Annotated in this window: 57 protein-coding genes and 1 tRNA gene (2 of these 58 only partly in view); 21 read left to right on the top strand and 37 right to left on the bottom strand. The window is 67.0% G+C overall.

Annotated elements, in window-relative coordinates:
- Both argC and ccmE read left to right on the top strand, forming a co-directional pair.
- Window positions 1-804, top strand: the 3' portion of a protein-coding gene (argC, locus tag DU478_RS09385) for an N-acetyl-gamma-glutamyl-phosphate reductase (RefSeq protein ID WP_114510692.1). 225 nt of this gene lie to the left of the window's left edge; only the last 804 of its 1,029 coding nucleotides appear in the window; the start codon falls outside the window, past its left edge; the stop codon is at window positions 802-804.
- A gap of 58 nt (window positions 805-862) precedes the next feature.
- Window positions 863-1,312: a cytochrome c maturation protein CcmE gene (gene ccmE, locus DU478_RS09380; protein WP_114510691.1), complete on the top strand. Its 450-nt coding sequence runs from the start codon at window positions 863-865 to the stop codon at window positions 1,310-1,312.
- A gap of 212 nt (window positions 1,313-1,524) precedes the next feature.
- Here ccmE and DU478_RS09375 read toward each other — a convergent pair whose 3' ends face one another.
- Window positions 1,525-1,935 (bottom strand): Fur family transcriptional regulator, encoded by a 411-nt coding sequence (locus DU478_RS09375; RefSeq protein WP_114510690.1) that lies wholly within the window; start codon window positions 1,933-1,935, stop codon window positions 1,525-1,527.
- 331 nt (window positions 1,936-2,266) lie between these two features.
- Between DU478_RS09375 and DU478_RS09370 the strand changes: the two genes are divergently transcribed.
- Entirely contained in the window at window positions 2,267-3,535 is a 1,269-nt protein-coding gene (locus tag DU478_RS09370) for a DEAD/DEAH box helicase (RefSeq protein WP_114510689.1), read from the top strand.
- Window positions 3,536-3,571: 36 nt separating this feature from the next.
- Here DU478_RS09370 and DU478_RS09365 read toward each other — a convergent pair whose 3' ends face one another.
- From DU478_RS09365 to DU478_RS09355, 3 genes are all read right to left on the bottom strand, one after another.
- Window positions 3,572-4,465 (bottom strand): DMT family transporter, encoded by an 894-nt coding sequence (locus DU478_RS09365; protein ID WP_114510688.1) that lies wholly within the window; start codon window positions 4,463-4,465, stop codon window positions 3,572-3,574.
- A 34-nt stretch (window positions 4,466-4,499) separates the two neighbouring features.
- Window positions 4,500-5,354, bottom strand: a complete 855-nt coding sequence (locus tag DU478_RS23560; protein WP_114510687.1) for a DUF533 domain-containing protein — start codon at window positions 5,352-5,354, stop codon at window positions 4,500-4,502.
- A gap of 98 nt (window positions 5,355-5,452) precedes the next feature.
- A complete protein-coding gene (locus tag DU478_RS09355) occupies window positions 5,453-6,400 on the bottom strand; it encodes a zinc transporter ZntB (protein ID WP_158545762.1) in 948 nt (315 codons plus the stop codon).
- A gap of 139 nt (window positions 6,401-6,539) precedes the next feature.
- Here DU478_RS09355 and DU478_RS09350 point away from each other — a divergent pair, with 139 nt between their 5' ends.
- Entirely contained in the window at window positions 6,540-7,430 is an 891-nt protein-coding gene (locus DU478_RS09350) for a DMT family transporter (protein WP_114510685.1), read from the top strand.
- Window positions 7,431-7,560: 130 nt separating this feature from the next.
- On the opposite strand, the gene DU478_RS09345 is transcribed toward DU478_RS09350, so the two are convergent.
- From DU478_RS09345 to DU478_RS09305, 9 genes are all read right to left on the bottom strand, one after another.
- Window positions 7,561-8,982: a protein adenylyltransferase SelO gene (locus DU478_RS09345; protein WP_114510684.1), complete on the bottom strand. Its 1,422-nt coding sequence runs from the start codon at window positions 8,980-8,982 to the stop codon at window positions 7,561-7,563.
- Between the two features lie 73 nt (window positions 8,983-9,055).
- A complete protein-coding gene (locus tag DU478_RS09340) occupies window positions 9,056-9,484 on the bottom strand; it encodes a GNAT family N-acetyltransferase (RefSeq protein ID WP_233501178.1) in 429 nt (142 codons plus the stop codon).
- Complete coding sequence (locus tag DU478_RS09335; protein ID WP_114510683.1) at window positions 9,484-9,930, bottom strand: GNAT family N-acetyltransferase; 447 nt, start codon at window positions 9,928-9,930, stop codon at window positions 9,484-9,486. The genes DU478_RS09340 and DU478_RS09335 overlap by 1 nt, the downstream gene beginning before the upstream one ends.
- A gap of 44 nt (window positions 9,931-9,974) precedes the next feature.
- Complete coding sequence (locus DU478_RS09330; RefSeq protein ID WP_114510682.1) at window positions 9,975-10,511, bottom strand: hypothetical protein; 537 nt, start codon at window positions 10,509-10,511, stop codon at window positions 9,975-9,977.
- 22 nt (window positions 10,512-10,533) lie between these two features.
- Window positions 10,534-11,475: a nucleoside hydrolase gene (locus DU478_RS09325; RefSeq protein WP_114510681.1), complete on the bottom strand. Its 942-nt coding sequence runs from the start codon at window positions 11,473-11,475 to the stop codon at window positions 10,534-10,536.
- Window positions 11,476-11,814: 339 nt separating this feature from the next.
- Window positions 11,815-13,071, bottom strand: a complete 1,257-nt coding sequence (locus tag DU478_RS09320; RefSeq protein WP_114510680.1) for an NAD(P)/FAD-dependent oxidoreductase — start codon at window positions 13,069-13,071, stop codon at window positions 11,815-11,817.
- Between the two features lie 12 nt (window positions 13,072-13,083).
- Window positions 13,084-13,815, bottom strand: coding sequence for an amino acid ABC transporter ATP-binding protein (locus DU478_RS09315; protein ID WP_114510679.1), 732 nt, complete (start codon window positions 13,813-13,815; stop codon window positions 13,084-13,086).
- The gene (locus DU478_RS09310; RefSeq protein WP_114510678.1) at window positions 13,812-14,468 is read right to left on the bottom strand and encodes an amino acid ABC transporter permease; all 657 of its coding nucleotides are present in this window, start codon (window positions 14,466-14,468) and stop codon (window positions 13,812-13,814) included. Before DU478_RS09310 ends, DU478_RS09315 begins: the two co-directional genes overlap by 4 nt.
- 61 nt (window positions 14,469-14,529) lie before the next feature.
- Window positions 14,530-15,267, bottom strand: coding sequence for an ABC transporter substrate-binding protein (locus tag DU478_RS09305; protein ID WP_114510677.1), 738 nt, complete (start codon window positions 15,265-15,267; stop codon window positions 14,530-14,532).
- A 241-nt stretch (window positions 15,268-15,508) separates the two neighbouring features.
- On the opposite strand from DU478_RS09305, the gene DU478_RS09300 reads away from it, so the two are divergent.
- On the top strand, window positions 15,509-16,120 hold the full coding sequence (locus DU478_RS09300) for a cupin domain-containing protein (RefSeq protein ID WP_114510758.1): 612 nt from the start codon (window positions 15,509-15,511) through the stop codon (window positions 16,118-16,120).
- Between the two features lie 163 nt (window positions 16,121-16,283).
- On the opposite strand, the gene guaD is transcribed toward DU478_RS09300, so the two are convergent.
- The 5 genes from guaD to xdhA form a co-directional block, all read right to left on the bottom strand.
- A complete protein-coding gene (guaD, locus tag DU478_RS09295) occupies window positions 16,284-17,621 on the bottom strand; it encodes a guanine deaminase (protein WP_114510676.1) in 1,338 nt (445 codons plus the stop codon).
- A 62-nt stretch (window positions 17,622-17,683) separates the two neighbouring features.
- Window positions 17,684-19,285 carry a xanthine/uracil/vitamin C permease gene (locus DU478_RS09290; RefSeq protein WP_114510675.1) on the bottom strand — a complete coding sequence of 534 codons (1,602 nt, stop codon included), beginning with the start codon at window positions 19,283-19,285 and terminating at the stop codon, window positions 17,684-17,686.
- 38 nt (window positions 19,286-19,323) lie between these two features.
- Window positions 19,324-20,205, bottom strand: a complete 882-nt coding sequence (gene xdhC / locus DU478_RS09285; protein WP_114510674.1) for a xanthine dehydrogenase accessory protein XdhC — start codon at window positions 20,203-20,205, stop codon at window positions 19,324-19,326.
- Window positions 20,206-20,208: 3 nt separating this feature from the next.
- Entirely contained in the window at window positions 20,209-22,527 is a 2,319-nt protein-coding gene (xdhB, locus tag DU478_RS09280; RefSeq protein ID WP_114510673.1) for a xanthine dehydrogenase molybdopterin binding subunit, read from the bottom strand.
- Between the two features lie 15 nt (window positions 22,528-22,542).
- Window positions 22,543-23,994, bottom strand: coding sequence for a xanthine dehydrogenase small subunit (xdhA, locus tag DU478_RS09275; protein ID WP_114510672.1), 1,452 nt, complete (start codon window positions 23,992-23,994; stop codon window positions 22,543-22,545).
- Between the two features lie 157 nt (window positions 23,995-24,151).
- Here xdhA and DU478_RS09270 point away from each other — a divergent pair, with 157 nt between their 5' ends.
- Window positions 24,152-25,054, top strand: coding sequence for a LysR family transcriptional regulator (locus DU478_RS09270; protein WP_114510671.1), 903 nt, complete (start codon window positions 24,152-24,154; stop codon window positions 25,052-25,054).
- A 50-nt stretch (window positions 25,055-25,104) separates the two neighbouring features.
- Here DU478_RS09270 and DU478_RS09265 read toward each other — a convergent pair whose 3' ends face one another.
- From DU478_RS09265 to phnG, 8 genes are all read right to left on the bottom strand, one after another.
- Window positions 25,105-26,298 (bottom strand): alpha-D-ribose 1-methylphosphonate 5-triphosphate diphosphatase, encoded by a 1,194-nt coding sequence (locus tag DU478_RS09265; protein ID WP_114510670.1) that lies wholly within the window; start codon window positions 26,296-26,298, stop codon window positions 25,105-25,107.
- Window positions 26,299-26,442: 144 nt separating this feature from the next.
- Window positions 26,443-26,988: a phosphonate metabolism protein/1,5-bisphosphokinase (PRPP-forming) PhnN gene (gene phnN / locus DU478_RS09260; protein ID WP_325048093.1), complete on the bottom strand. Its 546-nt coding sequence runs from the start codon at window positions 26,986-26,988 to the stop codon at window positions 26,443-26,445.
- On the bottom strand, window positions 26,985-27,668 hold the full coding sequence (gene phnL, locus DU478_RS09255) for a phosphonate C-P lyase system protein PhnL (protein ID WP_114510669.1): 684 nt from the start codon (window positions 27,666-27,668) through the stop codon (window positions 26,985-26,987). Before phnL ends, phnN begins: the two co-directional genes overlap by 4 nt.
- 4 nt (window positions 27,669-27,672) lie before the next feature.
- Window positions 27,673-28,443 carry a phosphonate C-P lyase system protein PhnK gene (phnK, locus tag DU478_RS09250; RefSeq protein WP_114510668.1) on the bottom strand — a complete coding sequence of 257 codons (771 nt, stop codon included), beginning with the start codon at window positions 28,441-28,443 and terminating at the stop codon, window positions 27,673-27,675.
- Window positions 28,440-29,291 carry an alpha-D-ribose 1-methylphosphonate 5-phosphate C-P-lyase PhnJ gene (locus DU478_RS09245; RefSeq protein ID WP_114510667.1) on the bottom strand — a complete coding sequence of 284 codons (852 nt, stop codon included), beginning with the start codon at window positions 29,289-29,291 and terminating at the stop codon, window positions 28,440-28,442. Before DU478_RS09245 ends, phnK begins: the two co-directional genes overlap by 4 nt.
- A complete protein-coding gene (locus DU478_RS09240) occupies window positions 29,288-30,376 on the bottom strand; it encodes a carbon-phosphorus lyase complex subunit PhnI (protein ID WP_114510666.1) in 1,089 nt (362 codons plus the stop codon). The genes DU478_RS09245 and DU478_RS09240 overlap by 4 nt, the downstream gene beginning before the upstream one ends.
- Complete coding sequence (gene phnH / locus DU478_RS09235) at window positions 30,376-30,975, bottom strand: phosphonate C-P lyase system protein PhnH (RefSeq protein WP_114510665.1); 600 nt, start codon at window positions 30,973-30,975, stop codon at window positions 30,376-30,378. The genes DU478_RS09240 and phnH overlap by 1 nt, the downstream gene beginning before the upstream one ends.
- A complete protein-coding gene (gene phnG / locus DU478_RS09230; protein ID WP_114510664.1) occupies window positions 30,975-31,430 on the bottom strand; it encodes a phosphonate C-P lyase system protein PhnG in 456 nt (151 codons plus the stop codon). Before phnG ends, phnH begins: the two co-directional genes overlap by 1 nt.
- A 99-nt stretch (window positions 31,431-31,529) precedes the next feature.
- On the opposite strand from phnG, the gene phnF reads away from it, so the two are divergent.
- The gene (gene phnF, locus DU478_RS09225) at window positions 31,530-32,243 is read left to right on the top strand and encodes a phosphonate metabolism transcriptional regulator PhnF (RefSeq protein WP_114510663.1); all 714 of its coding nucleotides are present in this window, start codon (window positions 31,530-31,532) and stop codon (window positions 32,241-32,243) included.
- A gap of 315 nt (window positions 32,244-32,558) precedes the next feature.
- Here the strand turns inward: phnF and DU478_RS09220 are convergent, their stop codons facing one another.
- Window positions 32,559-33,719 (bottom strand): hypothetical protein, encoded by a 1,161-nt coding sequence (locus DU478_RS09220; protein ID WP_147276331.1) that lies wholly within the window; start codon window positions 33,717-33,719, stop codon window positions 32,559-32,561.
- Window positions 33,720-33,855: 136 nt separating this feature from the next.
- Here DU478_RS09220 and DU478_RS22670 point away from each other — a divergent pair, with 136 nt between their 5' ends.
- The gene (locus DU478_RS22670; RefSeq protein WP_147276330.1) at window positions 33,856-34,236 is read left to right on the top strand and encodes a hypothetical protein; all 381 of its coding nucleotides are present in this window, start codon (window positions 33,856-33,858) and stop codon (window positions 34,234-34,236) included.
- Here the strand turns inward: DU478_RS22670 and DU478_RS09215 are convergent.
- The 5 genes from DU478_RS09215 to phnC form a co-directional block, all read right to left on the bottom strand.
- A complete protein-coding gene (locus DU478_RS09215; RefSeq protein ID WP_114510661.1) occupies window positions 34,199-34,816 on the bottom strand; it encodes an LbetaH domain-containing protein in 618 nt (205 codons plus the stop codon). The two genes, DU478_RS22670 and DU478_RS09215, sit on opposite strands and share 38 nt — an antisense overlap.
- 1 nt (window position 34,817) lies before the next feature.
- The gene (phnE, locus tag DU478_RS09210; protein WP_114510660.1) at window positions 34,818-36,131 is read right to left on the bottom strand and encodes a phosphonate ABC transporter, permease protein PhnE; all 1,314 of its coding nucleotides are present in this window, start codon (window positions 36,129-36,131) and stop codon (window positions 34,818-34,820) included.
- Window positions 36,128-37,009 carry a phosphonate ABC transporter, permease protein PhnE gene (phnE, locus tag DU478_RS09205; RefSeq protein ID WP_114510659.1) on the bottom strand — a complete coding sequence of 294 codons (882 nt, stop codon included), beginning with the start codon at window positions 37,007-37,009 and terminating at the stop codon, window positions 36,128-36,130. The genes phnE (DU478_RS09210) and phnE (DU478_RS09205) overlap by 4 nt, the downstream gene beginning before the upstream one ends.
- A 62-nt stretch (window positions 37,010-37,071) precedes the next feature.
- A complete protein-coding gene (gene phnD / locus DU478_RS09200) occupies window positions 37,072-37,983 on the bottom strand; it encodes a phosphonate ABC transporter substrate-binding protein (protein ID WP_114510658.1) in 912 nt (303 codons plus the stop codon).
- A 95-nt stretch (window positions 37,984-38,078) separates the two neighbouring features.
- On the bottom strand, window positions 38,079-38,894 hold the full coding sequence (phnC, locus tag DU478_RS09195; protein WP_114510657.1) for a phosphonate ABC transporter ATP-binding protein: 816 nt from the start codon (window positions 38,892-38,894) through the stop codon (window positions 38,079-38,081).
- 214 nt (window positions 38,895-39,108) lie between these two features.
- On the opposite strand from phnC, the gene DU478_RS09190 reads away from it, so the two are divergent.
- On the top strand, window positions 39,109-39,399 hold the full coding sequence (locus DU478_RS09190; protein ID WP_114510656.1) for a hypothetical protein: 291 nt from the start codon (window positions 39,109-39,111) through the stop codon (window positions 39,397-39,399).
- A gap of 10 nt (window positions 39,400-39,409) precedes the next feature.
- Here the strand turns inward: DU478_RS09190 and DU478_RS09185 are convergent, their stop codons facing one another.
- Window positions 39,410-40,333: a LysR family transcriptional regulator gene (locus tag DU478_RS09185; RefSeq protein WP_233501177.1), complete on the bottom strand. Its 924-nt coding sequence runs from the start codon at window positions 40,331-40,333 to the stop codon at window positions 39,410-39,412.
- 471 nt (window positions 40,334-40,804) lie between these two features.
- Here DU478_RS09185 and amaB point away from each other — a divergent pair, with 471 nt between their 5' ends.
- Together amaB and DU478_RS09175 are read left to right on the top strand one after the other, a co-directional pair.
- A complete protein-coding gene (amaB, locus tag DU478_RS09180) occupies window positions 40,805-42,307 on the top strand; it encodes an L-piperidine-6-carboxylate dehydrogenase (RefSeq protein ID WP_114510654.1) in 1,503 nt (500 codons plus the stop codon).
- Window positions 42,304-43,572 (top strand): NAD(P)/FAD-dependent oxidoreductase, encoded by a 1,269-nt coding sequence (locus DU478_RS09175; protein WP_114510653.1) that lies wholly within the window; start codon window positions 42,304-42,306, stop codon window positions 43,570-43,572. Before amaB ends, DU478_RS09175 begins: the two co-directional genes overlap by 4 nt.
- A 132-nt stretch (window positions 43,573-43,704) precedes the next feature.
- On the opposite strand, the gene DU478_RS09170 is transcribed toward DU478_RS09175, so the two are convergent.
- A tRNA-Ser gene (locus tag DU478_RS09170) sits at window positions 43,705-43,794 on the bottom strand.
- 170 nt (window positions 43,795-43,964) lie between these two features.
- On the opposite strand from DU478_RS09170, the gene DU478_RS09165 reads away from it, so the two are divergent.
- The 7 genes from DU478_RS09165 (at window position 43,965) to DU478_RS09135 (ending at window position 50,193) form a co-directional block, all read left to right on the top strand.
- Window positions 43,965-44,774 (top strand): DUF2059 domain-containing protein, encoded by an 810-nt coding sequence (locus DU478_RS09165; RefSeq protein ID WP_114510652.1) that lies wholly within the window; start codon window positions 43,965-43,967, stop codon window positions 44,772-44,774.
- 209 nt (window positions 44,775-44,983) lie between these two features.
- Window positions 44,984-45,667: a 50S ribosomal protein L21 gene (locus DU478_RS09160; protein WP_114510651.1), complete on the top strand. Its 684-nt coding sequence runs from the start codon at window positions 44,984-44,986 to the stop codon at window positions 45,665-45,667.
- A gap of 12 nt (window positions 45,668-45,679) precedes the next feature.
- On the top strand, window positions 45,680-45,949 hold the full coding sequence (rpmA, locus tag DU478_RS09155) for a 50S ribosomal protein L27 (RefSeq protein ID WP_114510650.1): 270 nt from the start codon (window positions 45,680-45,682) through the stop codon (window positions 45,947-45,949).
- A gap of 166 nt (window positions 45,950-46,115) precedes the next feature.
- Window positions 46,116-46,655, top strand: a complete 540-nt coding sequence (locus DU478_RS09150) for a GNAT family N-acetyltransferase (protein WP_114510649.1) — start codon at window positions 46,116-46,118, stop codon at window positions 46,653-46,655.
- Window positions 46,656-46,727: 72 nt separating this feature from the next.
- Complete coding sequence (gene obgE, locus DU478_RS09145) at window positions 46,728-47,774, top strand: GTPase ObgE (RefSeq protein ID WP_114510648.1); 1,047 nt, start codon at window positions 46,728-46,730, stop codon at window positions 47,772-47,774.
- Window positions 47,762-48,868 (top strand): glutamate 5-kinase, encoded by a 1,107-nt coding sequence (proB, locus tag DU478_RS09140; RefSeq protein WP_114510647.1) that lies wholly within the window; start codon window positions 47,762-47,764, stop codon window positions 48,866-48,868. The genes obgE and proB overlap by 13 nt, the downstream gene beginning before the upstream one ends.
- Window positions 48,869-48,927: 59 nt before the next feature.
- Entirely contained in the window at window positions 48,928-50,193 is a 1,266-nt protein-coding gene (locus tag DU478_RS09135; protein WP_114510646.1) for a glutamate-5-semialdehyde dehydrogenase, read from the top strand.
- 69 nt (window positions 50,194-50,262) lie between these two features.
- On the opposite strand, the gene DU478_RS09130 is transcribed toward DU478_RS09135, so the two are convergent.
- Window positions 50,263-50,865 carry a histidine phosphotransferase family protein gene (locus tag DU478_RS09130; RefSeq protein WP_114510645.1) on the bottom strand — a complete coding sequence of 201 codons (603 nt, stop codon included), beginning with the start codon at window positions 50,863-50,865 and terminating at the stop codon, window positions 50,263-50,265.
- A 24-nt stretch (window positions 50,866-50,889) separates the two neighbouring features.
- Here DU478_RS09130 and DU478_RS09125 point away from each other — a divergent pair, with 24 nt between their 5' ends.
- Window positions 50,890-51,078 (top strand): DUF3553 domain-containing protein, encoded by a 189-nt coding sequence (locus DU478_RS09125; protein ID WP_114510644.1) that lies wholly within the window; start codon window positions 50,890-50,892, stop codon window positions 51,076-51,078.
- A 158-nt stretch (window positions 51,079-51,236) separates the two neighbouring features.
- On the opposite strand, the gene DU478_RS09120 is transcribed toward DU478_RS09125, so the two are convergent.
- Together DU478_RS09120 and DU478_RS09115 are read right to left on the bottom strand one after the other, a co-directional pair.
- Window positions 51,237-51,857 carry a YitT family protein gene (locus tag DU478_RS09120; RefSeq protein ID WP_114510643.1) on the bottom strand — a complete coding sequence of 207 codons (621 nt, stop codon included), beginning with the start codon at window positions 51,855-51,857 and terminating at the stop codon, window positions 51,237-51,239.
- A 103-nt stretch (window positions 51,858-51,960) separates the two neighbouring features.
- Window positions 51,961-52,593 (bottom strand): thiamine phosphate synthase, encoded by a 633-nt coding sequence (locus tag DU478_RS09115; RefSeq protein WP_114510642.1) that lies wholly within the window; start codon window positions 52,591-52,593, stop codon window positions 51,961-51,963.
- Window positions 52,594-52,981: 388 nt separating this feature from the next.
- Here DU478_RS09115 and DU478_RS09110 point away from each other — a divergent pair, with 388 nt between their 5' ends.
- Window positions 52,982-53,728: an RNA methyltransferase gene (locus DU478_RS09110; RefSeq protein WP_114510641.1), complete on the top strand. Its 747-nt coding sequence runs from the start codon at window positions 52,982-52,984 to the stop codon at window positions 53,726-53,728.
- Window positions 53,729-53,779: 51 nt separating this feature from the next.
- Window positions 53,780-54,198, top strand: the beginning of a protein-coding gene (ctaA, locus tag DU478_RS09105) for a heme A synthase (protein ID WP_114510640.1). Its footprint extends 730 nt past the window's final position; 419 of the gene's 1,149 nt are visible here — the first part of the coding sequence; the start codon lies at window positions 53,780-53,782; its stop codon lies beyond the right edge, outside the window.

Below are 54,198 nucleotides of genomic sequence, written 5' to 3'. Positions count from 1 at the left end.
CTGCCGCACAAGACCAGCCAGGAGGTGATCCGCGAGCTGCCCAAGGATCTCAAGATCGTGGACCTGTCGGCGGATTTCCGGCTGCGCGATCCCGAGGCGTACACCAAGTGGTACGGCAATCCGCATGGCGCCGTGGAGATGCAGAAGGAAGCGGTCTATGGCCTGACCGAATTCTACCGGGCCGAGATCGCCGCGGCGCGGCTGGTGGCGGGCACGGGCTGCAACGCGGCCACCGGTCAGTACGTTCTGCGGCCGCTCATCACGGGCGGGGTGATCGACCTTGACGACATTATCCTCGATCTGAAATGCGCGGTGTCGGGCGCGGGGCGGAGCCTCAAGGAAAACCTGCTGCATGCGGAGTTGTCCGAAGGGGCCAACGCCTATGCCGTCGGCGGCACGCACCGGCACCTGGGGGAATTCGACCAGGAATTCTCGGCCCTGGCTGGCCGTCCCGTGCGGGTGCAATTCACCCCGCATCTGATCCCGGCGAACCGGGGCATCCTGGCCACGACTTACGTCAAGGGCGACCCGCAAGCCGTTCTGAACGCTTTGCAAAAATCCTATGCCGACGAGCCCTTCATCGAGGTCCTGCCGTTCGGAGAGACGCCGTCGACCCACCATGTGCGCGGTTCGAACTTCTGCCATATCGGCGTGACCGGGGACCGGATCGAGGGGCGCGCCATCGTCGTGGCCGCGCTCGACAACCTGACCAAGGGCAGCTCTGGGCAGGCATTGCAAAACGCGAATTTGATGTTGGGTGAGGACGAAACCGCCGGGCTTATGCTGGTGCCGTGCTTCCCGTGAGGCTATGCTGCGTCCAGGCGACGGCGTTCTTTGCAGCGCCGAATGAGGAGGGGTCTTGATGGCGTTGAAATCGCTCAAGAAAAAGCGGCGTATCCAGATCGTGGCGTTGGCGGCGGTGGCACTGGTCATCTCGACCGGCCTGATCGGCTATGCGATGCGTGACGGCATCAACTTCTTCCGCTCGCCCAGCCAGGTGACCGATGCACCGCCCGCGCCCAACGAGGTCTTCCGCATCGGCGGGCTGGTCGAGGAAGGCTCGCTGGAGCGGGGCCAGGGCATGCAGATCCGCTTTCGCGTGACCGATGGCGGCGCGTCGGTGCCGGTGGTCTACAGCGGCGTCCTGCCCGATCTCTTCGAAGAGAACCAGGGCATGGTGGGCACCGGCAGCTTTGTGAACGGAACCTTCGAAGCCACGGAAATCCTTGCCAAACACGACGAGACCTACATGCCCAAGGAAGTCGTGGACGCGCTGAAGGAGCAGGGCGTCTACCAGGAACCGGGGAGCTAGCTGCGCACGCTGCCCTTGCCGGACTTGCAGGCGCGGAACCAAGGCGGCCTTGGGCCGCCGCCGCGCCATCGCCGGGCCGCCCCCCGGCACGGCGATTTGACGGGACTGGGTGCGACGTGGCCAGGTCGTGCGGACCAGGCGGGCATAATGCGCCGAGCGGCATCGCCGCACCGCGGCCCGACGCTAGCGCGGCGTGCACGGCGCGTTTGCCCTCACTTCTTGATCGGCACGCCGTAAAGCTCCAGCTTGTGGCCCTTGAGCCGATACCCCAGCTTCTGCGCGATCTTTTCCTGCAGCGCCTCGATCTCGGGATCGACGAATTCGATCACCTCGCCCGAGTGCATGTCGATCAGGTGGTCGTGGTGGTCCCGCTCCGCATCCTCGTAGCGCGCGCGCCCGTCGCCGAATTCCACCCTCTCGAGAATCCCCGCCTCTTCGAACAGCTTCACCGTCCGGTAGACCGTGGCGATCGAGATGCGCGGGTCGCGTTCGGCGGCACGGGCGTAAAGCTCTTCCACGTCCGGATGGTCCATCGCGTCCTCGAGCACCTGCGCGATGGTGCGGCGCTGGTCGGTCATGCGCAGCCCCTTGGCTTCGCAGCGAGAGATGATCGTATCGGACATGGCGCCTCGCGGTCTGGTGCTGCCTCTTTAGCCAATCCGGGCGGGCAAGGCCAAGGCCCGATTGCCCGCCGCTGCGACGCAGCGCTTGACTTTATCGCCCCGAGGGCGCATTTGCCACTCACCGATTGTCTTCTGCCGCGTGAGCAGGTGACCGGCGCCAGATGCGCCGCGTGTCTATAAAGACCTCGGGACGCTTCCAAATTCACGCGTGGGGCATGGGGTGCGGCGGCATTCGGGCATGGGGTCCGGTGCTGACATGCGGCCCCGCCACCGATGTGGCCCGCAGGGGCCAAATAGGGCGCGCGAGCCGCGCACCCTGAAAGGACTGACTTTGAACGATTTTACACAGATGGGCCTGCCCGAGAAGCTCGTGGCGCGCCTGGCCGATATGGGCCTGACCGAACCGACGCCGATCCAGAAGGGGGCGATCCCCTTTGCCATGGACGGACGCGACGTCATGGGTCTTGCGCAGACCGGCACCGGCAAGACCGCCGCCTTCGGCCTGCCGCTGGTGGCGCATATCGGCGCCATGGGCCGGCCCGAACCCAAGGGTGTGCAGGGCCTTGTCCTGGCGCCGACGCGCGAACTGGCCGGCCAGATCGCCGACACCCTGCGCGACCTGACGCAAGGCTCCCCGCTCAAGGTGGCCGTCGTGGTGGGCGGGCAATCACTCAACGCCCAGTCCAAGCGGCTGGAGCGCGGCGTCGATCTGCTGGTCGCCACGCCCGGGCGGCTGATCGACCTGCTGGACCGCCGCGCCGTCCGGCTCGACCAGACCCGTTTCCTGGTGTTGGATGAGGCCGACCAGATGCTCGACATGGGGTTCATCCATGCGCTGCGCCAGATCTCCAGGCATCTGCCCGCGAAGCGCCAGACCATGCTGTTCTCGGCCACGATGCCGAAACTGATGGAAGAGCTGTCCGGAGAATACCTCGACAATCCGCAAAAGGTGCAGGTCAGCCCTCCGGGCAAGGCCGCCGACAAGATCGAACAATCGGTGCATTTCATCGCCAAGTCGGAAAAGCAGGCGCTGCTGATCGAGCTTTTGGACACCCACCGGGACGAGCTGGCGCTGGTCTTCGGCCGCACCAAGCACGGGTCGGAAAAGCTGATGAAACAGCTGGAAAAGGCCGGGTTCGCCGCGGCGTCGATCCACGGCAACAAGAGCCAGGGCCAGCGTGACCGCGCCCTTCAGGCGTTCCGTGACGGCACCGTGCGGGTGCTGGTCGCCACCGACGTGGCGGCGCGGGGGCTGGATATTCCGGCGGTACGGCATGTCTACAACTACGACCTGCCCAACGTGCCGGAAAACTACGTGCACCGGATCGGCCGCACCGCGCGGGCCGGGCGCGACGGCGCTGCCGTGGCGTTCTGTGCGCCGGACGAGGCGGGTGAACTGCGCGCCATCCAGAAGGTGCTCAAGATGACGATCCCGGTGGCCTCGGGCCGCCCGTGGGAGGGTGTCGAGGCGCCGGGTCAGGGCGGTGGCGGCAAACGCGGCGGCGGGCGTGGACCCGGTGGCGGCGGTGGCCAGAAGCCAGGCAGCGGCAAAAGCAGTAACCGGCGTCGCCGTCGGCCCAATCGCGCCAAGGCCGCTTAAGATTTGCACGCGCCGCCCCGGCGGCGCGGCTCCCCCTCAGGCCAGCGCGGCTCTGCGCCGGCGCCGGGCCTGCCGATCAGAGACGATCAGGTAGACCGTCAGCGTCGTGACCACGATGGCGCCGCCCAGCAACATGCGCGGCGTCGGCGCCTCTCCGGTGCCGAGCCAGACCCAGATAGGCCCGAGCACGGTTTCCAGCAGCATCAGCAGGCTGACGTTCGCCGCCGTCGTGTGGCGTGACGCGACCGAGAGCAGGAAGAACGACACCGGGATGATCAGCAGCGCTGTGACAAGGATCGCCGGCACCGATCCGTCGGTCATGCGGTCCACCCCGGTCAACGACAATCCTAGGGTGCCAGCCATCAGCCCGCCCAGGCCCACCGCCAGCAGGATCGGGACCTGCGGCGCATGGCGCAGGGTCACGAAGTTCAGCGCCAGCGTGAATGCCACCCCCAGCCCGAAGAGCGCCCCAAGGGCCGCACGCGGGGCTAGCGGGGCGGCGCCTTCGCCGCTGACCGCGAGGGCAATGCCCGCCAGCACCAGCAGCGTCGTGATCCAGGTGGCCCGCGGCGTGCGTTCGCCGTAGATCACCAATGACAGCAGTGCCGCGATCACCGGCACTGTGGCGATGGCGATGAGCACCACCGCCACCGGCGCCAGGGCGATGGCGTTGGGAAACAGCGAGGCGTTGCAGAACTGCGCCAGGATCACCGTGATCCCCGCCGGAGCGGCCAGTGTCGCCATGTCGGCCCGGCGCGTGCGGCTGGTCAGAGCCCAGGCGCTCAGGAACAGCGTTCCCATGCACAGCCCGCGCCAGCCCAGCATCTGCATGCCGTCCATGTCCGACAGCCGCAGGAACAGCGCGTCGGGCGACAGCAACAGCGCGGCGAATGTCGCGAGCAGCACGCCGTAGAGGGAGGTGCGGGCCATGACGGTCCTTGATGGAAAGGGCGGAGGCCGGGGGTTACTTGTATAGCGGCTTCAGCCCCATCTGCATGTGGATCATGTTCACCATCGGCTCCTCAAGGCCCATGGCGCTGGCCAGTTCGTTCAAGTATTCCGCCTCTTCCTGGGTGTCGACGCGGATCGTCATGAGAGAGGCGGAATAGACCTGCGCCCGCAGCGCCTCGGGCGTTTCGGCGGCAAGCGCCTTGGCATCGACCGGCTTTTTCAACTCGGCCTGGACAAAGGCCATGTCCTCGGCGCTGGCGTCGTCGCCCACGGTGGCGAGGATCTTGGCCTTTTCGGATTCGTCGATGCCGCCGTCGGCCTTGGCCGCCTGGATCATCGCCCGCAGCATCAGCCCGGCAGTCTTTTCCGCTTCGGGCGCGGTGTCCTTGGTGTTGAACTGGTCGAGAAGGGCACCCATGCCCTTGCCCTGCATCGCCGCGGCCCCGCCGAGCGCGCCCATCAGGCCGCCCATGGCGCCGCCGCCAGACCCTGCCGAGGACAGGAGCCCGCCGCGGTCACCGCCTGTCGAGGTCGCACCGGCGCCGCCGCCCATCATCTGCTGCATCATGCCGGCCAGAGGGTTGGCGCCTGCCGCGCCGCCTGTGCCGCCGGTGAAGCGCGACAGGTCGATGCCGTGCTCTTTCATCTTGGCCATCATCGCGTCCATCGGATTGCTGCCCTGCGGCAGACTGCCGTCTGACATCTGGTCTGCGATCTGCGCCTGGGTGTGCGAGGCGGGGTTCTTGCCCTTGACCTGTGCGCCGCCACCCAGAAGCTTGCCGGCCCCCTGACCGCCCGAGAACCTGTCGACGCCGCGCGCCGCGGCATACCCGATGGCGACCTTGGCCAATGTTCCCATGAGACCCATGTGCAAATCCTCCTCTGCAGTAGACGTTTGCGCCACCATGGCACAGATCGCGCCTTTGTGCAGGGGAAAACCCCGGGCCGCCCGGGCGGTTCCGCGGGTCAGTAGAGCTTGAGCAGCCGCAGCACCAACCAGACCGCGCCGCCCATGCCAAGGCTCGCAAGCGTCAGCCAGACAAAGGCCATCGGGTTCTCGGTGCCCGGCATGCCCGCGACGTTGACGCCGAAGAGGCCGGTGAGGAAGCCCATCGGCAGAAACACCGCCGCCACCACCGAGAGCGCGTAGGAGTTGCGCGACAGCCGCGCGTTCTGGCGCATGTCGAGGTGATCGCTGAGCGCCGCCAACCGTTCGCGCACGGCGTTGAGCTCTTCCACGGCGCGCTGTGCGCGGTTGGCGATCTCGCCGATATCCTCGCGCGCCTCGTCGTCGAGCACCGGCAGGCGGTGGTCGAGCAGCGCGTGCAGGGCGTTGGCCTGCGGCGCCAGGAACCGGCTGAGGCGGATGGCGCCCCGCCGCAGTTCCGGCAGGGTTTCGCAGACCGGGTCGGTGTCGTCGACGAAGAGCACGTCCTCGAGCGCATCGAGCCGGTCCTCGAGCGCCACGCCGTTGTCCTCGATCCGGTCGGTGAGATTTTCAAGCAACGCCGCGAGAAAGGCGGCGGGGTTCGGCGGCGCGTTCTGCGCCTCGACCTGCGCGCGCATCTCTTCGGCGGCATAGATCCGGCGGATGCGGGCGGTCACGATCAGCGTGTCCGAGGCCCAGATGCGGATCGCCACCATGTCCTCGGGGCTTTGCCCGGCGTTGAGGTTGAGCCCGCGGAAGGCCAGCACCAGCCCGCCGGAATTGCCGACCGCCCGGGGGCGGGTTTCGACCTGCTGCAAAGCCTCGGCCGCGGTTTCGGGCAGGGTCGCGTCCAGCCAGTCGGTCACGCCCGGCGCGTTCAGGTCGCAATGGATCCAGCGATAGGCGCCGGTGCGGGGCGCGTCGGGGTCGGACAGAGGGCGGGAGGTGCCGTCCGCGAAGATGTCGAAGGCGCAGATCGGGATCATGGGCACAGGGTCATGGGCAGGGGGTAACCTCTTGGAACCGGGTACTCTTTGCTCGAGACTGCCCGATATCGCGCCGAGGTGCCAGAGCCGCCGGTCAGAGCCGCTTGACGGCGCTGCGCCGCGGGTGTCCAAGGGCGGGATGCAACGCAAGTCATCCATCGACCTCGCAGGGGCCGCGGGGCTCGTGACCTTCGCCACCATGCTGGCCTTCAACCAGGTGGTGATCAAGGTCACCAACGGCGGCATCGGGCCGGTCTTCGGCGCCGGCCTGCGGTCGGTGCTGGCGCTGGCCGCACTGGCTGCCTGGGTCTGGCTGCGCGGCATCGGCTTTGCCGGGCTGCGGCGGCACTGGAAACCCGGCGCGCTGCTGGGCGGGCTCTTCACGGTGGAGTTCGTCTGCCTGTTCCTTGCGCTCGATCTCACCACCGTGTCGCGGGCGTCGATCATGCTGTATTCGATGCCGGTCTGGCTGGCGCTGATCGCGCATTTCACCCTGCCCGGCGAGACCCTGTCGCGGCGCCGCGCGCTGGGACTGGTGCTGGCGATGGCGGGCGTCGTCTGGGCGCTTTACGATCCGCAGAGCCGCGGCGCGGGCGACCTGCGCGGCGACCTCCTGGCGGTGTGCGCATCGCTGGCCTGGACCGGCATCGCGCTCACGGTGCGGCTGACGCCGATCTCGGACGCACCGCCGCAGACGCAGCTGTTCTGGCAGCTTGCGGTCTCGGCGGTGGCGTTGGTCGCTTTGGCGCCGCTCTTCGGTCCGCTGCTGCGCGATCCGTCCGCGATCCACTGGGCCGGACTGCTGTTCCAGGCGGTCTGTGTGGCGAGCCTGGGGTTCCTGTTCTGGCTCTGGCTCATCTCGATCTACCCCGCCTCGGACGTGGCGGCGTTTTCATTCCTGTCGCCGGTGCTGTCGGTGGGGATGGGCTGGCTGCTGCTGGACGAGCCGCTGGGGCCGGGAACGCTGGGCGCGCTCGGGCTGGTGGCGGTGGGGATCGTGCTGATCAACCGGCGGCGCCGGGTGGCGTGACTGCTGCGGGATCGGCCTGCGGCCGATACGAGAGACGCTGTCTCTCGTGCTCTCTGGAGTTTATCGGCAAGATGAAGGAGGGGCGCGCGGGGCCGCCGCTGCGCTGATGAAGCGCGGTGGCGCGCAGGCGTCAGGTGCCGCAGAAGGTGGCGGGGACCACTTCGGAGGGCAGGGGCGCGCGGCGCAGGTCGGCGGCGTCGGGATCGTCTTCGAAGGGGCGGGACAGCACCTCGCGCATCCGGTGGAAGGGCGCGTCGTCGCCCTCCACCGCGGCGGCGATCATCTCTTCGATGCGGTGGTTGCGCGGGATCACAGCGGGATTGGTGGCGCGCATCAGGCCCGCCGGGTCCGGTTCATCTGCGATGCGGGCGCGCCAGGCCGGCTCCCAGCTGTCGAAGGCGGCGGGATCGCGGAACTCGTCGCGCGGCGTGCCGGTGGCCAGGGCGCGGAAGGTGTTGGTGAAATCGGCGCCCTCGGCCTGCATCCGGGTCAGCAGGTCGGTGACCAGCGCCGTGTCGCCGTCGCGCGGCGACGCGATGCCGATCTTGGCGGCGAAGCGCCGTTCATACGCGGCGCGGATGCGGTCCGGCAAGGCATGCACGATCTCGGTGAACGCGGCCACGGCGGCTTCGCCATCCGGCATCAGCGGCACCATCGCGGTGGCAAGCTGTGCCATGTTCCAGACCACGATGTCGGCCTGGGCGGCGTAGCCGTAACGCCCGAACCGGTCGATCGAGGAGAACACCGTTTCGGGGTCGTAAGCGTCCATGAAAGCGCAGGGGCCGTAGTCGATGGTCTCGCCAGAGAGCGTGCAGTTGTCGGTGTTCATCACCCCGTGAATGAAGCCGAGGCTCATCCAGTGCGCCACCAGTTCGGCCTGGCGTGCGCCGACGGCGGCCAGCAACTCGGCGGGGTCCTGCACCTCGGGATAGTGGCGGGCGACGGTGTGGTCGTAGAGGGTGCGCAGGGCGTCGTAATCGCGCCGGGCGGCGAAGACCTGGAAGGTGCCGACGCGGATGTGGCTTTGCGCCACGCGGGTCAGCACCGCGCCGGGGACGGGGCCGGTTTCGCGGATGATCGTCTCTCCGGTGCGCACGGCGGCGAGGGCGCGGGTGGTGGGCACGCCAAGCGCGTGCATCGCTTCGGACACCAGGTATTCGCGCAGCACCGGCCCCAGCCAGGCGCGGCCATCGCCCATGCGCGAATAGGGCGTGCGGCCCGCGCCCTTCAGCTGGATGTCGCGGCGCACACCGTCGGTGCCGACGGTTTCGCCCAGCAGGATCGCGCGGCCGTCGCCCAGCTGCGGGTTGAACTGGCCGAACTGGTGGCCGGCGTAGAGCTGTGCAAGCGGTGCGGCGCCGTCCGGCAGGCGGTTGCCGGAGAAGACCGCGGCAAGCTCGGCCTCGTCATCTGCGCTGATGCCGAGGATTTCGGCCAGCGGTCGGTTGAAGGCAATGAGCGACGGCTTGGTCACCGGCGTCGGGTCGAGACGGGTGAAGAACCCGTCGGGCAGGGTGGCGTAGCTGTTGTCGAAGGGGATGTGCAGGCTCATGGATGGTATGTAGGCGGTTTGGTCCCTTCGGAAAAGGGGCGCGGGCTCAGCGGCTTCTCCATGGTGATCGATGTCACGCGGTCGTAGCCGGGATGCGCCTTTGCGGCGGTCCGCACGAAGCCAAGGGCGGCGAAGGCGGCGTGGTTCTCGACGGCTCGACCCGAGTCTCGAGCCGCAGGCGGGGCAGGCCGGGCCGGCGGGCCAGCGCTTCGGCTTCGGCGATGACGGCACGGCCCAGGCCGCGGCGCTGCGCCTCGGGCGCAACCGCGAGCTTGCCGATATAGAGCGCGTCGGGCTGTTCCGCGAGAAAGGCGCAGGCCGAGAGGTCGGGCAGAATGTAGAGACGTTCGCGTGCGGCGCGGGCGCGCAGGCTGTCCGTGGACAGCAGTCGGGCGGACGAAGGCGGGTCGATGCGCCCTTCCATCGCGGCAAAGCTGCGCTGGATCAGCGCCAGCAGCCTGTCCCAGTCGTCGAAGCCGGGCGGCGCCGGACGGGGACGCATCAGAGCACGCGCGACATGAACATGTAGCCGTCGCGCGGCGCGAACCGCGCGCGGGTGTAAAATTTCTGCGCCGCTTCGTCGGCGCGGTCGACTTCGAGATGCAGGGCGCGCACGCCGCCGGACTTGAGCGCCTTGCCGACTGCAAAGAGCGCCTCGGATCCCATGCCGCGGCCGCGTACGGCGGGGCGGATGTAGATCTCGTCGACGATGCCGTCGAGCCCGCCGTATTCGATCGACCAGCCGAAGGTGATGGCGATGTAGCCCACGGGCGCCTTGCGCGGGCCGATCAGCCAGATCGCGCCATGCGGGGAGCCGTCGAGCAGCGGCTGAAGTGCCGCGCGGCGGTGCGCCTCGTCTCCGGCAAAGGCCTGTTCGGCATGGAAGGCGGTCACCAGCGGCAGCAGCGTCTCCATGTCTTCGGAGGTGGCGAGTTGAAGCGATCTCATCGCGGTCTGCGGGTCATGGTCCGTCCTTGTGGTTGCGGCGCGGATCAGCCGTCCGCGGGCAGGCGCCCGGAGAACGCGGCGTCGAGCGCGATGGGCGCCACATCGGGCACAGGCACGTAGTCGTAATTGGCGTCGGTGGTCAGGGCGCGCATCTCGGAGGCTGCGACCGAAAAGCTCAGCTGGCCGTCGTCGGTCAGTTCGAACCCTTCGAGGCTGGCCTTCGTGCCGCTGTCGACATTGGCGTAGTAGGCTTGCCCGCCATCGCGCCATTCGACCCCGGCGGTGCCGTCGGGCGTATTGGTGAAGGGGCCGATGGAGACGGAGATATAGGGCGCCACCGGTTGGCCTTCGGGGCCGGGCGTGGCCCCTGTCAGGCTTAGAACGGAAAACGGGCCCGCTTCGGTGATGTTGATGAAGGCGTCGCCGTCGACCCGGTCTTCGAGCGCGTAGAGCGTCGTTTCACCTGCCGCGGTGGACACGGTGAAGGTGCCCAGCACCTCCCAGCGGTCGTCGAAATCCTGCGCGAGTGCCGGGGTTGCGGCGGCGGTCAGGCAAAAGGCGGTCAGCAGGGGTTGCAGCATCGGTGTCTCCTGTCCGTTGGTGTCAGAGGCGGGCGAGCCGGTCGGTGAGCAGGTCGAAAAACCCCTGCGCGTCGAGGTCGCCGATGAACATCGCGTTGGGCGCGCGGTCGGTCACGCCCCACCAGTCGGCGACGGTCATGCCCAGCGTCAGCTCGGACCCGGTTTCGATCTCGACGTTGATGTGGCGGCCGGAGAAAAGGTCGGGCCGCAGCAGGTAGGCGATGACGCAGGGGTCGTGCAGCGGCGCCCCGTCGGAGCCGTATTTCTCCTTGTCGAAGCGTTCGAAGAAATCGGTCATTTCCGCAACCGCGAGTCCCACCGGCGTGCCAAGCGCGCGGAAGGCGTCGTTGCGCGGGGTGGTGACCAGCGCCTTGTGGGTGACGTCGAGCGGCAGGACCGTCAGGGGCACGCCGGATCTGAAAACGATATCCGCGGCTTCGGGGTCGACGTAGATGTTGAACTCGGCTGTGGGGGTGATGTTGCCGACCTCGAAATAGGCGCCGCCCATGAGCACGATCTCGGCGATGCGTTCGGCGATGTCGGGCGCCTGCTGCAGCGCGGTGGCGATGTTGGTGAGCGGCCCCAGCGGGCAGAGCGTGACGCTGCCCGCCGGTTCGGACCGCAGCGTGTCGATCAGGACATCGACCGCGTGCCGGTCCTGCAAGGGCATCGTGGGATCGGGCAGGTCCGGCCCGTCGAGGCCGCCCGCGCCATGCACATGCTCTGCTGTGATGAGCGGCCGCGACAGGGGCGCGTCGCAGCCCGCGTAGACCGCCATGTCCGGCCGTCCGGCCAGTTCGCAGACCCGCCGCGCGTTGCTTTCGGTCAACGGCAGCGGCACGTTTCCCGCCACGGCGGTGATGCCCAGCAGGTCGATCTCGGCCGGAGAGGCCAGCGCCAGCAGGATCGCGATGGCGTCGTCCTGCCCGGGATCGGTGTCGATGATGATCTTGCGCGCTGCCATGGCCTGTGTCCTCGCCTCAGGCCTAGGTGGTCGCATGCCCGCCAGCCGCGATCAAGTGGCCTCGGCGCGAGGCCGCTGAGGGTTCGCCCCGAGTCATGGCGAGGCGGGGCGCGTTGCACTGGGTGTCGAGGGGCGCCGGGCGCCTGGTCGGTTCGTGCGGATCGGTGGCGCCCCTTTGTTGCGCGCGATGTCGCGCCACGCGATGCGGCGACCCGCGAAACGCCCTGTCGAGCGCCGATCGGTGCGCGCATTCCGCACGAGGATGCACGTGCGCATCAGTACCGCGGCGGTTGTCGCGGGCCGGATCGGAGCGACAGACCTACCGGCCAAGTGGCGCTGTCACCGGTCGAGTGCGTCGCGCAGGCGGTAGTAGTGGATTGCGATGCCGCCGTAGATCCGGTGCAGGCCATGGAAGGGCAGCGTGGGAATCTCCGAACTGGGCGGAATCGGCAGCGGTGCGCCCTTCGCGACATGTGCCGCCATGGCTTTGCCGAGCGCCACCGACAGCGCCACGCCACGCCCGTTGAAGCCGGTCGCCGTCAGCAGACCCGGCGCCGGAACGCAGAGCCGCATGCGGTGATCGGGCGTCATGCCCACGCGACCGAACCATCGGTGCGTGATCTCGAACCCGGTGCCGAACAGCGCCGCAAGCTCCGCTTCGATCCGCGCAAAGTCCGCCGGACCCTGCGGATCGGCAAAACTGCCACGCCCGCCGACCATCAGGCGGTTCTGCGGGCCGATGCGGAAATAGGTCCCGACGCGGCGGGTTTCGGACACCACCTCTCCGCCGGGCAGGATGCGGGCCAGTTGTGCGTCGCTCAGGGGCGCGGTGGCGACCTGGAAACTGTTGGCCGGCACCGTGGCGCGCGCCAGCTGCGGGTCGAGCCTGGGGGGCGTGTAGACGTTGCTCGCAACGATCACCCGCTCTGCCGTGACCTCTGCGCCGCTCGACAGCCGCGCTCGCCAGCCCGCGCCGCTGCGGTCGAGTCGCTCCACAGGGCTGCGGGTGAACAGTCGCACGCCCGCTGCCTCCGCCGCTTTCGCCAGCCCCTGCGCGAGCTTCAGCGGATGAACCCGTCCGGCGCGGGGGTCCCGCCAGCCGCCGAGAAACCCGCGCGCGCCGGTGACCTGCGCCATTTCGGCGGCGTCGAGCCAGTCGCAGGCCACGCCGCGCACCTGCCACTGCCGCAGCCGGGCCTGAAGCGCCGGCAGATGCACCTGCCGGTTCCCGGCCTGGATCCAGCCGCCCTGAACCGCGTCGCAGTCGATCCCGAGCCGCGCCACCAGCGCAAAGAGCGTGTCCGCGGTGTCTCCGGCAAATGCGCTGGCCTCTGGCCCCCAGAGCCGGTCGAGCGTGTCGGGATCGTCCTTCAGCCCGGGGATCACCTGCCCGCCGTTGCGGCCCGAGGCGCCGAAGCCCGGCTCCTTTGCCTCGAGCAGCACGACATCGGTGCCGGCCTCGGCCAGGTGCAGCGCCGCCGACAGCCCTTGGAAGCCGCCGCCGATCACCAGCACGTCGCAGCGCAGGCTTTCTTCCAGAGAGGCACGGACCGGCGGGGCGGGGGCGGTTTCGGCCCAGAGAGAGGGAAAGGCCATGAGAGGCTCCGGTCAGACGGGGTGAGTGACGCGGCGCAGGAATTCCTGCGTGCGGGCATGGGTGGGGCGCGACAGCACGTCATCGGCGCTGCCGCGTTCGGCGATGCGCCCCTGGTCGAGGAAGATCACGCCGTCGGCGACCTCGCGGGCGAACTGGATTTCGTGGGTGACGATCAGCATGGTCATGCGCTCCTGCGCCAGGTCGCGCAGCACCGACAGCACCTCGCCGACCATCTCGGGGTCGAGCGCCGAGGTCGGTTCGTCCAGCAGGATGGCATCGGGACGCATGGCCAACGCGCGGGCGATGGCAACGCGCTGCTGCTGCCCGCCGGACAGGGCGGAGGGATAGAAGTCCATCTTGTCGGCCAGCCCGACGCGGCGCAGGTGCTCCTGCGCGCGGGCGCGCACCTCGTCGCGGTTCTCGCCCAGGACATGGATCGGCCCTTCCATGACGTTCTGCAGCGCGGTCATGTGCGGGAACAGGTTGAAGCGCTGGAACACCATGGCCACCCGCGTGCGGATCGCGTGGATCGACGCGGCATGGGCGTCGACCGTCTCACCGTCGATGCTGATGCGGCCGGACTGGTAGTCCTCGAGCCCGTTTACGCAGCGCAGCATCGTCGACTTGCCCGAGCCCGAGGCGCCGATCAGGCACATGACCTGGCCCTTGTCGACCTCGGCGTCGATGCCCCGCAGCACCTCGTGGCGGCCAAAAGACTTGTGGACGTTCTCGAACCGGATCACGACGCCGCTCCCATCCTGAGTTCGACGTGCCGCATCAGCATGTTGAGCGGGATCGTCAGGCACAGGTAGAGGGCTGCGACCATGGTGAAGACCGTCATGTTGTCGAAGGTCGAGGAGGCCAGCATCTTGCCCTGCATGGTCAGTTCGGCGACCGAGATCACCGACACCTGGCTGCTGTCCTTGAGCAGCATTACCATGTTGTTGCCGTAGGGCGGCAGGGCGATGCGCACCGCCTGAGGCAGCACGATGCGGCGCATCATCTTGCCGTGCTTCATGCCGATGGATTTCGCCGCCTCGACCTGGCCGCGGTCCACCGCCTCGATGCCGCCGCGGAAGGTTTCGCCGATGTAGCAGGAATAGGTCAGCGCGAGCCCCACGACCCCGGCCTGGAAGGCGGAGAGGTCGAGCCCGAGCTCGGGCATGACGAAGTAGATGTAGAAAAGCACCACGAGGATCGGGATGCCGCGCAGGAATTCGACCATGTAGCGCGCCGGCAGGCTCAGCCACCGGGTGCCGGAACTGCGCATCAGCGCCCAGACCAGCCCGAGCGTCGAGGCAAGGACAAGCGACAGCAGGGTCACGGCAACGGTTTGCCAGAGCCCGGTGACAAGCAGCGGAAGGTATTCCTGGATCCGCTCGTGAAGGGGGGACATGCGGGCCTCCTGTCAGGGGCGCGCGGGACGCGGGCCGGGCCCGCATCCCGCCGATGAGGTGTCAGAGGCCGTATTTGCCGAAGATCTCGGCCAGCTCGCCGCTTTGCTCCATCTCGGCGATGGCGGCATTGACCTTGTCCAGCAGCTCCGGGTTGTCCTTCGACACCGCCAGTGCGACCTCGCCGATACCCATGGGGGTGTAGCCCTCGACCAGCTTCACCCCGAGGTTCGGGTTCTGGGCGATCTGGTAGGCGATGATCGGCTTGTCGCCGAAGCCCGCCTTGATCCGGCCCAGCTGCACGTCGCGCATGATGTCGACGAGGCTGTCGTAAAGCTTCACCTCTTCGAAGATGCCGCGGGCCTGGAGCTGGTCGGCGAAGGTGGTGCCGATCTGCGCACCGATGACCTCGCCCGCGAAGTCCTCGATCTGGTAAGTGCCTTCGTCATCCGCCGCCACGAAGGCCGCGTCGCCGTAGCTGTAGACCGGAGAGGAGAAATCCACGACCTCCTTGCGCTTGTCGGTGGCGAACATGCCGGCCGAGATGACGTCGATCTTGCTGGTCTGAAGCGCGGGGATCAGGGCCGAGAACTGCGTGACGGCAAAGTTCGGCGTCATCTCCAGGTCTTCGGCGATGGCCGCGGCCAGGTCCACCATCGCGCCGGTGGGCGCCTGGGTGCCGGTGTCGACGAAGGTGAAGGGCACGCCGGTCGTGGTCACCCCGACGGTGAGGTCCTGGGCCTGGGCCTGGGCGGCACAGAGCGCAAGCGCCCCGGCCAAGGCAATCGAGCGGAATTTCATCGGCAGTCTTCCCTGTTTCTGGCGTCACGCTTGAAGCCGCAGCAGGTGACGCGGTTTTGGTATGGTTTCACGATAATGAAGAAATGATGGCTTGCAACAGATTTTCTGAAATTTCTTCACGACACTGAAATATGATTGATTCTGACTGGTTTTTGTTCATTCTTCTCCAAGAAACGGTTATGCAAGGGATGTGACGCGGCCCGTCCGCGACGCCAACATTCATCAGGATGAAGAATCGCCCATGACCTCTGCCGAAAATGAAGCCAGGCTTCTGTCCGATCCGATGAGCGGCATGGACGACACCTCATTGGGAGAGGCGGTACGCCAGGCGCGCAAGGGCCGCGGGCTGTCGCTGCAGACCGTGGCCGAGGGGGTGGGCATTTCAACCGGGCTGCTGAGCCAGATCGAGCGCGGCATCTCTTCGCCTTCGATCCGGAATTTGCGGGCGATCTGCGAGGTGATCGGCATCCCTTTCCTGTCGCTTTTCGCCGACACCGACGGCGGCGGCCGCGAAACCGGGATCATCGTCCGCACCGGGCGCCGGCGTACCGTCGACTTCGGCGACAAGGGCATGGTGAAGTCCTTCCTCACCGCGCATGACGACGGGGCCTTGCAGGTGATGGAGATCGTCCTCGATCCCGGCGGCAGCTCTGGAGAGGAGTCCTATTCCCACGACGGCGAGGAATGCGGCGTCGTGCTTGACGGGAAACTCGAGCTCTGGGTCGAGGACGACCGGTTCGTGCTGGGCGAGGGCGATGCCTTCCATTTCGAAAGCCGACGCCCGCATCGCTTCCGCAATCTCGGCAACGACCGGACCCGCGTGGTCTGGGTGACCACGCCGCCGGTCTGGTAGGGCGCATTGGACGGGGTCAAGTCCCCGGGGCCAGAGCGCTGCGTGGGTCGGTGCATCAACCGCCGGCCGGAGGCCGGTGCTGCCGCAGTCGCACGGTGGCGCGATGCGACGCTTGGTTGCTTGCCTCGGCGAAGGCCATGACCATCGCGAAGGTACGATACTTTCAGGCGGTTGCGGGCACCGGCGGTCGGGACCTCTGCGGCGCGTGGCTCGCCTTTTGCGAGACGCCGTTCACGTAGACCTCGGCAATGGCGCGGTCGTCGCCCATGACCTGCAGCACGAAAAGCTCTTCGGCGAGGCTTCCGGCGCGGTCCATCCGCAGCGCCATGGCGTCGGTCGCGGCACTGTCGAGCACGACGATATCCGCCTCGCTGCCGGGGTCGAGCGTGCCGATCCTGTCCGCAAGACCCAGGACCTCGGCATTGCCGCGCGTCGCCCAGTGGAAGGCTTGCAAGGGATGCAGCGACTGGCCCTGCAACTGAAGCACCTTGTAGCCCTCGTTCAGGGTCTGCAGCATCGAATAGCTCGTGCCCGCCCCCACGTCCGTCGCGATGCCATTGACGATGCCGCGTGCCGTCAGGCCGCCGTGATCGAACAGCCCGCTGCCGAGAAAGAGGTTGGAGGTCGGGCAGAACACCGGGTGCGCGCCGGTGTCGGCCAGCGCGTCGATCTCGCGGGGTTCGAGGTGTATGGCGTGTCCAAGCAGCGCGTTGTCGCGCAAGAGACCGTGGGACTGATACACGTCCAGATAGTCGCGCGCCTGCGGGTAAAGCTCTTTGGTATAGTCGATTTCGGCCCTGTTCTCGGACAGGTGCGTCTGGATGTGACACTCCGGATGCTCCGCGGCCAGGGCCTGTGCCATCGCCATCTGCTCCGGGGTCGAAGTGATCGCGAAACGCGGCGAGATCACGTAGCCATTCCGGCCCTTGCCATGCCAGTCGGCGATCAGCGCCTTGCTGTCGTCGTAGCCCGTTCGCGGCGTGTCGCGCAGCGCGTCTGGCGCGTTGCGGTCCATCAGCACCTTGCCGCCGAGCATCCGCATGTTGCGCCGGGTGGCTTCGGCAAAGAAAGCGTCGGCAGAGGCCTTGTGGACCGAACAGAAGGCAACCGCGGTGGTCGTGCCATGCGTGACGAGTTGGTCGAAGAAAGCGCGTGCCATAGTCTGGCTATGCGCCTCCGACGCGAAGCGGGTCTCTTCGGGAAAGGTGTAGGTGTTCAGCCAGTCCAGCAACTGTGCGCCCCATGAGGCGATAACCTGGACCTGAGGAAAATGAATATGCGTGTCGATGAGCCCCGCCATCATCAGGTGCGGCCGGTGATCGGTGACCGGCGTGTCCGGCGCCATGGCCCGCACCGTGTCGAACGGTCCCGTGTCCCGGATGATCCCGTCCGCGATCAGCAGCCCGCCGTCGTCGAGATAGGTATAGGCGGCACGGTCGTCGCCGGATTGCGGTGCGCGGTGAAAGGTCAGCAGGCGGCCGCGGAGCAGGGTCTGTGTCATGGATTTTCCGGAGTCTTTGCAGGTTTAAAAAGCGGGGCGGTGCAACGGCCGCCCCGCCGGTGTCAGGCCCGCTGGGCGGGGACGTCGTCGTCGATGAAATCGGGCTCATCGGGCACGATGACGCGATGCTCCAGGTCCTCTTTCGGCGCGAAGACCGGGTAGAAGCACAGGAATGCTCCCACGATCAGGTAGCCGATGCTGATGCCGTCGAACTGCGGCACCTGCAGCGTGTAGGAATGGATGATCCCCACGGACGACATCAGGGCGGCAGCCAGGGCAAAGCCGCCCGCGGCCTTGAAGCGTCCGTCGATGACATCGGCCACGATGGCGCCCCAGATCAGCCCGGTGATGATCGCGCCCTGGCTGAGCGCGAGGTGCCCCTCGAAATGCGCCCCTTCGGTCAGCAATGCGGCGGTCAGGCTGTCGTCGCCCAGCGCGGGCAGGCCCTCGACTCCCGACGACCGGAGGGCGTTCATCAAGGACCCCCACTTCACCATCAGGAAGGCCGAGATATGCGGCAGGATCGCGAAGGACACCGCGGCCATGTGCGTGGGCTTCACCGCCCAGGCGGTGTTGGTGATGAGGCTCACCGAGACGAAGACGAGCACCGGTGCCGCCGCGGCGATCGGGATCAGACCCGCGAGGAAAGAAAGCAGGCCGAGAAACGCGGCGGCGGCGATGACCACCGCGACGCCGACGACATACCCGGCATGGGCGTCGAGGCGCTTGTAGGCGGGATGACCGATATAGACGGTCGTCGGAAACGGCGAGCCGAACAGTGCGCCGAGCATCGTGCCCGCGCCATCGGTCACCTGGCACAGGCCCACCGGATAGCGGTCGCCGGCGGCCTCGGCGGATTCCACGTTGTTCATGGTCTCGATGAAATTGTAGATCTGCACCGGGATCAGGACGAGGAACAGCTCAGGGTTGGCGAAAAGGTACTGGATGCCGGCCACCAGGTCGCCGACATACGGCACCGGCGGGTAGAACCCGATGCCGCTGACGTCGATCTGCGATTTCCCGAGCACCAGCGCGATAACGGTCCCCGCCGCGATGGCGACCAGGCCCGCGGGCACGTTGCCCGGAAGGCGAAAGCGCCCGATCAGCCCCCAGAGGATGAACAGCAGCGAGGTGAAGCCGATCAGCGGATGTTCGAAGATCTCGGCCAGCGGCACGGCGCCGATGAAGACGAGCGCGATGCCGCAGAGCGTGCCCAGCATGCCGGCGCGGGGCGTGATGCGCTTTAGGAACGGCCCGACGAGCGCGCCGAGCGCCGCGACGATGCCGCCCATGAACCCGGCGCCGATGCCCACCTGCCAGGCCAGGAGCGGATCTTCGGTGGCCCAGTAGATCGGGCCGATCACGCCGAAGAGGTAGACGAACATGACCGGCGTCGAGATGCCGTAGGGCAGGGCGGTGACGTCCTTGCCCTGCTTGTTCGCGGCCCATTTGGCCAGGTAGGTGTAGACGGCGACACCGGCCAGGATGGCGATGGCTGCGCCAGGCACGATGCGTCCGAAGACGATCTCGGCGGGCATCTGGAACACGAACCGGCAGACGCCGGACAGGATCAAAAGGTTCACGAGATTGTCGGTGAACAGCGCCCAGAAGGCGCTGAAATCGCTGCGGCTGAACAGCTTGTAGTTGTAGGTCCTCCCGTCCATGACGGTCTCCTCCTCTGGTGGGGCCGGATCTCCGGCGGTCAGGCCAGTCTCCCTTCCAGCCCCGGTTTATTGCCCGACATGGGCGTCTTGAGTGCCTCGCAAGAGGCGGTCGCGGCGGTTTCGGCGGTCAGTCGGGCCATCACCTCGGCCACCACGAACGCGGCGATGACGGCAGGCCGCTTGTCGCGACTCTCGGTGGCCCCGATGGGGCAGGTCAGGCCGTCGATGCTCTGACCGTCGCAGTGCGTACGTGCCCATCTCTTGAACTTCGCGCGCTTCGTGGCGGATCCGATCATGCCGACATAGGCTGCGTCGCCCCGCTCCAGCGCCGCCGAGGTCAGCAGGAAATCCAGGGCGTGATCGTGGGTCAGCACGACAAAGGCGCTGCCCGCGGGCGCCTGCCAGATGTCCGCCTCGGGCAGAACCCGCAAGCGGGTTTCGACCTGCGCGGTGTTGAGCGCCAGCTCCTCGGGCCGGGTGTCGATCAGGATGCACTGCACGGGCAGGTGCTGAAACTGCTGCGCCAGCGCCCGCCCCACATGCCCGGCGCCCAGCACGTAGACATGCGGCAGTGCGGCGGCGTCGGCCTGCGCCCGATCCAGCGCCGCACGCTTGTCCGAGGCGCGCATGCGGGTCAGGCGCAGTTCGACCCGCCCGCCGCAGCACTGGCCGATCTCGGGGCCGAGCGGCAGGTCAAGCTCGCGCTGCAAAGCGCCGTCGCGCAGCATGGCGCGGGCGGCGTCGATGGCGATATGCTCCAGCTGACCGCCGCCGATCGTGCCCCAAAGCGCACCGGGCGAGACGATCATCTCGGTCCCGGCATTCCGCGGCGAAGACCCGCGCACCCGGGTCAGCGCCACCCGGATCACCGAAGGATGATCTGCCAGAAATCCGGAGAGGTCCGTGACAGCGCAGGACATGGCTCAACCCCCGGCCCGTAGCCGCGCCACCGCCATCAGCACGCGCTCGGGCGTGGCAGGCGCATCGAGCCGCGGGCAGGTGCGGTAGTCCGCCACCGAGGCCACCGCCATCGACAGTGCCTCGAACACCGAAATGCCCAGCATGAAGGGCGGTTCTCCCACCGCCTTGGAGCGTTTGATCGTCAGCTCCCGGTTCTCGGACCAGTCGGCCAGCCGCACGTTGAATGCGCGCGGGCGGTCCGAGGCGAGCGGGATCTTGTAGGTCGAGGGCGCATGGGTGCGCAGGCGCCCGGCCTCGTCCCACCAGAGTTCCTCGGTGGTGAGCCAGCCCATGCCCTGGATGAAGGCGCCTTCGACCTGGCCCTTGTCGAGGACCGGGTTCAGCGACCGGCCCACGTCGTGCAGGATATCCGTCCGGTCGACCCGGTATTCGCCGGTCAGCGTGTCGATCGTGACCTCGGAGCAGGCCGCGCCGTAGGCGTAGTAGTAGAACGGCCGCCCCTGGCCCTTGTCGCGGTCCCAGTGGATTTTGGGGGTCTTGTAGAAGCCCGCCGCAGAGAGTTGCACCCGGGCGAGGTAGGCCTGCCTGATGAAGGCATCGAAGCCGAGCGTCTCGGCGCCGATATGCACCTCGTTGGCGTGAAAGACGACCTCGGCGGGATCGACGTTCCATGTCTCGGCAGCGAAGGCGACCAGCCGGGCCTTGATCTGCTCCACGGCGTTCAGCGCCGCCATGCCATTGAGGTCGGTGCCGCTCGATGCGGCCGTGGCCGAGGTGTTGGGCACCTTCTCGGTGGTGGTCTTGGTGATCTTGATCCGGTCGAAATCGACCTGGAAGGCCTCGGCGACAACTTGTGCCACCTTGGTGTTCAACCCCTGGCCCATCTCCGTGCCGCCATGGTTCAGGTGGATGGAGCCGTCGTTGTAGACATGCACCAGCGCGCCCGCCTGATTGTACCAGGTGGCGGTGAAGGAAATGCCGAACTTGACCGGCGTCAGTGCGATTCCCTTCCTCAGTACCGGCGAACCCGCGTTGAAGGCGATGATGTCGGCGCGGCGCTGGCGGTAGGCGGCGGTCTCTTCCAGCTCGGTCACGAGACGGTCGAGGATGTTGTCTTTGACCTCCTGGTGGTAGGGCGTCAGATTGCGACCTGGGCCGCCGTAGAAATTGGTCTTGCGCACGTCCAGCGGGTCCTGGCCGGTGGCATAGGCGATTTCCTCGATGATGCGCTCGGCGGCGATCACGCCCTGCGGTCCGCCGAAGCCGCGAAACGCGGTGTTGGAGACGGTGTTGGTCTTCATCGGGTGGCTGATGAGCCGGACTTTGGGATAGAAATACGCGTTGTCGGCGTGAAACAGCGCCCGGTCCGTCACCGGGCCGGAGAGATCGGCGGAATAGCCGCAGCGCGCGGCGAAGCTGCCGTCGACGGCCTGGATCCGGCCCGCCGCGTCGAAGGCGACGTCGTAATCGATCACGAAGTCATGGCGCTTGCCGGTCGCGGTCATGTCCTGGTCGCGGTCGGGGCGGATCTTGACCGCGCGATTCCATTTCTTCGCGGCCATCGCGGCCACCGCGGCAAAGAGGTTCATCTGGCTTTCCTTGCCGCCGAACCCACCGCCCATGCGGCGCACGTTCACCACCACCGCGTTCGACGGCACGCCAAGAACATGGGCGACCATGTGCTGCGCCTCGGACGGGTGCTGGGTTGAGCAATGCACGACCACGTCGTCATCCTCGCCCGGAATGGCAAAGGCGATCTGGCCTTCGAGGTACATGTGATCCTGCCCGCCGACGGTCATGCGTCCCTGGATGCGGTTCGGCGCCGTCTCCAGCGCCGGGCCGACATAGCCCCGTTCGAGTCTCAGCGGTGCTGTGACATGGCCGTACCCGGCCGCTTGCGCGGCAATGGGATCGAGCGCGTGCGGCAGCGCCTCGCAGTCGATCTTTGCCTTCTGCGCCGCGCGCCGGGCGATGTCCCGGGTTTCGGCCACCACGGCGAAAAGCGGCTGGCCGTGGAACTGGATCAGGTCGGTGGGAAACACCGGCTCGTCGTTTCGCCCGGTGGGGCTGATGTCGTTCACGCCCGGAACGTCCCCGGCGGTCAGCACGCCGATTACGCCGGGGGTGGCGAGAACGTCGGTGTAGTCGATGCCGCGCAGCGTCGCATGGGCCACCTCCGACACGCCCAGATAGGCATGCAGCGTGCCCTCGGGCATGGCGATGTCGTCGGTGTAATCCGCGCGCCCGGTGACATGTTTCGTGGCGCTGTCGTGGATGCGGTCGGTATGGGCCGCGCCGGCGATGAGAACGGTGTCTTTCATGGTGCGTCTCCTGTCCTAGGCGAGGGCCAGTTGCACGGGCGCGCCGGTCTGCGCGTCCTGTTCGAGGAAGAACCGCCGCAGCAGGTTCTGCGCCGACAGCATTCTGTATTCCGCAGAGGCGCGCCAATCGCTGAGCGGCTGGAAATCCCGGGCCAGGGCCGCGGCGGCCTTTTCGAAACTCGCAAGCGACCAGGGCTGGCCGTTCAGCGCCGCCTCTGCCGCGCCGGCCCGTTTCGGGGTCGCGGCCATGCCGCCGAAGGCGATCCGCGCGTCAAGGATCCGGCCATCGGTCACGGTCATGTGGAGGCCCGCCGCGACCGACGAGATATCCTCGTCCCGCCGCTTGGAGATCTTGTAGGCGGCGTCGCGGTCGTCGGGGCCGGGCAGGGGGACGTTGATGCTCTCGACGAATTCGCCGGGTGCGCGGTCCAGCTTGCCGTAGTCGATGAAGTAATGCTCGAGCGGCAGGGTCCGGCGGTCTCGACCGCGCCGCAACGTGATCTCTGCCCCCAGGGCGATGAGCACCGGCGGCGTGTCCCCGATCGGAGAGCCGTTCGCGATGTTGCCGCCCACGGTGCCCAGGTTGCGCACCTGCCAGCCCGCGATGCGATCCCAGTACGATGTCAGGTGCGGGATGTGCTCCGCCAGCTTGGCCTGACAATCGCTGTAGCTCGCGCCCGCTCCGATCCGCAGGGCGTTCCCGTGCCGCTCGACGGTCCTGAAGGCGTCGAGGTGGCCGACAAAGATCGCCGGTCCGATGGGGCGCAGGAATTTCGTGACCCAGAGGCCGACATCGGTCGCCCCGGCCACGATGGTGGCCTCGGGCCAGTCCAGCAGGCAGTCTGCCAGGTCGTCGACACTGCAAGGCAGGATGCTCAGGTTGTCCGGCGGTCCGGTGACGATGCGCGTATCGGCCCGCAGGGCGCGGAGGCGGGCGGTCATCGTCTCGCGTTCCGTTTCGAGATGATCCGCCGCCGGCGTGCCATAGCGCGACACGGCGACGGCGGCCCGGATGATTGGCTCGTAGCCAGTGCAGCGGCACAGGTTGCCCTGCACCGCGGTCTCGACCTGCGTGACGGTGGGTTCCGGAACGCGCATCCAGAGCGCGTAGAGCGACATGACGAAGCCCGGCGTGCAAAAACCGCACTGGCTGCCGTGATGCTCCACCATCGCCTGCTGCACCGGGTGCAGCCGTCCATCGGGACCAGAGAGGTATTCGATCGTGACCACGTGGCACCCCTGCACGGAGGCCAGGAACCGGATGCATGCGTTGACCGGCTCGTAGACGAGGCCCGTGCCTGCCAGGCGGCCGACCAGCACCGTGCAGGCGCCGCAATCGCCCTCGGCGCAGCCTTCCTTGGTGCCGGTGAGACGCCGGTCGAGGCGCAGGAAGTCGAGCAGCGTCTGGCTTGCGCCGACCGCATCGACCGACACATCCCTGCCGTTGAGAATGAAGCGTATGGTCATGGTGTCCTCCTCCTGCACGGTCCTGGCGACTGACCGTGGGGAAACCATAGGACCAAGAATTGAAGTCGAAAATCGTTGTAAACGGCAAATTCTTTCAACGGATCGTTGAAAATATCCGCTTGGCGCTGCATGCTCCATCGGCCTTGGGAGTCGCAGCATGTCCTATATCGAAAGCCTTCACGTCTTTGTCCGGGTCATGGAACTGGGCAGCATTACCTCGGGCGGGCGCGATCTGCGGCTGACCCCGGCGGTGGCGAGCAAGCGGCTGAAAGAGCTGGAGAAACACCTTGGCGTGCGGCTTTTCAACCGGACCACGCGGTCGATGACGCCCACCGAAGCCGGGCAGGTCTTCTACGACGAGGCGAAGGCGGTTCTCGCGGCGATGGAGAATGCCGAGGCACGGGTCGCCAGTTTCTCGCGAACACCGCGCGGGGCGATCCGGGTGACCGCTCCGCTGGGGGTCGGGCGGCGGATCGTGGCGCCGCTGGTGCCGGACTTTTCCGAAACCTATCCCGATACGGAGATTCGCATGCGCCTGTCGGACCGCAAGGTCGACCTTCTGACCGACGGTCTGGACATCGCGTTCTTCATCGGCGAGCCGAGCGATTCCACCATGGCCCTGCGCAAGTTCGCCGATTGCGACCGGGTGCTTTGTGCCGCGCCCGCGTTCCTGTCGCAGCACGGCGTTCCCGAGGTTCCCGACGATCTGCTGCGCGGCGACCACAACTGCCTGTTGCTGCGCTATCCGCGGTCGCCGGAGTATTTCTGGGTGCTGAAGACCGACATGGGACCGCGCAAGCTCGAGGTGCGGGGCAAGTTCGATGCGGACGATGGCGACGTTCTCACGGACTGGGCGCTGGCGGGCAAGGGTATCGTCAACAAGCCGCGCTTCGACGTGCGCGCGCATCTGGAGAGCGGACGGCTGGTCGAGGTTCTGCCCGACACGCCGCCAGTGTCGACGATCTTTGGCTGCCTCTACCCGCACAAGAAGTTGCAGGACCCCAAGGTGCGGCTGTTCGTCGAACATATCGCGACGCACAGCAAGGCGTTCTTCGCCTGAGCCGCTCCGGTGCCGGAGCGAGCGACGACAAGAAGGCCGAGGTGCTCCGCTCAGGCGACGCGTTCGCCCCGGCTCCAGACCCCGCGCAGCAGCGGGGTCTTTCCCGCCGGCCTGACCCGGATCAGGTCGCCGCGCAGGCCGGTCTCGAGACTGCCGCGATCCTCCAGACCTGCCGCCCGGGCCGGGTTGCGGGTGACGCAGGCGACGGCCATCGGCAGGTTCTCCCAGATGTCAGCGAGTTGGAAGGCCGACAGAAGCAGGGCGGCCGGCACGTAGTCGGACGAGACAATCTGCATCAGCTGCGCCTCTGCCAGTTCCCGCGCGGCGACGTTGCCGGAATGAGAACCGCCGCGGATCAGGTTCGGCGCGCCCATCATCACCGCGATCCCGTGCGCGCGGCAGGCCGAGGCGGCCTCGCGCGTGGTGGGGAATTCCGCGAAACCGACGCCGTTGCGGGCCGAGACCTCGACCTGGTCGGCGGTGGTATCGTCGTGGCTGGCCAGAACTGCGCCGTAGCGGCGGGCCTCGGCCACGGCGCCCTTTTCATGCGCCGCACCGTACCGGGCATGGAGCTGCTTGAGATTGGCCACGTGCTCGGCGAATTCGATGTCGTTCATGCCGCGTTTCTTGGCCACATAGGCCTTGAGTGAGGTGAGGTCGCGGAACTGCCGCTGGCCGGGGGTGTGGTCCATCAGGCTGACGATGCCCACCCGGTCCTCGGGCCCGAAGGCGGCCATTTCCTCAAGCAGCGTTTCCGAACAGATCTCGGCGCGCAGGTGCAGGAAGTGGCTGATCTTGAGGTGACCCGCCGCCCGCGCCTCGAGCAGTTCGTTGGCGAGGTTGCGGGCATAGGCGCCGTAGCCCGCCTTTCCGGTGTGGATCGACCCCACCCGAAGCGCGTCGAACACCGTCGTGATGCCGGTCGAGGCCAGTTCCGCGTCATGCGCCAGCAGCGCGGGCAGATGCGGCCAGCCGACCTCGGGACGCGGTTCGATATGGCGTTCGAGGTTGTCGGTGTGCAGCTCCACCAGGCCGGGCATGACGTAATCGCCGCCGCAGTCGACCGCGCCAGGCGGAACGCCATCGCCGTCCTCGATAGCCGCGATGCGGCCGTCGACGAGCGTGATCCGCCCGCGCAGGACGGTGTCGGGCAGGACGAGGCGCGCGTTGGCGAGTGTCAGGGGCTCTGACAAGGCTCCGTCACGGGCGTCCGTGAGATCGGTGGGGGCGAAGGGAGAGTTCATGTCAGTCACTCGTATTGCATTTCGGTCTATGCTGACCAGCGGTCCCCGAAAGGTGGTCGACGCGGACCCGGTCGGACGCGTCTTTCTGGTCTGTGCGGCCCGGACCGGACAGCGGGCACAGGGGCTTTTCCAGGCCCAGCATCGCTACACTCTTGCCGGTTGCAGCGCGTCGAGCGCCTGCGCGACCGTTTCACCGAGAGCGCCGTCGTTGGCCAGGGTGACGACGTCCAGACCCTCGGGCAAGGGCTTGCCGGCTTGCGCCAGCCGCGCCGAAATCTCGGCATCGGTTTCCCGGCCACGCCCGGTCAAACGGTGGGCAAGCACCGTTGGCGACGCGGTGATGTTGAGCACGATGAGCCGGGGAAAGACCGCTTGGGCCTGCAAAAGCGCGCCGCGGGACAGGTTGGCGAGGCAGTCGCGACCGGAGCGCAGGTCGTCCGGCACGTCGGCGGGGATGCCGTAACGCAACCCGTGCGCGTCCCAATGCAGGCAGAAGGCACCGTCGCGGACAGCCGCGACGAAGGCATCGGGGGTGACGGCCTCGTAGTCCTCGCCCTCGAGGTCCGGCGCGCGGGTGATGGTCCGGCGGACCAGCCGCATCGACGGCTGCGCGGCCACGAGCCCGGACATCACGCTGTCCTTGCCGACGCCGGACGGGCCGACCACGGCGATGAGCCGCCCGGGCATCATGCCGCGCGCGCCGGGGTGAAGCGGCTGACATCGACCTCTCGGTCGCAGACGCGGGCGCGCGCGGCCTCGTCGTGGAAGATGCCGACAATGGCAGCGCCGCGGGCCTTGGCCTCTTCGATCAGCGACAGCACCACCTCGCGGTTGGCGGCATCGAGGCTGGCGGTGGGTTCGTCCAGCAGCATGGCGGGATAGGCATGGGCAAAGCCGCGCGCGATATTGACCCGCTGCTGTTCGCCGCCCGAGAAAGTGGTGGGCGACAGCGACCAGAGCCGCTCGGGGATATTGAGCTGCGAAAGCAGCGCCCGGGCGCGGGCCTGTGCCTCGTCCTGCGGCACGCCCACGACGCGCAGCGGCTCGGCCACCACGTCGAGCGTTGGCACCCGCGGCACGACGCGCAGGAACTGGCTGACATATCCCAGCGTCTCGCGGCGGATACGGATGATCTCGCGCGGTTCTGCCTGCACCAGGTCGGTGCCGCCGACCCGGATCGCGCCGGATTGCGCCCGGTAGTTGCCGTAGATCATCCGCATCAGCGTGGATTTTCCGGCCCCGGATGCGCCGGTCAGGGCCACGCATTCACCGGAAGCCACCGCCAGGTCGACGCCGGTCAGCACCTCGATCACGGCACTGCCCTGGTTGTGCAGGGTGAAGGTCTTGGACACGTCTGAAAGGGTAATCATGGTCTCACACCTGCAGGACGGAGCTGACGAGAAGCTGGGTATAGGCATGTTGCGGATCGTCGAGCACCTGGTCGGTCAGGCCGCTTTCCACCACGTGCCCGTCCTTCATCACCATCAGCCGGTCGGCCAGCAGCCGGACCACCGCAAGGTCATGCGTGACGATGATCGCCGACAGGCCCATGTCGCGCACCAGCCCGCGCAGCAGGTCAAGGAGCCGCGCCTGCACGCTGACATCCAGCCCGCCGGTGGGTTCGTCCATGAACACCAGCCGCGGCCCGGTGACGAGGTTGCGCGCGATCTGCAGCCGCTGCTGCATGCCGCCGGAAAAGGTGGTGGGGCGGTCGTCGACCCGATCCGCGGCGATCTCGACCCGGTCGAGCCAGTCCACGGCCTTGTCGCGGATGTCGCCGTAATGGCGCGCGCCCACGGCCATCAGCCGCTCGCCCACGTTGCCGCCGGCGCTGACACCCATGCGCAGCCCGTCGCGGGCATGCTGGTGAACGAAGGCCCAGTCGGTGCGGCCCAGCATCCGGCGCTCGGGTTCGCTCATCGTGACGGTGTCGCGGGGACCGTCCGTGCGGGTGTCGAAGATCACAGTCCCCGCGTCCGGTGCCAGATGACCGGCCATGCAGTTGAGCAGCGTGGATTTGCCCGAGCCCGACTCGCCCACGATGCCCATGACTTCGCCGGGATAGAGGTCGAAGGACACCTCGGCGCAGCCGATGTGCGCGCCGTACCGCTTGGTGATGCTCTGGACCGAGAGAAGGGGGGTCATGCCGCATCCTTTCCGCGATGGCCGGCCGCCTGGCGCGCCTCGCAATAGTCGGTGTCGGAACAGACGAACATCCGCCCGCCCGCATCGTCCACGATCACCTCGTCGAGATAGCTGTCCGCGGCGTCGCAAAGCCCGCAGGAATGGTCCGCCTTGGACGGCTCGAACGGATGATCCTCGAAATCGAGGCTCACGACCCGCGTAAAGGGAGGCAGGGCATAGATGCGCTGTTCGCGGCCCGCGCCGAAGAGCTGGATGGCGGGACAATCGGACAGCTTGGGGTTGTCAAATTTCGGGATCGGCGACGGATCCATGACATACCGTGCCTCCACCTTGACGGGATAGGCGTAGGAGGTGGCGATGTGCCCGTGCCGCGAGATGTCCTCGTAGAGCTTCACATGCATCAGCCCGTATTCCTCGAGACTGTGCATCTTGCGCGTCTCGCTTTCGCGCGGCTCCAGAAAGCGCAGGGGTTCGGGGATCGGCACCTGGTAGACGAGGATCTGCCCTTCGGCCAGCGGCGCCTCGGGGATGCGGTGGCGGGTCTGGATCACTGTGGCCTCGTGGGTCCGGGTCGTGGTGGCGACGCCCGCGGTGCGTTCGAAGAAGCTGCGGATCGACACGGCGTTGGTGGTGTCGTCGGCACCCTGGTCGATCACCTTGAAGCGGTCCTCGGGGGTGAGCACCGCCGCCGAGACCTGCACGCCGCCGGTGCCCCAGCCGTAGGGCATGGGCATTTCGCGGCTGGCGAAGGGCACCTGGTAGCCGGGGATCGCCAACCCCTTGAGGATGGCGCGCCGGATCATCCGCTTGGTCTGTTCGTCGAGATAGGCGAAGTTGTAGTCGCTCATTCCGCGGCCTCCCGACGGTCCGACGCCTCGACCTCGCGGCGCAGCTTGCGGACAAGTTCGAGTTCGGACTGGAAATCCACGTAATGCGGCAGCTTGATATGTTCGAGGAACCCGGTCGCCTGGATGTTGTCCGAATGATACAGCACGAATTCCGCGTCCTGCGCCGGAGCGCCGACGTTGTCCTCGCCAAGCTCTTCCCAGCGCAACGCCCGGTCCACGAGTGCCATCGAGATCGCCTTGCGCTCGGTCTGCCCGAAGACCAGCCCGTAGCCGCGCGTGAACTGCGGCGGTTCGGTCTTCGACCCCTTGAACTGGTTCACCGTCTCGCATTCGGTCAGGACCATCTCGCCGATCTCGATGGCAAAGCCCAGCTCGGGGATCTCCATCTCGACCGGCACGGTGCCGATGCGCAGTTCGCCCACGAAGGCATGGTTACGGGCATAGCCGCGCTGGGTGGAATAGGCCATCGACAGGGTAAAGCCTTCGTCCGCGCGGGTCAGCGCCTGAAGGCGCAGGGCGCGGTCGGCGGGCAGTTCCAGCGGCTCCCGGGTCAGGTCGGGTGGCGTGGTGTCGTCCTGCGGCGCCTGTTCGATCAGGCCTTCGCGGTTCAGGAAGCCGGTCACGTGGGGCACCGGCTCTGCCGTGGTGTCGCGTTCGGGCGCGTTCGGAGCCTCGCCCTCGGCGGCCAGTTTGAAATCGAGCAGGCGGTGGGTGTAGTCGAAGGTCGGCCCCAACACCTGACCGCCGGGCAGGTCCTTGAACGTGGCCGAGATGCGCCTGTCGCAAGCCATCGCGGCGGTGTCGACCGGGCGTGAGGCGCCGAACCGGGGCAGGGTCGTGCGGTAGGCGCGGACCAGGAAGATCGCCTCGATCAGGTCGCCGCGCGCCTGCTTGATCGCCAGCGCCGCAAGGTCCGGATCGTAGAGCGAGCCTTCGGCCATCACCCGGTTCACGGCCAGGCTCAGCTGTTCGCGGATCTGCGCCACGGAAAGCTCCGCGACGGAGGGATCGCCTCGGCGCTCCTCGGCCAGCCAGGCATGGGCGTTGTTGATCGCGCGTTCGCCCCCTTTGACGGCAACATACATCAGCGTGCCTCCTCTTGCGCGGCCGCATCATTGCTCGCGCCCACCCGCGTCGATCTGGGAAGGGCCGCGACCCGGTTCCCGCAGGTGAAGACGAAGTCGAGCCCCAGCGGAAACCGGGCGGCGTTGTCCTGAAATGCCGCGATGTCCGGCAGGGACAGGCGCGCCTCATCCCTGATACCCGGCCCGCTGAGTGTCGCCCCGTTTGCTTCCAGCGCCGGCACCTCGACGATCAGCGTCGCGGAGCGGTCGGGGTAGTCCGGCGTGCCGATGGGATAGTCCGAAAGCGGCAGCAGCGCCTCCCAGGTGCCGACGGCGAACTGGCAATGCTGCGGCCCGCAGAGCGGCGCACCGGTGTGGAATGCCAGCCAGCTCCGCATGTCATCGCAGTCGGCACCGCCGGCCAGGTGCACCGGAGTATCGCTGTCGCACAGGGTCAGAAGCACAGTCCCCGCCGCGGCAGAGAGCGGCGCGGGCGGTGTGGCCCCGGCGATGCGCCGGATGGTGCCTGGCCGCGCCATCGCCTCCATGAGGCCGCGAAAGGCGTTGGCGGCGTCGGCGGGCGGATTGGCGAAACCGCCGGTCAGGGCATTGGCCTGCATCAGTCGTCCCCCCGGACCATGGTGAAGAAATCGACCTTCGTCGCGGCGGCCTTGGCGGCGCGGGCGGATGTGCGGGCCTTGGCTTCGGCCTCCAGCGGGTCCAGCACCTTGCGGCGCAGATCGTCCGCCGCATCCGTCTGCATCAGCGCATCGACCAGCGCCGCGGCCTCGGCATCGGCCTTACGGCGGCCCTGCACATAGGCATGTCCGGTCTCGCCGCTGTCGAGTGTCAGCGCGCAGCGCGTCACGGTCATTTCACCCAGATTGAACGGCGCGCCGGTGCCGCCCGCCCGGCCACGCACCATGGCGCTGCCCACCTCGGGCGCGCGCAGCCAGGTGAAGGCGGGACGCGGGGAGGCACGGTCCAGAAGGGCGGAGACGCGCCCCTCGGGTGCCCTTGCCATCAGGCCCATCCAGGCTTTGCGCGGTGCCTCGGGGTCAGCCATGTCTTTCATCTCGACAACTTTCAAGATTTCTATACAACTAGACATATCTTAACAGATTCCCTTGGGCGGGACAGCGGAGATTTGTAAAACTTGGGTGACAGGCAGGACATGGCCGGCGGGCGCACCCCGGTGTGGAAATCCATCGCCGCGACGCTGCGGGACGAGATCGCCGACGGCCGCTACACACCGGGCGACAAACTGCCGACCGAGGCGCAGCTCGCGGGGCGCTTCGGCGTGAACCGGCACACGGTGCGCCATGCCATCGCGCAACTGGTCGAGGAGGGGCTGGTGCGCACGCGGCGCGGGGCCGGGGCCTTCGTGGCCGCGACGCCGACGGATTATCCCATCGGGTCCCGGGTGCGGTTCCATGAAAACGTCCTGGCCGCGGGGCGCAGGCCGGAGAAGCGCGTGCTTAGCATCGAATGCCGCGCAGCCACGCGCGGCGAGGCGCAGGCCCTGGCGCTGACCGAAGGCGATCCGGTCTGCGCCTACCACGGCCTGTCGCTGGCCGACGACGCGCCCATCGCGGTCTTCGAAAGCGTCTTTCCGCTGGACCGTCTTCCGGGGATCGACCGGCACCTGGCGGAGACCAGCAGCGTGACCGAGGTCCTCGCCCGCGCCGGCGTGCCGGACTACACCCGCGCCTCGACCCGGCTGACCGCCGTGCTGGCGGACGTCACGCAAGCGCTGCACCTGCATCTGAAGGAAGGCGACCCGCTGCTGCGGTCGACCGGCGTAAACGTGGACGCAAAGGGCGTGCCGGTGGAATACGGCCGGACCTGGTTCGCCGGGGACCGGGTGACGCTGACGCTTGAGGGGTAGCGTGGCGGGTCCATCGAATGGCGGCGGCGAATCTGGCGCGCTCTGCGCAAGTGCCGGAAACGGCCGGTGGCCAGTCCCAAGCCGGCACGTTCACACCGGGTTATTCCAGCGAGCCGTGCTCGCTGGAAGGACGGCGTCCGGTCATTCCCTGCATCCGCATGACGCCAGCCGGAGCGCGGCAAAAGCTGCTGCCCACAGTCCGAAAGTCGCGGCCGTGATGTCGCAGCTTGCAGCAAAGCCCCCGCCGCGCAGCAACGATGATTGAATCGTCTGGCTGGGTGTCCAACAGCGCAGTCAGTTCCGCAAAGAGCGCAGCTACTGGGAAAGTTCGAATAAATACCTGCACGTTGACCGGCATTGAAGTCGCTGCGTCGCCTTAAATCCGGCAAGTGACGTTATCGCGTTTTTCATGCAGTACTCATGCAATTCGGTATAGATCGTGGCAGCGCCCAATAGGGCAATGGCTTCGGTCGCAACCGCCGAGAGCAGCACGGAGCTGCTCGCGAACTTCATACAGTGCAATTCGGCGTTCGCGTTTTGAATGGCCTGGGCGGTGGCGACATTCTGTTCGATGCACGTATCACATTTGTCGTAGCAGCCCTCCAACCCCTGTTGCGCGACGGCGTTGGCCAAAGCGATACCTCCGCAAGTTCCTTCGGAGGCTACGGAGTTCTGTTGCGCCCGCAGGCGGTTAACATTTCCAGCGCTGCGTTGATTGCCGGGCAGCAAGAGCGGGGCGGTCCTTTCCCTGAGTGCATCGGCACGTTGTTGGGGACGGACCTGCGCCGCAAGTGACAAGTTCTGGTCATCTTCAGTGTCAAAGCATTCAATGCCCACGCACAGCTCTTCCCCCAGGAGGACACCGACGGCATTTTCGGAATGCCCGCCCCCAGTGCCATTTTCGTCAGGCGGGAACGGGGGATTCGTGTCGTCCCACGCGCTGAACTGCTGAGGGATTTGGTCCGCGGACTGTTCCACCAACTCGTTGATTATGGATTGCGATGGCCACCAGCCGAAGTCCGCGGTTTCAGGGTTGTTCAGCGCGATCTGGAGACCTTCGGCCAGGTAGATTCCCATATCGAAAATCTTGTCCCCGTGTTGTTCGGGCATGCTCAGGTCGACGCCCGGGCCGTAATATTCGACCAGCGTGTTGCCGATGTAGATGGAAGACGTGCCGTTCGGGTCATTCGGAAAATCCAGTATGATCGTCACATCGTCGGAATTCAGGCCGCCACCTTTCGGCCAGACATGCATGATCAGTTGCAGATGGTTCACACCCTCACCCTGATAGAAGTACGCACAGGCAATTTCACCGCAAGAGAGATAGTCAATATCAGCAGGTTCCGAAGCAGCTGCCGACGATATGAAGCCGAATGCGGAAATGACGGACGACGCAAAGAAACTGCGTGAAAAAATCTTCTCCAAGGTTGGTACCTCCAGTAGCAATTTTTGAAAATTTTTAAGTAAGGTATTCAACCTAAGATTGTCCCTGATCTGCGTACAGATCAAGCCCCTTTCATCTTTGGGAAAAATTATCGGGCGTCTCGCGTGAGTCTTTGCGTGATTTCAATTCTCTGCGGCTGGGGTCAGGACGTATCGCCAGGAGAGGACGATGGCTGCGAGCGCAATGGACGAGAGGAAGGCCATCGGACATCCAGTCCAAAAACGTGCACCGCGCTTTCATTCCGTGAGCCTGCCGAACATGATCTCAAAGCATTCGAACCTGGCAGGTTTGGCGGTGCGGCAAGTCTTCACCAAAGTCGGCTTCCTGGACGTTGTGCCGAAGTGCAAGCCAAGGGTCAGCGGCGGGCAAGTGCTGATCACGTTCCTCGGTTGGCGCGGGCCTCATGCCACTGCAAAGTCCGCCTCCGGTGCATGGCTGCCGTTCAATTGCGGTGCATCATCCCGTACCGCTGACTGCGACACCCAGTTGCAGATACAGGCTGCAAGCCAACCTACCCGCCGTACCGCTCCAGAAACGCCTCCGCGCTGAGCGTCCGGAAATCCTCCAGCGCCATGCGCAGGGCGTCGTGGGGCCAGTTCCACCAGGCCAGGGCGATCAGGCGGGCGGCGATCTCGGGCGGTTGGCGGTCGCGCAGTTTGCGGGCGGGGGTGCCGGCGACGATGCAATAGGCGGGCACGTCCTTCGTCACCACGGCGCCCGCGGCGACCACCGCGCCGTGGCCCAGCGTGACCTCGGGTTTGATCATCGCGGCATGGCCGATCCAGGTGTCGTGTCCGATGACCGCGCGCCTGGCGCGGCGGCGGGCGAAGAAATCGGCGTCCGTCTCGGCATCGTCCCAGTAATCCCCCGAGCGATACAGGAAGTGGTGGCAGGCGGCAGTGTCGAGCGGATGGTCGGTGGCACCGATGCGCACGAAGCTGGCGATATTGGCGAACTTGCCGACCTCGGCATTGGCGATATCGGCGAAGCGGTCGCAATAGCTGTAGTCGCCGATCCTGCTGTGGGCGACGCGGCTGCCCGCGCCGATCTCGACGTAGGCGCCGAAGGTGGTGTCGGTGATCGTGCAGCCGTCGTGGATGACCGGGCGGTCCGGGGAAAGGCGCGCCATGTCAGTCGCTGCGCCCGATCAGCTTGCCCCGGAGCCAGCCCGAGAGGCTGTCCATCACCATGACCATGCCGACGATCAGGACGATGTAGTAGGCGACCTCTTCCCAGTCCTTCTGGGTCTGGATCGCCTGCGTCAGCATCAGCCCGATGCCGCCGCCGGTGATCGCGCCGATGATCGTGGCCGAGCGGGTGTTGGATTCGAGGAAGTACAGGATCTGCGCCAGCAGGATCGGCACGATCTGCGGGATCACGCCGAAGCGGTAGCGCTGCAGCGGCTTGGCCCCGGTGGAGGAAATGCCTTCGATCTGCTTCTGGTCGACGTTTTCGAGCGCCTCGGAGAAGATCTTGCCGAAGGTGCCCGTGTCGGTGATCAGGATCGCCAGCGTACCGGTCAGCGGGCCGGGACCGAAGGCCCGCGCCAGCACGACCGTCCAGATCAGCGCATCGACGCCGCGCACGAAGTCGAAGAGCCGTCGGGTGGCGGCGCGGATCAGCATGACGGGGGCAAAGCGCTTGGCAGCCATGAAGGACAGGGGCAGGGCGAGCATCGCCGCCCCCATGGTCCCGAGGAAGGCCATGAGGATCGTCTCGCCGATGGCCCAGGCCACGTCCCTGTGCCGCCACATGGCATTGTTCCACCAGTCCGACACGGCGCCCGCGATGTTGCCGCGGTCGGGGTCGATCCGGTCGCCGAACAGGATCTCGCCGAACCCGTGTCCGTGATAGGGGCTGTCGAAGGTGAACCAGAAAAGCTCCCACCCCGGGAAGTAGTTGAACACCTCGGTCTTCGATCCGGTGATGGTCACGCGGCCTTCGGGCGTGGTGATCCCCACCCGGCGGGACGAGGCGCTGATCCAGTCCGGCAGGTCGCCCGTCAGGTTGGTGGTGATCTCGCGTCCCTCGGCCTGTGCTTTGATCAGGCCGAACTCCGGGATTTCGACCTCGGTGCGCCGGTCGGGCAGGAGCCGCACAAGTGTGCCGCCGCCCAGGTCGACGGTGATCACATCGTCACCGGTCACCCAGTCGGGGCGCTGGCCGTCGGGGTAGGCGCCCTTGCGCTCGCCCTCGACCGCGTATTCCATCTCGCCGCTGCCGTTTTCGCGGGTGACATGGGTCTTGTAGGACCAGCTGTCCGAGGCCAGCGTCACCGCGTTGTCCCAGTTCGCCCGCTGGGCGAGGCCGGGCAGGTCGAAGGCGAAGAAGATGTAGACGAAATAGGCCAGGATGACGCCGGGGAGGCCGACGGCGAAGAGGCGCTTGCGCGAGAAAAGCGCATCGGCCTGCGATTTGACGAGATCGAGGTCGGCGGCGCTCATGCGGCATGTCCTTCGGTCAGGCGATTGCGATAACGGCTCGACAGCTGGTCGAAGAAGACGATCGTGCCGAAAAGCAGGATGAAGATCGCCGCGGCCTCGTCGAAGCGCCCCGGCCCCCAGGCCATGGAATTGCGCAGCTCGTAGCCCAGCCCGCCTGCGCCCACGAAGCCGAGGATCGCAGAGGCGCGGATGTTGATCTCGAACCGCAGCAGCGCGTAGCTGAGGTAGTTCGGCGCCACCTGCGGCAGCACGCCAAGCCACATCTTCTGTGCCCAGGTGGCCCCGGTGGAGGCCAGACCCTCGACCGGCTTGAGATCGGCATTCTCGGCCACTTCCGAGAACATCTTGCCGAGGGCGCCCGCGGTATGGATGGCGATGGCGATCATCGCGGGCACCGGCCCGCCCCCCAGAACGAAGATCAGGACAAGCGCGATGACGATTTCGGGCACTGCCCGCATGATGTCCATGAAGCGGCGGAAGACCGGGATCAGGCGCGGCCAGCGCGCCAGCCCGCGGGTCGAGAGCAGCGACAGCACCAGCCCGGCGGCGGCGCCGATCAGGGTGGACACGGCGGCGATGTTGATCGTCTCGATCAGGGCGGGAAAGAACTCGACGACGAGGCCCGGCAAGTCGGCGCGCTTTTGCCAGGCTTCGGCCAGCACTTCGGCGGGGTAGTCGCCGATCTGGTGCAGGCCGTCCCAGAAGCCGCCGGCATTGCGGTCGTCGGCCACCATGAAGCCCGAGACCATGAGCAGCACGAAGATCATCAAAACCAGCCCGCCGTAGAGACGGCGGCGCTGGACCTGAGCCAGGTAACTGGCCCGGATATGGTCGATGGAACGGGCGCCGTTCGGCGTGCCCAGTGTCGCGTCTGTCATCTGCTGCCCTCGAACGAAAATCGGCAGCCCGGAATGCGGGCTGCCGACAGGATGGATGACGCTCAGCCGCCGATTTCGGCTTTGCGCGCTTCGACGATGGAGGTGTAGGTGGCATGGGTCACCGGCTTGGCGCCCAGGCTGTCACCGGCGAAGACGCCGTAGGTGCACTCCGGATCGGTCTCGTAGAGGTTGTCGACCAGCGTCGTCATCTTCTCCTTCACGTCGGCGGGCAGGGCGGTGCGCAGCACCACGGGGCCTTCGGGGATGACTTCGGATTTCCAGATCTCCACCAGCTCGTTCATGTCGACGAGGCCCGCGTCCACGGCCTTGCGCAGGGCGCCCGAGTTGTAACCGTCTTCCCAGTTGCCCTGGCCGTCGGCCCAGGTCACGCCGCCGTCGATGTCGCCGTTGTTCACCGCGACGATGGTCTGCTCGTGACCGCCGGTGAAGACCACATCGGCAAAGTATTCACCCGGCTCCATGGTGATGCCTTCGCCGGCCTGGGGGATCTCGATGGAGGGGATCAGGTAGCCGGAGGTGGAGTTCGGATCGCCGAAGCCGAAGACCTTGCCCTGCATGTCCTCGAGCGAGGTGATGCCGGCATCCTTGCGGGCGAAACCGATGGAATGATACCCGATGGAGCCGTCCAGGTTGACCTTGACCATCACCGGCTCGACCGCTTCGGGATCCTGCAGGTAGGTGGCGGCATAGGCTGATGCGCCCAGCCAGGCCATGTCGATGGTGCCGCCCAGCAGACCCTGGATCACGCCGTTGTAGTCGGCGGGGGCGAAGAGCTTGGTCTCGACGCCCAGTTCCTCGGTAGTGTAGTCCGCGAGGCACTGGTAGGAGTTCATGCGGTCCTGCGCGTTCTCGCCGCCGAGAATGCCGATGCGGAATTCGGTGATCTCCTGCGCGAAGGCGCCGGTGCCAAGGGCGGTGGTGGCGGCAAGCGCCAGGACGAGGGTCTTTTTCATCAGGGTCTCCTTTAAGATTGCCCTAAAGCCTTGCGGCTGCGTGCGGGCGGGGTGGATGAAGGTGGACCGCGCGGGTCACGCGGGGCGTGACTGGCTCAGACGTAGGCTTTCGCTTTGCGGGCCTCGTGACTGTCCAGCGTTTCGATTGCGGTCGAGGTCGCGGCCTCGGAGAAATCCGCGCCGGCGCCGTAGATGTCGCGGGCGACGCCGGTGGTCAGCTGCGCGGGCGTTCCGTCAAAAACGATCCGGCCGTCACGCATTCCGATGACCCGGTCGCAATAGCGCCGCGCCGTATCCAGCGTGTGCAGGTTGGCGATGACCATGCGGCCGTCTTCCTCGTGGATGCGGCGCAGGGCGTCCATCACGATCTGCGCGTTCATCGGATCGAGCGAGGCGATGGGTTCGTCCGCGAGGATGATCCTGGGGTCCTGCATAAGGGCGCGCGCGATGGCCACGCGCTGCTGCTGGCCGCCCGACAGCGCCTCGGCCCGTTTCGGCGCCTGTTCGGCGATGCCCAGACGGTCGAGGATCTCGATGGCGCGGTGGATGTCGCTCTGCGGATAGAGGTTGAACATCGTCGCAAAGGTGGACCGCTTGTTCAGCGTGCCGTGCAGCACGTTCGACACCACGTCCATGCGCGGCACAAGGTTGAACTGCTGGAAGATCATCGCGCAGCGCGATTGCCAGTCGCGCTTGGCCGCGCCTCTGAGGGCGGTGATCTCTTCGCCGTCGAACGTGATCGACCCTTCGGTCGCATCACTCAACCGGTTGAGCATCCGCAGCAGCGTGGATTTTCCGGCACCGGACCGCCCGATGATCCCGATCATCCTGGGTTCCGTGACGTGAATCGTCGCCGCGTCAACGGCGGTCTTGTCTCCGAAGCGCTTGGTCAGCGTGTCGATTTTCAGCATGTCGCCCCCATGTTCAGGAGGCCGGATATGGGTTGATGGCGACAGCTGCGTGACGGTTTTGAATCGGTTTTCTTACAGTTTCGCAACGACTCTGTGAATGCAGCCGGAAAGGGCCGCAGCGCACTCGTGGCCGATGCGACCGTCCGGCATCACGTTATCCACAGGTCGTCATGAAACCGTTACAATTCTCGTCAGAACCGCGTATGGTCGGGGCATGTCCGTTCGCATCGCCCTTCCGCTGGTCCTTACCGTTCTGCCCGGCCTCGCACAGGCGCAGATGTCCGATCTGCGCTGCGAGGACAGCTCGCGTCTGGAGCAGACCCTGACACAGGTGCTGGGAGCCGAACGCCACGGGATGGGCCTGCGCGACCCGAACACCGTGCTCGAGGTCTGGGTCACCCAACAGAGCGGCGACTGGATCATCGTGCAGACCTACAGCAACGGGACGTCCTGCATCGTGGCGATGGGGGAACATTGGGACGGCACATCGACCGGACCCGCCTGACGCGCGCCCGTCACGGGTCTTGTCCGGCGACATCCCGCCACGCAGAGGCTCGCCGGTTCGGGTCGCACAGGATTTCGCCGTCGATCACCTGCCGCAACCAGTCCACGAACAGGGTCCGGGGCCGATAGCTTGGGTCGTCCTTGGGCCACACGAAATAATAGGTGCCGATACTGATCTCGGTGTCCGGCCAGAGCGCCACGAGACGGCCGTCCCGCAGCTCGTTTTCGATCAGATAGGTGGGCAGCAACGCCGCCCCCATGCCATGAACCGCCGCCTCGATCATCGGCGCGAACTGATCGAAAAGCATCCCGACCGGGCATTCGATGTCCTGTCCAAGCGCCAGGGCCCATCTTTCCCAGGCATCGGGGCGCGTATCGAGGTGCAGAAGCGGCAGTGCAAACAGGTCGCGCAAGGACTCGCCGCGCCGGGTTTCGGCGATCCCGGGCGATGCCACGGGCGCCACATATTCCGGCATAAGCGCCTGATAAGCGACGTCGGACCAATCCTGCTGGCCGAAGTGGATCGCGCCATGGAAGGGTTCGGCGGCAAAGTCGAAAGGTTTCAGCCGCGTGCCGAGATTGATCGTAACATCGGGATGGCGGGCCGCGAAATCCGGCAGCTTCGGCGCCAGCCAGCGCACCCCGAACGCCGGAAGCATCGCGATATTGAGCTGCCCGCCCGCCGGGTTCGCCTTCAGGCGCAGGCTCGCGGTTCCAATCTGTTCGAGCGCGGCCCGCACCTGGCCGCAGTAATTGCGCGCGGCCTGCGACAGCCTGATGCTCTTCCTGTCCCGCAGGAAGAGCGGCGTCTCGAGGTAGTCCTCCAGAAGCTTGAGCTGGCGGCTCACCGCGCTTTGCGAGACGCCAAGCTCGACCCCGGTTTGCGTGGCGTTCCCCGTCCGCTCGAAGGATTCGAGTGCGCGAAGCGCGGTCATCGGCGGCAGGGTCCGCTTCGGGTGCGGCATGGGTATGAGGCCGTTGCATGATGAATCCGATAATTGCGTTTCTCATATGCATGGTCGGCATGTCAAACAGAGCCGTTAACGGGAGTTACGCATGCTGCGAATGGCTGGCGGATTCGAAGGCTGGACACCGTCCGCGATCCTTGTGATCGCAAGAAAGGCCGCGCGTCCGCGTGCCGCCGGACGGGGCGGTCCGGCATCGTGCATCGGCGCGCCGGACATTGCCGCGCCGCCGCATGTCTGCGATGCGGCCGGGACAGCGACCGCTGGCGGACGCACGCGGTATCGGCTTACCGTGGGTCCGACCATCGCGTCCGGCCGCGCCCTCGGAATGCCGGCCCTTGCCCGGCTGTCCCGCTCTCCTTCGCGCGCCGATCCGCAGAGAGGCTGCGCGCCTCTGTACCGGGCCGTCGCCGGCCTGATCTCGAACCAAAGGACAAGCTCATGACATACCAGCACATTCTCGACGCCTGCGGCCTGAGCGCCGCGGAGACCACCGGCGGGACGCTGTCGGTCACCACGCCGGTGGATGGCAGCGAAATCGCGCGGGTGCCGATGCACTCCGTGGCCGACGCCGAAGCCGCGATTGCCAGGGGTGTCGACGCCTTCGACGCCTGGCGCAAGGTGCCTGCACCGCGCCGCGGCGCGCTGGTGCGGCTCCTCGGCGACGAACTGCGCCGCGAAAAGGCCAACCTCGGGCGCCTCGTGTCGCTGGAGTGCGGCAAGATCTACCAGGAAGGTCTGGGCGAGGTGCAGGAGATGATCGACATCTGCGACTTTGCCGTCGGCCTGTCGCGGCAGCTGTACGGTCTGACCATCGCCTCCGAACGTCCGGGCCATTCGATGCGCGAGACCTGGCATCCGCTTGGGGTCTGCGGCATCATCACCGCCTTCAACTTCCCCGCGGCACCCTGGTGCTGGAACGCGGCGCTGGCGCTGGTCTGCGGCGATCCGGTGATCGCCAAGCCGTCGGAAAAGACGCCGCTGACGCAGCTGGCGATCCAGAAGATCTGCGACCGCGCCATGGCGGCCTTTGGCGACGACGCGCCCGAGGGCCTGATCCAGACCCTGATCGGCGAACGGGACCTGGGCGCGGCCCTGACCGCATCGCGCGACGTGGCGCTGGTGTCGGCCACGGGATCGGTGCCCATGGGCAAGGCGGTGACGGCGGACATGGCGAAACGCCTGGGCAAGACGATCCTGGAACTGGGCGGCAACAACGCGATGATCGTGGCGCCCTCGGCGGATCTGGAAATGGCCGTCCGGGCCATCGTGTTCTCCGCCGTCGGCACCGCGGGCCAGCGCTGCACCTCGCTGCGCCGCCTGATCGTGCACGAAGACATCTACGACGACCTGATCCCGCGCCTCGTCAAGGTCTACGAGGGCCTTTCCATCGGCAGTCCTCTCGAAGACGGGACCCTGGTCGGTCCGCTGATCGACGCGGACGCGATGACGGCGATGAACACGGCGCTGGAGCAGGCGAAAGCCGAGGGTGGGACCGTGCACGGCGGCGGGCGGGCGCTGGCAGAGCAGTATCCCGATGCGGCCTACGTGTCGCCCGCCATCGCCGAGATGCCGGAGCAGAGCGCCATCGTGCATACCGAAACCTTCGCTCCGATCCTCTACGTGATGAAATACACCGAGCTCGACGCCGCCATCGCCATGCAGAACGCCGTGCCGCAGGGCCTGTCGTCCTGCATCTTTTCGACCGATGTGCGTGAGACCGAGCATTTCCTGTCGGCGCAAGGCTCGGACTGCGGCATCGCCAACGTAAACATCGGTCCCTCGGGGGCCGAGATCGGCGGCGCCTTCGGCGGCGAAAAGGAGACCGGCGGCGGGCGCGAAAGCGGATCGGACGCCTGGCGCGCCTACATGCGCCGCCAGACCAGCACGGTGAACTACTCGCGCGCGCTGCCGCTGGCCCAGGGCATTTCGTTCGAGATATGACCCTCGTGCCGCGCCTCGTAAGCCTCTGGTCCGACACCGCGCCCGACCGGACCCGCTATGCCCCCCTGCGCGAGTCGATCACCGTCGACGTCGTGGTGATCGGAGGCGGCTTTACCGGGGTCTCGGCGGCCTGTCACCTGGCCGCCAGGGGTGCTTCGGTGGCGCTCCTGGAGGCGCGGAGCATCGGTTTCGGCGGATCGGGCCGCAACGTGGGCCTCGTCAACGCCGGACTCTGGACGCCGCCGGACGAGGTGGAGAAAAAACTCGGCAAGACCGTCGGCGGGCGGCTCAACGCGCTGCTGGCGGACGGCCCCGCGACGGTGTTCGACCTGATCGAGACCCACCAGATCCGCTGCGAGGCGGTGCGGCAGGGGACGCTGCACTGTGCCCATTCGCCGGCAGGCCTGCGCGACCTCGAGACCCGGTTCGCCCAGCAGCAGGCCCGCGGCGCGCCGGTCAGGCTGCTCGATGCCGCTGAAACCGCGCGGCGCACGGGCAGCTCGGCCTATTGCGGCGCGCTTTGGGACGGGCGGGCCGGAACGATCCAGCCCCTGGCCTACGTCCAAGGACTGGCCCGCGCGGCGCAGGGGTATGGCGCGCGGATCTTCGAAGAGACCAGCGCGCTCGGCATGTCGGAAACGGCGGACGGCTGGACCGTCCGGACGGCCGAAGGCGAGGTCCGCGCGGCGCGGCTCATCCAGGCGACCAATGCCTATGGCGTGGACGCGGCGGGCGACAATGCGATCATCCCCGCGCATTTCTTCCAGCTCGCGACGGCGCCGCTGCCGGACGACCTGCGCAGGACCATTCTCGCGAGCGGCGAGGGCTGCTGGGACACGGCCATGGTCATGTCGGCCTTCCGGCTCGACCGGGCGGGCCGGATGATCTTTGGCGCGCTCGGCAACCTCGACGGCGCCGGCGGCGCGCTGCATCGCGGCTGGGCCGCCCGCAAGCTGGTGCGGCTGTTTCCGCAGCTGGCGGGCATCCCCTTCGAACAGGAATGGACCGGCCGCATCGCGATGACCGGCAGCCACCTGCCGCGCATCGAACGCCGCGGGAAGACCGGAATTTCCATCTTCGGCTACAGCGGACGCGGCATCGCCCCGGGCACGCTCTTCGGGCGCGCCGCCGCCAACTGGGTGCTGGGCACAGGCGACCTGCCGCTGCCGGTCGGAGAGCTGCAAACCGAACCCTATGCCGCCGCCAGGGGCCTCTACTACGAGACCGGCGCAACGCTCACGCATCTTACCGACGGACGTTTCTAGACCGGATTTCGCGTCGAACGGAGCCGGGAGGCGCCGGGCCTGTCGCCGGCCTTGCGCGTGTGTTCCCGTGCGGACAAAGGCTTGCTGGACACTGGCGCAATTTCCCTTTCGCCATCGGATGCTCAAGGAAAATGGCGGAGAGACAGGGATTCGAACCCTGGGACCCCGTGAAGGGTCAACGGTTTTCGAGACCGCCCCGTTCGACCACTCCGGCACCTCTCCGCGGGGGTCTGGTGGGGGCGTTTAACCGGCTGCGCGGAGAGGTGCAACAGGAATTTCACCGCAAGGCGACGGTGCCGCGGCGGACGCACAATGACGATTGCGCGATGATCTGGTATTCCGGCGGCGGCGCTCATAGGTTGCTCCGGTAACTCTGTCAAAGGACCGACCGAATGTTCCTGCGTACCGCCTTCGTTGCCACTGCCTTTGCCCTGGCCGCGCCCGCCTTCGCGGCGCCCGAGGACGACCTGATCGGGGCGTTGGGGGTGCCCCAGATGGTGCAGATCATGCGCGAGGAGGGGCAGGGCTACGGTGCCGATCTGGGCCGCGACATGCTGCCCGGCGGCAGCGACGCCGCCTGGGAGGCGGTGGTCGACCGCATCTACGATACCGACGCGATGCTCGAGACCGTGCGCGCGGGCTTTGCCGAAGAGATCGAGGGCACCGATCTCGACCCGCTGCTCGACTACTTCACCTCCGACGCGGGCGCGCGGATCGTCGGGCTCGAGATCTCGGCCCGCGAGGCGATGGTGTCCGAGGATGTCGAAGAGGCCGCGCGCGACGCCTACCGAATGGCGGCGGCGGAGGAGGACCCGAGCCTCGAACCGCTCGAAGCGCTGATCGAGGCGAACGATCTCGTCGAGGCCAACGTGGTCGGCGCGCTCAACGCCAGCTTTGCCTTCTACAAGGGGCTGGCGGATGGCGGCGGGCTCGAGATGTCCGAGGCGGAGATGCTGTCGGACGTCTGGGGACAGGAGGACGAGACCCGCGCGGACACCCGCGAATGGCTTTTCGCGTATATGATGCTGGCCTACGGGCCGCTGGGCGAAGAGGCGCTGGCCGATTACGTGGCGCTGTCGGAAACCACCGAGGGGCAAGCCTTGAACCGCGCCCTGTTCGCCGGCTTCAACGACATGTACGACAAGCTGTCCTACGCGCTTGGCCTGGCCTTGTCGCAGCAGATGCAGGGGCAGGATCTCTGATGACGTGACGTGCCGGGAAACCGGTTCGGACCGCTTGACATCGGGGCCAAATCGCAACATAAGCGCGGCTCTGAGGCTGGGGCGAGTTCCGGCCTTTCGATTTTTTGACACATCGCCCGGACGGACCGGGCGCGCTGTTCGAGGCGGCGAGAGCCGGAAACGCCCGCGACGCGGGGGCCACAGGACGCGGCAGGAAAAGGACGACACGCATGTTTGCGGTGATGAAGACCGGCGGCAAGCAGTACAAGGTCCAGTCGGGCGATACGCTCCGGGTGGAAAAGCTTGCGGCCGATGCTGGCGAAAAGGTCCAGTTCAACGAGATTCTGATGCTCGGCGGTGACAAGATCACCGTGGGCGTCCCGCTGGTGGACGGCGCCGCCGTCCAGGCCGAGGTCATCGACCAGATCAAGGGTGACAAGGTCATCCACTTCGTCAAGCGCCGCCGCAAGCACGGCTCGCAGCGCACCAAGGGCCATCGCCAGCAGCTGACCCTGCTGCGGGTGACCGAGATCCTCGCCTCGGGCGCGGACAAGTCGGGCATCAAGGCCGCCGTGGGCGCCGGTACGCTGCCGCGCGGACTGGGCGAAGAGGTCTACACCACCAACGCCTCCGAGCAGGCCGACATGAAGGCCCGCGTCAAGAACGACGAGGCCAAGGCCAAGCCCGCCAAGAAGGCCGGTGTCGCAAGCGGTGCCGCCGACGACCTGAAAGAGCTGTCGGGCGTGGGCCCGGCGCTCGAGAAGAAACTGCACGAGGCCGGCATCACCAGCTTCGCCCAGATCGCAGCCTGGACCGAGGAAGACGTCGAGAAATTCGGCGAAGTCCTGTCGTTCAAGGGCCGGATCGAGCGTGAAGGCTGGATCGAGCAGGCCAAAGCCCTGTCCGAGAAATAAGGAGAGACACCCATGGCACATAAAAAAGCAGGCGGTTCCTCCCGCAACGGTCGCGACTCAGCCGGACGCCGTCTTGGCGTGAAGCTCTTCGGTGGCCAGTCCGCGATCCCCGGCAACATCATCGTGCGTCAGCGCGGCACCAAGTTCTGGCCGGGCGAAGGCGTGGGCATGGGCAAGGATCACACGATCTTTGCCACCGTTGACGGGGCCGTGACGTTCCACAAGGGCCTCAAGGGCCGCACCTTCATTTCGGTCCTGCCAGCGGCGGAGGCCGCAGAGTAAGCCGACCTTTAGGTTTTGATAACAGGGGGATCGGCGACGGGCCGGTCCCCCTTTTTTTTTCCGGAGCGTCCGGACCCCGATGACTGCATCACGCGTTATTAAAGGCCGAGCCGAGGGAGGAGGAGCCCGCGGACTTTCGGCAGCAAGTGTGTTTGAGGAGAGCCACATGAGCATCGACACGCCCGTTCAGCAGCCCACGGTCAGCACCGACCGCCTTGACTTGCGCCCGCTGCGCAAATCCGATGCGGGGCTGATTTCGCATTACAGCGCCGATGTGCGCGTGGCGTCCATGACCCAGGCGATCCCGCATCCGCTGCCACCGGGCACGACCGAAGCCTACATCGCCCGCGCGATGGCTCCGGTGCGCAACGAAGAAGTCTGGGCGATGGACGGCACCAAGATCGGCTCGGCCGAGGTGATGGGGCTGATTTCGCTCGTGCGCATGGACCGGGCGCAGTCGGAAATCGGCTACTGGGTGGCGCCGCCGTTCTGGAACACCGGGTTGGCTTCGGATGCGGTGAAGGCGCTGGTCGATGCCAACCCGCTGGGTGACGCGACGATGTTCGCCAGCGTCTTCCAGGACAATCAGGCCTCGGCGCGGGTGCTGACAAACTGCGGTTTTGCCTATATCGGCGATGCCGAAGCCTTTAGCGTGGCGCGCAACACCTGCGTGCCCACGTGGACATATCTCAAGAAACTGCGCTGACCGTCGCTGCGCGCGGCGGTCACGCGGTTCAATTCGCAGACGCAGGACGCCGCAGGCGCAGGACGGACGACCATGAAATTCCTCGATCTTTGCAAGGTCTACATCCGCTCGGGCTCGGGCGGCGGCGGTGCGGTGAGTTTTCGCCGCGAGAAATACATCGAATTCGGCGGGCCCGACGGCGGGGATGGCGGGGATGGCGGCGATGTCTGGGCCGAGGCGGTGGACGGGCTCAACACCCTGATCGACTTCCGTTACCAGCAGCATTTCTTTGCCGACAACGGCCAGCACGGCATGGGCCGCCAGCGCACCGGCAAGACCGGCGAGGACATTGTACTCCGGGTGCCCGTGGGCACCGAGATCCTCGACGAGGATGAAGAGACGGTGCTTGCCGACATGACCGAATTGGGCCAGCGGGTGCTGCTGGCCAAGGGCGGCAACGGCGGCTGGGGCAACCTGCATTTCAAATCCGCCACCAACCAGGCACCGCGCCGGGCCAATGCCGGCCAGCCGGGGGTTGAGCGCACGATCTGGCTGCGTTTGAAGCTGATCGCCGACGTGGGTCTGCTGGGCCTGCCCAACGCCGGCAAGTCGACCTTCCTCGCCGCCACGTCGAATGCCCGGCCCAAGGTCGCGGACTATCCCTTTACCACGCTGCACCCGAACCTCGGCGTTGTCGGCGTCGACAACGTCGAATTCGTGGTCGCGGACATTCCCGGCCTGATCGAAGGCGCGCACGAAGGCCGGGGGCTGGGCGACCTGTTCCTTGGGCATGTGGAGCGTTGCGCGGTGCTGTTGCACCTAGTGGACGGCACCTCGGGCACGCTGATCGAGGATTATCATACCATCATTGCCGAGCTTGACGCCTACGGCGCGGGCCTGGCCGACAAGCCGCGGGTCACCGTGCTGAACAAGATCGACGCGCTCGACGACGAGGAACGCGCCTTCCTGCGCGAGGAACTGGAAGAGGCGGCGCAGCAGAAGGTCTACCTGATGTCCGGCGTGTCCAAAGAGGGGCTGACCGAAGTCCTGCGGGCCCTGCGCGCGCAGATCGACGATTCGCGCCTGCGGACCAAGGCCGAGGAGGATACCGGCGAGGAGGATGCGCCGTGGCAGCCCTGAGCGACGCCAAACGGCTGGTCGTCAAGATCGGCTCGGCTCTGCTTGTCGACCGGACAACCGGCGCGCTGCGCGCCGACTGGCTGCGGTCGATGGCCGAGGACGTGGCGCGGATCAAGGCGCGCGGCACCGACGTGATCCTGGTGTCCTCGGGCTCCATCGCGCTGGGGCGCGGCGTGCTGGGCCTGCCCGCGACGGTGCTGCCGCTCGAACAAAGCCAGGCGGCGGCGGCGGTGGGACAGATTCGCCTGGCCCGCGCCTGGGAAGAAGCATTGGCGCCCCATGCCATCACCACCGCGCAAGTGCTTGTCACGCTTGAGGATTCCGCCGACCGCCGGCGGTACCTCAATTCCCGCGCGACAATGCAGACGCTGCTGGGCTTCGGTGTCGTGCCCATCGTGAACGAGAACGACACGGTGGCCACGGACGAGATCCGATACGGCGACAACGACCGGCTGGCCGCACAGGTCGCGGTCACCGTGGGCGCCGATCAGCTGATCCTGCTGTCGGACGTCGACGGCTTCTACAGCGCCAATCCGCAACAGGACGCGGCCGCGCACCGCTACGACACCATCGACGACATCACCCCCGAGATCGAGGCGATGGCCGGAGATGCCGGGTCGGGGCTGTCCAAGGGCGGCATGAAGACCAAGCTGATGGCGGCCCGGACCGCCACCGCGTCGGGCTGCGCGCTGGCGATCACCGAAGGATCGGTGCTCAACCCTCTGACGGCGCTGGAAAACGGTGCCAACGCCACCTGGTTCACCCCGCAACTCGACCCGCATCTCGCGCGCAAGCGCTGGATCGCGGCGATGAAGCCGCAGGGGGTCATCCGCATCGATGCGGGCGCGGCGCGAGCGCTGAAACAGGGCAAATCCCTGCTGCCCGCCGGGGTCGCGGCGGTCTCGGGCAGTTTCGGCCGCGGCGATCCGGTGGCCATCGAGGCGGCTGACGGCGCGGCGCTGGGGCAGGGACTCGTGCGTTATACCGCCTCCGAAACCACGGCGATCCGCGGCCACAAGAGTTCTGAAATCGAGGAGATCCTCGGCTATCCGGGCCGGGCTGTCCTCATCCACCGGGACGACATGGTCCTGTGATATGATGGCGTGAACCCGTCACGTCCCCGCCGATACGATCCAACCCGAGGAGCGATGCCATGAAAGACCAGACCGATATCGCCACTATGATGCAGGACATCGGCGCGCGCGCCAAGGCCGCCGCCGCGACGCTGGCCTATGCCCCGGCCGAGACCAAGCGCGAGGCGCTGAGCGTCGCCGCCGACACCGTCTGGGCCCGGCGCGCCGCCATCGTCGAGGCCAACGCCAAGGATATGGAGTTCGGTCGCGACAAGCGCCTGTCCGACGCGATGCTGGATCGGCTGCTGCTGACCGAGGCGCGGATCGAGGGCATCGTCGAGGGGCTGCGCGCCATCGCGGGGCAGGACGATCCGGTGGGCTCCGTCATGGCGGAATGGGACCGTCCCAGCGGGCTGCACATCAAGCGCGTGCGCACGCCTCTTGGCGTGATCGGCGTGATCTACGAAAGCCGCCCCAACGTGACCGCCGATGCCGGCGCGCTCTGCCTCAAGGCTGGCAACGCGGTGATCCTGCGCGGTGGGTCGGAGAGCTTTCACAGCTCCGGCGCGATCCATGCCTGCCTCGTCGAAGGCCTGCGAAGCGCCGGTCTGCCCGAAGACGCGATCCAGCTGGTGCCGACGCGCGACCGCGCCGCGGTGTCCGAACTGCTGACGCTGACCGAGTATGTCGACGTGATCGTGCCGCGCGGCGGCAAGGGGCTGGTGGGCCTCGTGCAGCGCGAGGCGCGGGTGCCGGTCTTTGCCCATCTCGAGGGCATCGTGCACATTTACGTCGATGCCGACGCCGATCCGGTCAAGGCGCTGGACGTGATCCTCAACGCCAAGACCCGCCGCACCGGCATCTGCGGCGCGGCGGAATGCCTGCTGATCCACCGCGACGTGGTGGACACCATCGGGCAGGGCGTTATCCGGGCGCTGATCGACGCCGGTGTCGAGGTGCGCACCGACGAGACGCTCAGTGCTATTGCCGGCACCAGCCGCGCCTCCGACAGCGACTGGGGCTGCGAATATCTCGACATGATCATCGCCGCGCGGGTGGTCGACGACGTCGACGCCGCCATCGACCACATCGGGCGCTACGGCTCGAATCACACCGATTGCATCCTGACCGAGGATGACGGGGTGGCCGCGCGATTCTTCGAGCGGGTGGATTCGGCGATCCTGATGCGCAATGCCTCGACCCAGTTCGCCGATGGCGGCGAATTCGGCATGGGCGCCGAGATCGGCATCGCCACCGGCAAGCTGCATGCGCGCGGGCCGGTGGGAGCCGAACAGCTGACCAGCTTCAAGTACATCGTCGTGGGCGACGGTACGCTACGCAGCTGACCGCGCGACGCCGACCCCGAGGGCAAGCCGACGGGGAGATGAAGCCGACCGGACCGCGTCGGACCGGCGTCAGATCGTCAGGATCAGCGCGTCGGATGTTTCGGTCACGGTGACGCGGCGCCCGAGGGACCGGGTCAGCGTGTCGAGAAGCGCGAACTGCACCCGCGACGGGGTCAGTTCCCCCTGCGTGTCGCCGGTGTCGAACAGGCCCCAGAGGCCGTTTTCGCGGTTGATACGCGGCCCCTGAGCGGTGATCGTCCAGCCGCTCGGGCCATGGTCGAAACCGACGGTGCCGCCCAGCGGCAGGGCGGTTTCGGCGCAGAGCAGCGCGAGGAAGGCCATCTGGAGGTCTACGCGCGGCAGATCGCCCTCGACCCGCCAGTCGGCCTGCACCCGGCCGCTGCGCGCCATGTCGGTCAGTATTTGCGTTGCCTCATGCCGGCCGATCCGCTGTTCGGTCGCAGAAGCGCCGAAGGCGATTCGGAAGAACCGGATCCGGGCATTTGCATGGGCGCAGCTTTCGTGAATCAGCTCCAGCTCGGGTCCCATGCCGGTCTGGCTGTTCATGCCGAGCAATTCCAGCCCGTTGCTGATCGCGCCGATCGGGCTGATCAGATCGTGACAGATGCGCGAGCCTATCAATGCAGGCAGGGCGTCTTTATCATAGCTCATGTCAGGCTCCGGAAAGGGATGGAAATGACCGAGATGAATGCGTTGCTGGAGCCGGGGATGATCGTCGAACACCCCGACCGGCCCGATTGGGGGCGCGGCCAGGTGCAATCCAATATCCACGGCCGGATCACGGTGAATTTCCGTGAGGAGGGGAAGGTGGTCATAGATGGCTCCCGTGTCGCGTTGCTGCCCGTCTACGAGGATCGAAGCTAGGCCAGCAGCCTTTAGAAACCATTAACCAACTCTGCCCATGGTTGCGCGCCTTTGGGTCCGGCCACGAGGATTTTCACGGCGATTGCCCGAAAATCCTGCGTCTGTGACACCGGGGACGCAGCTTGTGCGCAGGGCAAAGTGCCGGTGCCGGGCCGTATTCAGGACTTGGCGATATAGCGGTCTCGACGATGGTTGACGGTGATGATCACATTGAGGATCACCGCGCCCAGCAGCGACCAGGCGACCCGGTCGGGGGCAAAGAGCAGCAGCGCCAGGGCAAAGACGAGCGCGTCGAAGATCAGCTGCGTGTTGCCGGCCTTGAAGCCGTTGCGGTCCTGCAGCCAGAGCGCCACGATCCCCACGCCGCCCAGCGTCGCGCCGTGCCGGAAGAGAGACAGCAGGCCGATCCCGGCAAGAATGCCGAAAAGCGCCGCCCCCACCGCCGGGTGCAGCTCGCTGATGGTCAGCACATAGGGCATCAGTTCGACCATGCTCGACATCAGCGTCACGGCGATGAAGTTCTTGACCGTGAAGGTCCAGCCCATCTGCCGGATCGCCAGGGCGTAGAACGGCAGGTTGAGGACGAAGAAGGCGGCGCCGAAGTTCCAGTTGGTGGGGTAGCTTACGATCAGCGCGAGGCCGGCGATCTGCCCGGTGATCAGCTCGGAGGCGCGCAGGAACTGGATGCCGAGCGCCACCAGCGTCGTGCCGATCAGGATGCCCTGCACGTCCTCGGCAAGGCTGTGACGGTCGGGCGGCGGGGTATCGAGCAGGATCATGGGTTACCAAGTGCGACAGGCCGCGGCGGGGTCAAGCCCGCAGCCGGGACGGTGCGCCCGGTCCCCGCGATTTCCCGGCCCGCCTGCCGCCGATGCCGGTTTTTCAGGCAGGGCCCCCGGCCATGGCGGCAATCAGCGCCGAGAGTTCCGCCGAGGCGTCTTCGGCCTGCCAGATTTCCTCGCCCAAGGCGACGAAATCCGTGACCGGCGCGAGCCGGCGCAGGTGATCCGCGTCCAGCCCGCCCTCGGCCACCACCGGCAGTTCGACAATCTCGGACCACCACTGGAACAGCTCCGCATCGGCCTGGCTGCCATCGCCGAGCGCGCCGCCGCCGACCGGGCCGAAGCTCACGTAATCCGCGCCGGCCTCGCCTGCGGTCATGCCGTCGTGCCGCGAGGTGCCGCAGAAGGCGCCGACGATGGCGTCGGGCCCCAGCTCCTTGCGGGCGAACCGAACCGAGCGCGCGCCGTCCGCGAGATGCACCCCGTCGAGTCCCAGCCGCTTGGCCAGCACCACATGGGTGTCGATGACCAGCGCCACGTCGAACCGGTGCGCCACCTCGCGGCAGGCATCGGCGGCGCGCAGGATGCGGTCTTCGTCGCGGGTGGCGAGGCTGAGGCGCAGGCAGGCGATGTCGTGCGTGTCCAGCACGGCGGCCAGCCGATCGGGAAAGCTGCCCAGATCGAATTCGGGCGGGGTGACAAGATAGATCTGCGGCTGCTCGGGCTCTGACATGGGCCTCTCCTTGGGGCGTCGCGGTTCGGTGTGTCTTAGCGCGGGTTGCGGTGATTGACCATCCGGGGCCGCGACGGAGTTTTGGTCGGCGCGGCACCCGGGGGCCAGGCCCCGGACCGCTGGACAACCGGGGGGCCAGCCCCCCGGACCCCCGGAGGTTTTACCGCGAGTTTTGCAACGCAAAACTTGCGGGTGGCAAGATGAAGGGGGAACGGGTGGGGCATGCGGCATGCGATATCGCGGGAAGTAGGGAAAGTGACGGAGGTGCCTCATGTTTGGCGCGTATTCCCGGCGCGGGCTTGTGGGGATCCGGGGGGCGCGACAGGGCGCTTCTTGCGGTGCGGACAGGGGCGGCGTATGGGTCGGCGGCGCCGATGGAGAGACCGCGATGCCGACCGACATTCCCCAGCCCAGCTTTGTCCTGATCCGCCCGCAGATGGGCGAGAACATCGGGGCGGCGGCGCGGGCGATGTGGAATTTCGGGCTCGATCGGATGCGGATCACCGCGCCGCGCGACGGCTGGCCCAATCCGAAGGCGGATGCCATGGCCAGCGGCGCGGGGCGGCTTCTGGACGAGGCGCAGCTTTTCGACAGCACCGAGGCGGCCGTGGGCGATTGCACGTTCGTCTATGCCACCACGGCGCGGACCCGCGACTTGACCAAGCCGGTGTTCAGCCCCGAGGCGGCGATGGCCGATGCGGCGGCGCGGGTGGGCGCCGGGCAGAAGGTCGCGGTGCTTTTCGGGCCGGAGCGGGCGGGGCTCGAGAATGCAGACGTGGCGGTGGCCAACGCGCTCATTACGGTGCCGGTCAACCCGGAGTTTCCGTCGCTGAACCTCGCGCAATGCGTTCTGCTGACCGCCTATGAATGGCGCCGGGCGCAGGGGGCGGGCGACGCCATGCAGGTCGGGATGGCGGGCACCGACTGGGCCAGCACTGCCGAGATCGCGGCGCTGGCGTCGCATTACGAGGAGCGGCTGGAGGAAGCGGGGTTCTTTTTCCCCGCGCACAAGGCCGGCAGCATGAAGCTCAACCTGCGCAACCTCTGGAGCCGGATGCCGCTGACGCAGGTGGATGTGCGCATGCTGCACGGGGTGATGCGACAAATGGTGCGCTGGAAGTCACGCGGGGACTGACTTGAAGCCCTGCCACGGCGGGCCTAGTCTCCGCGCAAAATGGAGAATGGCATGAGCGGAAAGCGCAGTATCTTCGAAGAGGTGGGCACGGCCAGGACCGAGGCGGCGAAACCCGCGGGCGGCGTCATCGACAAGGGCCGCGGTGGCGCGCGCGGGGCGGTGCGGGTCTGGCTGATGATCCTCTTTGCGCTGGTCATGGTGATGATCGCGGTCGGCGGTCTGACGCGGCTCACGGATTCGGGCCTGTCGATCACCGAATGGCGCCCCGTCACCGGCGCACTGCCGCCGATGAGCGCCGAGGCCTGGGCGGCGGAGTTCGACAAGTACCGCGCCATTCCCGAATATCAGCTACAGAACCGCGGCATGAGCCTGCAGGAATTCCAGTTCATCTACTGGTGGGAATGGGGCCACCGGCAGCTGGGCCGGGTGATCGGGCTGGTCTGGGCGCTGGGGTTCATCGGCTTCCTCGT

Source organism: Thalassococcus profundi, assembly GCF_003344785.1.
Taxonomy (GTDB): domain Bacteria; phylum Pseudomonadota; class Alphaproteobacteria; order Rhodobacterales; family Rhodobacteraceae; genus Puniceibacterium; species Puniceibacterium profundi.
Note: the sequence above shows the minus strand (reverse complement) of the source record. Positions and strands in the feature narration are given on the sequence as shown.

Bases quoted from the DNA above. Each gene is read 5' to 3' on its own strand.
- ccmE (WP_114510691.1), top strand. From the start codon at position 863: ATGGCGTTGAAATCGCTCAAGAAAAAGCGGCGTATCCAGATCGTGGCG.
- DU478_RS09375 (WP_114510690.1), bottom strand. From the start codon at position 1,935: ATGTCCGATACGATCATCTCTCGCTGCGAAGCCAAGGGGCTGCGCATG.
- DU478_RS09365 (WP_114510688.1), bottom strand. From the start codon at position 4,465: ATGGCCCGCACCTCCCTCTACGGCGTGCTGCTCGCGACATTCGCCGCG.
- DU478_RS23560 (WP_114510687.1), bottom strand. From the start codon at position 5,354: ATGGGTCTCATGGGAACATTGGCCAAGGTCGCCATCGGGTATGCCGCG.
- DU478_RS09355 (WP_158545762.1), bottom strand. From the start codon at position 6,400: ATGATCCCGATCTGCGCCTTCGACATCTTCGCGGACGGCACCTCCCGC.
- DU478_RS09350 (WP_114510685.1), top strand. From the start codon at position 6,540: ATGCAACGCAAGTCATCCATCGACCTCGCAGGGGCCGCGGGGCTCGTG.
- DU478_RS09345 (WP_114510684.1), bottom strand. From the start codon at position 8,982: ATGAGCCTGCACATCCCCTTCGACAACAGCTACGCCACCCTGCCCGAC.
- DU478_RS09340 (WP_233501178.1), bottom strand. From the start codon at position 9,484: ATGCGTCCCCGTCCGGCGCCGCCCGGCTTCGACGACTGGGACAGGCTG.
- DU478_RS09335 (WP_114510683.1), bottom strand. From the start codon at position 9,930: ATGAGATCGCTTCAACTCGCCACCTCCGAAGACATGGAGACGCTGCTG.
- DU478_RS09330 (WP_114510682.1), bottom strand. From the start codon at position 10,511: ATGCTGCAACCCCTGCTGACCGCCTTTTGCCTGACCGCCGCCGCAACC.
- DU478_RS09325 (WP_114510681.1), bottom strand. From the start codon at position 11,475: ATGGCAGCGCGCAAGATCATCATCGACACCGATCCCGGGCAGGACGAC.
- DU478_RS09320 (WP_114510680.1), bottom strand. From the start codon at position 13,071: ATGGCCTTTCCCTCTCTCTGGGCCGAAACCGCCCCCGCCCCGCCGGTC.
- DU478_RS09310 (WP_114510678.1), bottom strand. From the start codon at position 14,468: ATGTCCCCCCTTCACGAGCGGATCCAGGAATACCTTCCGCTGCTTGTC.
- DU478_RS09305 (WP_114510677.1), bottom strand. From the start codon at position 15,267: ATGAAATTCCGCTCGATTGCCTTGGCCGGGGCGCTTGCGCTCTGTGCC.
- DU478_RS09300 (WP_114510758.1), top strand. From the start codon at position 15,509: ATGACCTCTGCCGAAAATGAAGCCAGGCTTCTGTCCGATCCGATGAGC.
- guaD (WP_114510676.1), bottom strand. From the start codon at position 17,621: ATGACACAGACCCTGCTCCGCGGCCGCCTGCTGACCTTTCACCGCGCA.
- DU478_RS09290 (WP_114510675.1), bottom strand. From the start codon at position 19,285: ATGGACGGGAGGACCTACAACTACAAGCTGTTCAGCCGCAGCGATTTC.
- xdhC (WP_114510674.1), bottom strand. From the start codon at position 20,205: ATGTCCTGCGCTGTCACGGACCTCTCCGGATTTCTGGCAGATCATCCT.
- xdhB (WP_114510673.1), bottom strand. From the start codon at position 22,527: ATGAAAGACACCGTTCTCATCGCCGGCGCGGCCCATACCGACCGCATC.
- xdhA (WP_114510672.1), bottom strand. From the start codon at position 23,994: ATGACCATACGCTTCATTCTCAACGGCAGGGATGTGTCGGTCGATGCG.
- DU478_RS09270 (WP_114510671.1), top strand. From the start codon at position 24,152: ATGTCCTATATCGAAAGCCTTCACGTCTTTGTCCGGGTCATGGAACTG.
- DU478_RS09265 (WP_114510670.1), bottom strand. From the start codon at position 26,298: ATGAACTCTCCCTTCGCCCCCACCGATCTCACGGACGCCCGTGACGGA.
- phnN (WP_325048093.1), bottom strand. From the start codon at position 26,988: ATGATGCCCGGGCGGCTCATCGCCGTGGTCGGCCCGTCCGGCGTCGGC.
- phnL (WP_114510669.1), bottom strand. From the start codon at position 27,668: ATGATTACCCTTTCAGACGTGTCCAAGACCTTCACCCTGCACAACCAG.
- phnK (WP_114510668.1), bottom strand. From the start codon at position 28,443: ATGACCCCCCTTCTCTCGGTCCAGAGCATCACCAAGCGGTACGGCGCG.
- DU478_RS09245 (WP_114510667.1), bottom strand. From the start codon at position 29,291: ATGAGCGACTACAACTTCGCCTATCTCGACGAACAGACCAAGCGGATG.
- DU478_RS09240 (WP_114510666.1), bottom strand. From the start codon at position 30,376: ATGTATGTTGCCGTCAAAGGGGGCGAACGCGCGATCAACAACGCCCAT.
- phnH (WP_114510665.1), bottom strand. From the start codon at position 30,975: ATGCAGGCCAATGCCCTGACCGGCGGTTTCGCCAATCCGCCCGCCGAC.
- phnG (WP_114510664.1), bottom strand. From the start codon at position 31,430: ATGAAAGACATGGCTGACCCCGAGGCACCGCGCAAAGCCTGGATGGGC.
- phnF (WP_114510663.1), top strand. From the start codon at position 31,530: ATGGCCGGCGGGCGCACCCCGGTGTGGAAATCCATCGCCGCGACGCTG.
- DU478_RS22670 (WP_147276330.1), top strand. From the start codon at position 33,856: ATGGCTGCGAGCGCAATGGACGAGAGGAAGGCCATCGGACATCCAGTC.
- DU478_RS09215 (WP_114510661.1), bottom strand. From the start codon at position 34,816: ATGGCGCGCCTTTCCCCGGACCGCCCGGTCATCCACGACGGCTGCACG.
- phnE (WP_114510660.1), bottom strand. From the start codon at position 36,131: ATGAGCGCCGCCGACCTCGATCTCGTCAAATCGCAGGCCGATGCGCTT.
- phnE (WP_114510659.1), bottom strand. From the start codon at position 37,009: ATGACAGACGCGACACTGGGCACGCCGAACGGCGCCCGTTCCATCGAC.
- phnD (WP_114510658.1), bottom strand. From the start codon at position 37,983: ATGAAAAAGACCCTCGTCCTGGCGCTTGCCGCCACCACCGCCCTTGGC.
- phnC (WP_114510657.1), bottom strand. From the start codon at position 38,894: ATGCTGAAAATCGACACGCTGACCAAGCGCTTCGGAGACAAGACCGCC.
- DU478_RS09190 (WP_114510656.1), top strand. From the start codon at position 39,109: ATGTCCGTTCGCATCGCCCTTCCGCTGGTCCTTACCGTTCTGCCCGGC.
- DU478_RS09185 (WP_233501177.1), bottom strand. From the start codon at position 40,333: ATGACCGCGCTTCGCGCACTCGAATCCTTCGAGCGGACGGGGAACGCC.
- amaB (WP_114510654.1), top strand. From the start codon at position 40,805: ATGACATACCAGCACATTCTCGACGCCTGCGGCCTGAGCGCCGCGGAG.
- DU478_RS09175 (WP_114510653.1), top strand. From the start codon at position 42,304: ATGACCCTCGTGCCGCGCCTCGTAAGCCTCTGGTCCGACACCGCGCCC.
- DU478_RS09165 (WP_114510652.1), top strand. From the start codon at position 43,965: ATGTTCCTGCGTACCGCCTTCGTTGCCACTGCCTTTGCCCTGGCCGCG.
- DU478_RS09160 (WP_114510651.1), top strand. From the start codon at position 44,984: ATGTTTGCGGTGATGAAGACCGGCGGCAAGCAGTACAAGGTCCAGTCG.
- rpmA (WP_114510650.1), top strand. From the start codon at position 45,680: ATGGCACATAAAAAAGCAGGCGGTTCCTCCCGCAACGGTCGCGACTCA.
- DU478_RS09150 (WP_114510649.1), top strand. From the start codon at position 46,116: ATGAGCATCGACACGCCCGTTCAGCAGCCCACGGTCAGCACCGACCGC.
- obgE (WP_114510648.1), top strand. From the start codon at position 46,728: ATGAAATTCCTCGATCTTTGCAAGGTCTACATCCGCTCGGGCTCGGGC.
- DU478_RS09135 (WP_114510646.1), top strand. From the start codon at position 48,928: ATGAAAGACCAGACCGATATCGCCACTATGATGCAGGACATCGGCGCG.
- DU478_RS09130 (WP_114510645.1), bottom strand. From the start codon at position 50,865: ATGAGCTATGATAAAGACGCCCTGCCTGCATTGATAGGCTCGCGCATC.
- DU478_RS09125 (WP_114510644.1), top strand. From the start codon at position 50,890: ATGACCGAGATGAATGCGTTGCTGGAGCCGGGGATGATCGTCGAACAC.
- DU478_RS09120 (WP_114510643.1), bottom strand. From the start codon at position 51,857: ATGATCCTGCTCGATACCCCGCCGCCCGACCGTCACAGCCTTGCCGAG.
- DU478_RS09115 (WP_114510642.1), bottom strand. From the start codon at position 52,593: ATGTCAGAGCCCGAGCAGCCGCAGATCTATCTTGTCACCCCGCCCGAA.
- DU478_RS09110 (WP_114510641.1), top strand. From the start codon at position 52,982: ATGCCGACCGACATTCCCCAGCCCAGCTTTGTCCTGATCCGCCCGCAG.